General features: G+C 70.9%; 52 protein-coding genes and 2 pseudogenes (2 of these 54 cut by a window edge). 29 read left to right on the top strand and 25 right to left on the bottom strand.

The annotated features are described in order from the left end of the window. Window positions 1–1547, top strand: the 3' portion of a protein-coding gene (locus ABZ833_RS20770) for a regulator (protein WP_361048673.1). 502 nt of this gene lie to the left of the window's left edge; 1547 of the gene's 2049 nt are visible here — the last part of the coding sequence; its start codon lies off the left edge, out of view; it ends in the stop codon at window positions 1545–1547. A 35-nt stretch (window positions 1548–1582) separates the two neighbouring features. Here ABZ833_RS20770 and ABZ833_RS20765 read toward each other — a convergent pair whose 3' ends face one another. Genes ABZ833_RS20765 through ABZ833_RS20755 form a run of 3 tightly spaced genes read right to left on the bottom strand, consistent with a single transcriptional unit; the run spans window position 1583 to window position 3158 of the window. Further along, on the bottom strand, window positions 1583–1930 hold the full coding sequence (locus ABZ833_RS20765; protein ID WP_361048671.1) for an Asp23/Gls24 family envelope stress response protein: 348 nt from the start codon (window positions 1928–1930) through the stop codon (window positions 1583–1585). Further along, window positions 1927–2580 (bottom strand): Asp23/Gls24 family envelope stress response protein, encoded by a 654-nt coding sequence (locus ABZ833_RS20760; protein ID WP_361048669.1) that lies wholly within the window; start codon window positions 2578–2580, stop codon window positions 1927–1929. Before ABZ833_RS20760 ends, ABZ833_RS20765 begins: the two co-directional genes overlap by 4 nt. Continuing rightward, window positions 2571–3158: an RNA polymerase sigma factor gene (locus tag ABZ833_RS20755; RefSeq protein WP_249591689.1), complete on the bottom strand. Its 588-nt coding sequence runs from the start codon at window positions 3156–3158 to the stop codon at window positions 2571–2573. Before ABZ833_RS20755 ends, ABZ833_RS20760 begins: the two co-directional genes overlap by 10 nt. Before the next feature lie 229 nt (window positions 3159–3387). Between ABZ833_RS20755 and ABZ833_RS20750 the strand changes: the two genes are divergently transcribed. From ABZ833_RS20750 to ABZ833_RS20735, 4 genes are all read left to right on the top strand, one after another. Beyond that, window positions 3388–3906, top strand: coding sequence for an Asp23/Gls24 family envelope stress response protein (locus ABZ833_RS20750; protein WP_361048667.1), 519 nt, complete (start codon window positions 3388–3390; stop codon window positions 3904–3906). 66 nt (window positions 3907–3972) lie between these two features. Next, entirely contained in the window at window positions 3973–4158 is a 186-nt protein-coding gene (locus ABZ833_RS20745) for a hypothetical protein (protein WP_361048666.1), read from the top strand. Then, window positions 4155–5138 (top strand): DUF6286 domain-containing Asp23/Gls24 family envelope stress response protein, encoded by a 984-nt coding sequence (locus ABZ833_RS20740; protein WP_361048664.1) that lies wholly within the window; start codon window positions 4155–4157, stop codon window positions 5136–5138. Before ABZ833_RS20745 ends, ABZ833_RS20740 begins: the two co-directional genes overlap by 4 nt. Further along, window positions 5135–5719, top strand: a complete 585-nt coding sequence (locus ABZ833_RS20735; RefSeq protein ID WP_361048662.1) for a hypothetical protein — start codon at window positions 5135–5137, stop codon at window positions 5717–5719. Before ABZ833_RS20740 ends, ABZ833_RS20735 begins: the two co-directional genes overlap by 4 nt. Window positions 5720–5745: 26 nt before the next feature. On the opposite strand, the gene ABZ833_RS20730 is transcribed toward ABZ833_RS20735, so the two are convergent. The 6 genes from ABZ833_RS20730 to ABZ833_RS20705 form a co-directional block, all read right to left on the bottom strand. After that, window positions 5746–6312, bottom strand: a complete 567-nt coding sequence (locus ABZ833_RS20730) for a rhodanese-like domain-containing protein (protein ID WP_361048660.1) — start codon at window positions 6310–6312, stop codon at window positions 5746–5748. 129 nt (window positions 6313–6441) lie between these two features. Next, window positions 6442–7800, bottom strand: a complete 1359-nt coding sequence (locus ABZ833_RS20725; protein ID WP_361048658.1) for a deoxyribodipyrimidine photo-lyase — start codon at window positions 7798–7800, stop codon at window positions 6442–6444. A gap of 45 nt (window positions 7801–7845) precedes the next feature. Further along, entirely contained in the window at window positions 7846–8601 is a 756-nt protein-coding gene (locus ABZ833_RS20720; protein ID WP_361048656.1) for an anti-sigma factor, read from the bottom strand. After that, entirely contained in the window at window positions 8598–9182 is a 585-nt protein-coding gene (locus tag ABZ833_RS20715; RefSeq protein WP_361048654.1) for a sigma-70 family RNA polymerase sigma factor, read from the bottom strand. Before ABZ833_RS20715 ends, ABZ833_RS20720 begins: the two co-directional genes overlap by 4 nt. A gap of 73 nt (window positions 9183–9255) precedes the next feature. Continuing rightward, the gene (locus ABZ833_RS20710; protein WP_361048652.1) at window positions 9256–10773 is read right to left on the bottom strand and encodes an SDR family oxidoreductase; all 1518 of its coding nucleotides are present in this window, start codon (window positions 10771–10773) and stop codon (window positions 9256–9258) included. A 67-nt stretch (window positions 10774–10840) separates the two neighbouring features. After that, window positions 10841–11830, bottom strand: a complete 990-nt coding sequence (locus tag ABZ833_RS20705) for a LacI family DNA-binding transcriptional regulator (protein WP_361048771.1) — start codon at window positions 11828–11830, stop codon at window positions 10841–10843. Window positions 11831–12108: 278 nt separating this feature from the next. Here ABZ833_RS20705 and ABZ833_RS20700 point away from each other — a divergent pair, with 278 nt between their 5' ends. The 9 genes and pseudogenes from ABZ833_RS20700 to ABZ833_RS20660 form a co-directional block, all read left to right on the top strand. After that, window positions 12109–13035 carry a sugar ABC transporter permease gene (locus ABZ833_RS20700; RefSeq protein WP_361048650.1) on the top strand — a complete coding sequence of 309 codons (927 nt, stop codon included), beginning with the start codon at window positions 12109–12111 and terminating at the stop codon, window positions 13033–13035. A 4-nt stretch (window positions 13036–13039) separates the two neighbouring features. Next, the gene (locus tag ABZ833_RS20695) at window positions 13040–14008 is read left to right on the top strand and encodes a carbohydrate ABC transporter permease (protein ID WP_361048648.1); all 969 of its coding nucleotides are present in this window, start codon (window positions 13040–13042) and stop codon (window positions 14006–14008) included. A gap of 65 nt (window positions 14009–14073) precedes the next feature. Further along, window positions 14074–15414: a sugar ABC transporter substrate-binding protein gene (locus ABZ833_RS20690; RefSeq protein ID WP_361048646.1), complete on the top strand. Its 1341-nt coding sequence runs from the start codon at window positions 14074–14076 to the stop codon at window positions 15412–15414. 59 nt (window positions 15415–15473) lie between these two features. Next, the gene (locus ABZ833_RS20685; protein ID WP_361048644.1) at window positions 15474–17525 is read left to right on the top strand and encodes a beta-galactosidase; all 2052 of its coding nucleotides are present in this window, start codon (window positions 15474–15476) and stop codon (window positions 17523–17525) included. A 139-nt stretch (window positions 17526–17664) separates the two neighbouring features. Beyond that, on the top strand, window positions 17665–19695 hold the full coding sequence (locus tag ABZ833_RS20680; protein ID WP_361048642.1) for a glycoside hydrolase: 2031 nt from the start codon (window positions 17665–17667) through the stop codon (window positions 19693–19695). A gap of 121 nt (window positions 19696–19816) precedes the next feature. Continuing rightward, window positions 19817–19996: a hypothetical protein gene (locus ABZ833_RS20675; RefSeq protein WP_249591674.1), complete on the top strand. Its 180-nt coding sequence runs from the start codon at window positions 19817–19819 to the stop codon at window positions 19994–19996. A 107-nt stretch (window positions 19997–20103) separates the two neighbouring features. Then, the gene (locus ABZ833_RS20670; protein WP_361048640.1) at window positions 20104–20589 is read left to right on the top strand and encodes a flavin reductase family protein; all 486 of its coding nucleotides are present in this window, start codon (window positions 20104–20106) and stop codon (window positions 20587–20589) included. A 232-nt stretch (window positions 20590–20821) separates the two neighbouring features. Then, a complete protein-coding gene (locus tag ABZ833_RS20665; RefSeq protein ID WP_361048638.1) occupies window positions 20822–21049 on the top strand; it encodes a hypothetical protein in 228 nt (75 codons plus the stop codon). A gap of 134 nt (window positions 21050–21183) precedes the next feature. Then, window positions 21184–21315 (top strand): annotated as a pseudogene (locus ABZ833_RS20660) (ABC transporter permease); the annotation flags it as partial. Between the two features lie 134 nt (window positions 21316–21449). Here ABZ833_RS20660 and ABZ833_RS20655 read toward each other — a convergent pair. Both ABZ833_RS20655 and ABZ833_RS20650 read right to left on the bottom strand, forming a co-directional pair. Further along, window positions 21450–22184, bottom strand: a complete 735-nt coding sequence (locus tag ABZ833_RS20655; RefSeq protein ID WP_361048636.1) for a hypothetical protein — start codon at window positions 22182–22184, stop codon at window positions 21450–21452. 124 nt (window positions 22185–22308) lie between these two features. Further along, window positions 22309–22917, bottom strand: coding sequence for a TetR/AcrR family transcriptional regulator (locus ABZ833_RS20650; RefSeq protein ID WP_361048634.1), 609 nt, complete (start codon window positions 22915–22917; stop codon window positions 22309–22311). 119 nt (window positions 22918–23036) lie between these two features. Between ABZ833_RS20650 and ABZ833_RS20645 the strand changes: the two genes are divergently transcribed. Together ABZ833_RS20645 and ABZ833_RS20640 are read left to right on the top strand one after the other, a co-directional pair. Next, complete coding sequence (locus ABZ833_RS20645) at window positions 23037–24536, top strand: APC family permease (protein ID WP_361048632.1); 1500 nt, start codon at window positions 23037–23039, stop codon at window positions 24534–24536. Window positions 24537–24543: 7 nt separating this feature from the next. After that, window positions 24544–25428, top strand: coding sequence for a carbon-nitrogen hydrolase family protein (locus ABZ833_RS20640; RefSeq protein WP_361048630.1), 885 nt, complete (start codon window positions 24544–24546; stop codon window positions 25426–25428). 47 nt (window positions 25429–25475) lie between these two features. Here ABZ833_RS20640 and ABZ833_RS20635 read toward each other — a convergent pair whose 3' ends face one another. Beyond that, a complete protein-coding gene (locus ABZ833_RS20635) occupies window positions 25476–26099 on the bottom strand; it encodes an NAD(P)-binding domain-containing protein (protein WP_361048628.1) in 624 nt (207 codons plus the stop codon). Window positions 26100–26321: 222 nt separating this feature from the next. On the opposite strand from ABZ833_RS20635, the gene ABZ833_RS20630 reads away from it, so the two are divergent. Further along, window positions 26322–27233, top strand: a complete 912-nt coding sequence (locus ABZ833_RS20630) for a LysR substrate-binding domain-containing protein (RefSeq protein ID WP_361048626.1) — start codon at window positions 26322–26324, stop codon at window positions 27231–27233. 56 nt (window positions 27234–27289) lie between these two features. Here ABZ833_RS20630 and ABZ833_RS20625 read toward each other — a convergent pair whose 3' ends face one another. The 10 genes and pseudogenes from ABZ833_RS20625 to ABZ833_RS20580 all read right to left on the bottom strand — a co-directional run bounded on the left by ABZ833_RS20625 (window position 27290) and on the right by ABZ833_RS20580 (window position 38810). After that, window positions 27290–28255, bottom strand: coding sequence for a glycoside hydrolase family 6 protein (locus ABZ833_RS20625; RefSeq protein ID WP_361048624.1), 966 nt, complete (start codon window positions 28253–28255; stop codon window positions 27290–27292). A gap of 130 nt (window positions 28256–28385) precedes the next feature. Beyond that, window positions 28386–29423, bottom strand: a pseudogene (locus ABZ833_RS20620) (endo-1,4-beta-xylanase); the annotation flags it as partial. A gap of 131 nt (window positions 29424–29554) precedes the next feature. Next, window positions 29555–30463 carry a twin-arginine translocation signal domain-containing protein gene (locus ABZ833_RS20615; RefSeq protein WP_361048622.1) on the bottom strand — a complete coding sequence of 303 codons (909 nt, stop codon included), beginning with the start codon at window positions 30461–30463 and terminating at the stop codon, window positions 29555–29557. Between the two features lie 33 nt (window positions 30464–30496). Beyond that, window positions 30497–31591, bottom strand: coding sequence for a non-reducing end alpha-L-arabinofuranosidase family hydrolase (locus ABZ833_RS20610; RefSeq protein WP_361048620.1), 1095 nt, complete (start codon window positions 31589–31591; stop codon window positions 30497–30499). 262 nt (window positions 31592–31853) lie between these two features. Next, on the bottom strand, window positions 31854–32105 hold the full coding sequence (locus ABZ833_RS20605) for a hypothetical protein (protein ID WP_361048618.1): 252 nt from the start codon (window positions 32103–32105) through the stop codon (window positions 31854–31856). A gap of 53 nt (window positions 32106–32158) precedes the next feature. Next, complete coding sequence (locus ABZ833_RS20600) at window positions 32159–34390, bottom strand: glycoside hydrolase family 3 N-terminal domain-containing protein (protein WP_361048616.1); 2232 nt, start codon at window positions 34388–34390, stop codon at window positions 32159–32161. A 70-nt stretch (window positions 34391–34460) separates the two neighbouring features. Then, entirely contained in the window at window positions 34461–35297 is an 837-nt protein-coding gene (locus ABZ833_RS20595) for a carbohydrate ABC transporter permease (protein WP_361048615.1), read from the bottom strand. Continuing rightward, a complete protein-coding gene (locus ABZ833_RS20590) occupies window positions 35294–36283 on the bottom strand; it encodes a sugar ABC transporter permease (RefSeq protein ID WP_361048613.1) in 990 nt (329 codons plus the stop codon). Before ABZ833_RS20590 ends, ABZ833_RS20595 begins: the two co-directional genes overlap by 4 nt. A gap of 5 nt (window positions 36284–36288) precedes the next feature. Next, window positions 36289–37623, bottom strand: a complete 1335-nt coding sequence (locus tag ABZ833_RS20585) for an extracellular solute-binding protein (RefSeq protein WP_361048611.1) — start codon at window positions 37621–37623, stop codon at window positions 36289–36291. A gap of 125 nt (window positions 37624–37748) precedes the next feature. Further along, window positions 37749–38810, bottom strand: a complete 1062-nt coding sequence (locus tag ABZ833_RS20580; protein ID WP_361048609.1) for a LacI family DNA-binding transcriptional regulator — start codon at window positions 38808–38810, stop codon at window positions 37749–37751. 416 nt (window positions 38811–39226) lie between these two features. On the opposite strand from ABZ833_RS20580, the gene ABZ833_RS20575 reads away from it, so the two are divergent. The 4 genes from ABZ833_RS20575 (at window position 39227) to ABZ833_RS20560 (ending at window position 42816) form a co-directional block, all read left to right on the top strand. Beyond that, the gene (locus tag ABZ833_RS20575; protein ID WP_361048607.1) at window positions 39227–40459 is read left to right on the top strand and encodes a hypothetical protein; all 1233 of its coding nucleotides are present in this window, start codon (window positions 39227–39229) and stop codon (window positions 40457–40459) included. Window positions 40460–40721: 262 nt separating this feature from the next. Beyond that, entirely contained in the window at window positions 40722–41714 is a 993-nt protein-coding gene (dhaK, locus tag ABZ833_RS20570) for a dihydroxyacetone kinase subunit DhaK (protein WP_361048605.1), read from the top strand. A gap of 90 nt (window positions 41715–41804) precedes the next feature. Further along, entirely contained in the window at window positions 41805–42413 is a 609-nt protein-coding gene (gene dhaL / locus ABZ833_RS20565) for a dihydroxyacetone kinase subunit DhaL (protein ID WP_361048603.1), read from the top strand. Further along, the gene (locus ABZ833_RS20560; protein ID WP_361048601.1) at window positions 42406–42816 is read left to right on the top strand and encodes a PTS fructose transporter subunit IIA; all 411 of its coding nucleotides are present in this window, start codon (window positions 42406–42408) and stop codon (window positions 42814–42816) included. Before dhaL ends, ABZ833_RS20560 begins: the two co-directional genes overlap by 8 nt. 21 nt (window positions 42817–42837) lie before the next feature. Here ABZ833_RS20560 and ABZ833_RS20555 read toward each other — a convergent pair whose 3' ends face one another. Next, complete coding sequence (locus tag ABZ833_RS20555) at window positions 42838–43566, bottom strand: glycoside hydrolase family 75 protein (RefSeq protein ID WP_361048599.1); 729 nt, start codon at window positions 43564–43566, stop codon at window positions 42838–42840. Window positions 43567–43799: 233 nt separating this feature from the next. Between ABZ833_RS20555 and ABZ833_RS20550 the strand changes: the two genes are divergently transcribed. Then, window positions 43800–44786 carry a fibronectin type III domain-containing protein gene (locus tag ABZ833_RS20550; RefSeq protein WP_361048597.1) on the top strand — a complete coding sequence of 329 codons (987 nt, stop codon included), beginning with the start codon at window positions 43800–43802 and terminating at the stop codon, window positions 44784–44786. 214 nt (window positions 44787–45000) lie between these two features. Beyond that, complete coding sequence (locus ABZ833_RS20545) at window positions 45001–45510, top strand: hypothetical protein (protein ID WP_249591652.1); 510 nt, start codon at window positions 45001–45003, stop codon at window positions 45508–45510. A gap of 122 nt (window positions 45511–45632) precedes the next feature. Here the strand turns inward: ABZ833_RS20545 and ABZ833_RS20540 are convergent, their stop codons facing one another. Next, the gene (locus ABZ833_RS20540; RefSeq protein WP_361048595.1) at window positions 45633–46172 is read right to left on the bottom strand and encodes a PadR family transcriptional regulator; all 540 of its coding nucleotides are present in this window, start codon (window positions 46170–46172) and stop codon (window positions 45633–45635) included. Window positions 46173–46215: 43 nt separating this feature from the next. Next, on the bottom strand, window positions 46216–48237 hold the full coding sequence (locus tag ABZ833_RS20535) for an NADPH-dependent 2,4-dienoyl-CoA reductase (protein ID WP_361048593.1): 2022 nt from the start codon (window positions 48235–48237) through the stop codon (window positions 46216–46218). A gap of 247 nt (window positions 48238–48484) precedes the next feature. Between ABZ833_RS20535 and ABZ833_RS20530 the strand changes: the two genes are divergently transcribed. The 6 genes in view from ABZ833_RS20530 to ABZ833_RS20505 are tightly spaced (at most 60 nt apart) and all read left to right on the top strand, a layout consistent with a single transcriptional unit that may run on beyond the window. Next, window positions 48485–49777, top strand: a complete 1293-nt coding sequence (locus ABZ833_RS20530) for an ABC transporter substrate-binding protein (protein WP_361048591.1) — start codon at window positions 48485–48487, stop codon at window positions 49775–49777. A gap of 34 nt (window positions 49778–49811) precedes the next feature. Then, the gene (locus tag ABZ833_RS20525) at window positions 49812–50744 is read left to right on the top strand and encodes a sugar ABC transporter permease (protein ID WP_361048589.1); all 933 of its coding nucleotides are present in this window, start codon (window positions 49812–49814) and stop codon (window positions 50742–50744) included. A gap of 32 nt (window positions 50745–50776) precedes the next feature. Further along, on the top strand, window positions 50777–51604 hold the full coding sequence (locus ABZ833_RS20520; RefSeq protein ID WP_361048587.1) for a carbohydrate ABC transporter permease: 828 nt from the start codon (window positions 50777–50779) through the stop codon (window positions 51602–51604). 56 nt (window positions 51605–51660) lie between these two features. Then, the gene (locus tag ABZ833_RS20515) at window positions 51661–52662 is read left to right on the top strand and encodes a LacI family DNA-binding transcriptional regulator (RefSeq protein ID WP_361048769.1); all 1002 of its coding nucleotides are present in this window, start codon (window positions 51661–51663) and stop codon (window positions 52660–52662) included. 60 nt (window positions 52663–52722) lie between these two features. Then, a complete protein-coding gene (locus ABZ833_RS20510) occupies window positions 52723–54657 on the top strand; it encodes a cellulase family glycosylhydrolase (protein WP_361048585.1) in 1935 nt (644 codons plus the stop codon). After that, window positions 54654–55840, top strand: partial view of a glycoside hydrolase family 3 N-terminal domain-containing protein gene (locus tag ABZ833_RS20505; protein WP_361048583.1) — the 5' portion only. It continues 1120 nt past the right edge of the window; only the first 1187 of its 2307 coding nucleotides appear in the window; the start codon lies at window positions 54654–54656; its stop codon lies beyond the right edge, outside the window. The genes ABZ833_RS20510 and ABZ833_RS20505 overlap by 4 nt, the downstream gene beginning before the upstream one ends.

Genomic DNA, 55840 nt, shown 5'->3' with positions numbered 1-55840 from the left:
CCCTCCTCCTCGAGCGCGCCGCGGCGATCACGCCCGAGGCACGCGCGGACCGGCCGGAGCAGCGGAAGCACGCAGCGGAGATCTGCAAGCTCCTCGACGGGCTTCCGCTCGCGCTCGAACTGGCATCGGCCCAACTGGCCCACCACACCCCCCGCGAACTCGCTTCCCGACTGCGCTCGCACCAGGGCGAGTTGCAGGCGACTGCCCCCATCTGGCCGCGGCGCCACCGGACCCTGCGTACGGCCATCGGGTGGAGTCACGAGCTGTGCGAGCCGCTGGAACGGCTGCTGTGGGCGAGGCTCTCGGTCTTCCGCGGTTCCTTCGACGACGACGCGGTGCGCGGCGTCTGCTCGGGAGGCCCGCTCACCGCCGACACCCTGCCTGACGCGCTCGCGGGCCTGATCGCCAAATCCGTGGTCGGCCACGACACGAGCGGCCGCTACCGTCTGCTCGACACCGTCCGCGAGTACGGGGCGATGTGGCTGGCCGAGCTCCAGGAGGAGAGCGCGGTGGCCGCCCGGCACGCGGACCACTTCCTCCGCCTCGCCCGCCTGGCCGACGAGGGCTGGAAGGGCACGGAACAGGTCACGTGGTACCGGCGCGTCGCCACGTCGCACACCGACCTGTGCGCCGCCCTGGACCATCTCACCGGGTCCGAACCCGAGCGCGCCCTCGAACTCGTCGGCCTGGTCGCGTTCTTCTGGAGCTGCTGCGGCCATCTGCGCGAGGCCCGCAGCTACTTGGACCAGGCGCTCCTGCTGTGCGACACGGACAGCCCCGCGCGGGCGAGGGCCCGCTGGGCGCTCGGCGTCGTCGTTCTCCTCCAGGGCCGGCACGACGAGGCGGCCGAGCTGAGCCAGGAGTGCGCGCGCACCGCGGCGCGTGACAGGGACGTGGAGGGCCAGCTCGCCGCGGCCTACCTCCTCGGCATCACCCATCTCCTGTCCGGCGAACCCCGCGCCGCCCTCGACGTGGCCGACCAGGCGCTCGGCCGGACCTCGGGTCCGCCCTTCGCGTCGCCTTCGGTGCTCCGCTGCCACCTCGTACGGGTCTTCGCCCTCACCGGGCTCGGCCGCCTCGACGAAGCCGCGGCGCGAGCCGCCTCGCTCCGGGAGGACTGCGCCGCGCGGGACGAATGCTGGACCCGCGCCTACACCGACTACCAGCTCGCACTGATTGCGCTGGCCCAGGACGCTCCCGCCCGAGCCGCCGAGCACGCCCGCGCGATGCTGGACGGCAAGCGCCGCCTGGGCGACAGCTTCGGCATCGCCCTGGGCATGGACGTACTGGCCGCAGCCGCGGCCGCCCTCGGTCAGGGGGAGACCTCGGCCCTGCTGTCGGGAACGGGACAGACCTACTGGCGTTCGGTGGGGCACGGACAGCGCGGTACACCCGAGCTGCGCGACGTCCGCGAGGCGTCCTGGGACCGGGCCCGCGCGGCCGTCGGCAACCAGACCTTCGAGCACGCGTTCCGCCGCGGCGCGGAGGCCGACCCGCGCGCCGTGCTGGCGCTGGCCGTGGAGGGGCGCTTGTTCAGCGAGGCATAGGAGGGGAAACGGGCGCCGGACGGTGGCGGTGTGCCTCAGACGCGTCCTGTGACCGTGACGGCGATCCCGGGCGCGGCCGGCTCCCCCGTCACGCGCTGGACGGCCTGCGCCGCGGCCGAGCGCACCTCTCGTGTCACGTCCAGGGCCCGCCGTCCGCGGTGCAGGACGACGTACACCTCCACGCTCCAGTCCTGGGTGTCCTTCTGCCGCCGCACCTGGACTCCGGCCGAGCCCGCCGGAGTGCTGGGGAGCCCCCGCCTCAGCACGGCCGATGAGCGCAGGAGATCCACGAGGCCCGGCCGCAGGAAGGCCACCCCCGGGGTGCCGATGACCGCCTCTATGACGGCGTCCGCCAGCGCGCGGGAAACGTCTCGATCGCTCACGGCCGCTGCCCTTCCTCTGTGTCGTCGTCGATGACATCGGTGATCGTCACGTCGACGACCGCGATCCGCATGCCCAGTTCGCCGTCCACGGCTTCCCGCACCTGGCTGCGCACCCGGTCCGCGATCTCCGGCAGGTTCCACAGGAGCGGGACCTGGACCTCGACGCGGATCCTGACCGGGCCCCGCGTCAGGTGCCCCGCGGGCGCCGGGGACGCCCCGTCGTCCAGCGGACCGATGCGGCAGCTGCCCGCGAGCACGCCCGGCAGCGACTCGGCCGCGGCCCGCACCGTCCGGGCCGCGGCGGCCTCCACGATCCAGGCGTCCTCGTCCTCGTCGCCGAGCGGCAGCGTCCGGCCCGGCCGCAGTTCCAGGCGCACCACGTCCATGACACGGCCGGTGAGCGCGGAGGTGTCCGGCTCCCGCGGCGTCGTGTCGCGCGCCTCCGTGACGATTCCCTCCAGGTGCCGCAAGGCGTCCAGAGCCTGCGCGCAGTGCGGGCAGCCGGCGGCGTGGGGGTCGGGCGCCCCCGCCTCCCACTGTTCCCATACGTGTGACAACTCGCGCCCGCAGGGCAGCAGTTCGTCCTCAGGCAGCACGCCGAAGCCCGCCTCCCGCTCCTCGTCCGGTACGGATTCCCCGTTCATCGCCATGCGGCCATCGCCTCCGTCAGGTAGCGCCGCGCCCTGAAGACCCGGCCGCGGACCGCCTCCGGACTGATCCCGACCGTCTCGGCGATGGACTCGTAGGGCGCGCCGTCCAGCTCACGCAGCACCCAGCACACCCGCTGCTCCGGCGAGAGCCCCTCCATCGCCCGCGCCAGGTCCGCCACGGCCGCGTGTCCCTCGGCCACCCGCGCGGGCGAGACCTCGTGCTCCGGGGCGGGCGGCTCGGGCAGGCTGTCCAGGGCCACGACCGGCCGCCGCGAGCGCAACACGTTCAGGCAGCGGTTGGTGACGATGCGGTAGATCCACGTACCGAACTGCGCGTCCCTGCGGAACTCCGGGAGCCCCCGCCAGGCACTGACGAAGGAGTCCTGTACGGCGTCCTCCGCCTCCGGACGGCTCCCGAGCAGGCGCGTGGCCAGGCGCAGCGCCATGGGTGCGTGGCGGTGCACGAGTGCCTCGAAGGCCTCTTCGTCGCCCTCCGACGCCCGCACCGCGAGGAGGCCGTCCTCACGTCTCGACGACGCGTCCGCTTCCTCGGGTGTTCCACCCCGGTCGCCCGGCACACGCGGCTCCTCTCACTTCGGTCGTGCTCGTACGACACACGAAGGGCCCTCCGCGTTACGCGGCCCAGGAACGCTACATGCCGGGCGGGAAAAATCCCGCGAGGCGCGTAACAGACCCGCGGCATCCGGGTCGGAGCAGGAGAAGAGCCGGATACGGGCACCTCGCCCGGGCCGGCACCGACAGCACGAGCCACCGAGAAATCCCTGACGACGACCAGGAGATGCCACCATGACGACGCAGGACCTCACTTCGCATGCAGCCGTGTCAGGCAGCACCGGGAAGGACCTCACCGGCGGGGCTCAGAAGAGCCTCGGAGCCACCACCGTCACGGGCAAAACGGGCGCGGCCGAGCCGGCGGCGACGCGGGGCAAGACCTCCATCGCCGATGTCGTGGTCGTGAAGATCGCCGGAATGGCGGCGCGCGAGATCCCCGGCGTGTTCGACATGGGCGGCGGCCTGTCCCGCACCATCGGCGCCGTGCGCGACCGTGTTCCCGGCGGGCGCCCGAACGTCGGCCGCGGGGTGAAGGTCGAGGTCGGCGAGCGGCAGACCGCGATCGACCTCGACATCGTCGTCGAGTACGGCGTGCCCATCACGGACGTCGCCCATGACGTGCGCGAGAACGTCATCTCGGCGGTGGAGCGCATCACCGGCCTCGAGGTGGTCGAGGTGAACGTCGCCGTCAACGACGTCCACCTGCCCGAGGACGACACCGCGGACTCCGGCGGCGAGACGCGCGTCGAGTAGCGCACCGCCCGCACGGACCACCTTCCGGTGGTGTCAGATGTCCCCTTCTGTGGTGTGAGGTGAGCGGTGAGCACAGCTCTGGTCGGCCTGCTGGCGGGCATGGCCCTGGGATTCGCCGGGTGGTTCGGCGGCTTCGGCGCGTTCCTCCTGGTCGCCGCGCTCGGCGCGGTCGGCTTCGTCCTGGGGCGCCTCGTGGACGAGGGCACGGACCTGCGTGCCTTCCTCGGCGGGCGTGACCGGGAGCGGCGATGACCACGCCCGCGGCGGAGCGCGGTTCGACGACCGTCGCCGATCGCGCGGTGCGCCGCATCGCGGAGCGCGCGGCGACGGAGGCCCTGGCACCCGGCGCGGTCGAGGCCGCCCGGGGGTCGGCGTCCGTGCGGGGCCGCAGGGCCCGGGTCGGCGTCACCGTGACCCTGCCCTATCCCGCCGTGCTCGACGAGGCGGGCGAGCGCGTGCGGTCGCACGTCGCCGAGCGCACATCCCGGCTCACGGGGCTCACCGTGCCGTCCGCGCGGATCCACGTCCGGGGTCTGTCCCCCCGCGCGCGGTCCGCCGGGCAGCTCGCGCCACCGGTCGCGGGCACGGGGGCCGCGGAGGCGTCCGGGGGTCGCGCGCGGCGCCCGTGGTCCCAACGGCGCCTGCCGATCGCGGTGTTCGCCCTCGCCGCGGCCGCGGTCTGCGGTGTGCTGCTGTACGACGTGGTGTCGGTGCACGCGGCCGGGCACGCGCCCGCGCACTGGCGGGTGGAGGTGATGGAGTGGCTCTCCACGCATGGCCCGGACGGCGCCACGACCTCCGGTGTCCTCGCTGCGGTCGCCGTCTTCGCGCTCGGCGTGTGGCTGCTGGTCCTCGCCGTCACGCCGGGCCGTCGCAGCGGTCTCCCGATGCGGCCACCGCTGCCCGGCGTGCACGCGGTCCTGGAACGCCGGGCGGTCGCCGGTTTCCTGCGGGACGCGGTGACCGACGTGCCCGGCGTCGGCCGGGTCCTGGTCCGGGTCGGCCGCCGCAGGGCACGGGTGCGCGCCGGTCTCGAGTTCGGTGAACAGGACGGCGCACGGCGGGCGGTGACCGAGGCCGCCGAGGCCGCGGCCGCCGGGCTCGGCCTCGCGAGGCCGCTACGGCTTCGCGTGCGGCTGAGGACGGAACCGGCCTGGCGGGCCCCGGCGGCCGAGCCTGGGCCCGGATCCGCGAGCGTGCCCACCGCAGCGGAGAGGAGCACCCTCCGATGAGCCGGCTGCGCGGCGGCGTGAACCGCTCGACTCTGCTCTGCCTGGCGGCAGTTCTCCTGGCCGGCGGAGCCGCGCTGGCTTCCGTGACCGCTCCCGTCCGCGACCGGCTGCCGTCGGCCGTGCCCCGTATCGGCGCCGACCGGGTGTGGCTGGACCAGGAGCTGCTCGGCCGCTGGCGTGATCACGGCTGGTGGCCGCCCGTCGTGATCGCCGCGCTGGCCGTCGGCGCCGCCCTGTTCCTCTGCTGGTCCTTCGCCCAGCTCCGCACCGGCCGGCTGCGCGAACTCCCCCTCGGGCAACCCGGCGTCACCCTCTCCGCCACGGCTCTGGCCGCCGCGATGACCGAACGTGCCCGAGCCGTCGACGGCGTCGCCCGCGCCCACGTACGCCTGCTCGGACGCCCCCGGCGGCTGCGGGCCCGCATCACACTGGTCCTCGGCCCCGACGCCTGCCCGGAAGCGGTGCTTGGCGAACTCGCCCGGGGCACCGTCGCCGAGGCACGGGCGGCCGCGGCGCCGCGCACCCTGGAGGCGGACGTACGCCTCACGGTCCGGCGGCACCGGGCGCGCCGCATCCACTGAGCGCGGGCCCGCCCCACGGTCAGCGGTTATTGCTGCAGGGCTTCGAGCGTGGTGCGCAGGTCGGTGGCGCGAGGGCGGTTGTGGGGAAGCCTGGCCAGGGCGGCCGCCATGCCGCAGGTGTTGGTCACGGCGGAGAAGACGAGGCCCGCGCCGATACCGGCGGCCAGCAGGCGCGCGGGCCGGTAGCGGGTTCCTGCGGCGATGCCGAGGACGACGAGGGACCCGGCGGCGAGGCGGACCTGGCGTTCCATCGCCCAGGCCTTCGGCGCCCCTTCGGAGGGCTGCAGCGGGTGGCCCTGCTCGGCCCAGGCGGTGGTGCCGCCGGCGAGGGTGGCGGCGGGGATGTCGGCGGCGGCCAGCTCGGCGCACGCGGTGGCGGAGCGGTTTCCGGAGGCGCAGACCATCAGGAGCTCACCGCGGGCGGCGGCGGCCTTGAGCTCGGGCAGCGCCGTGTGCAGGTGGTCCACGGGGATGTTGTGGGCTCCGGGGATGTGGCCGGAGGCGTACTCGCCCGGGGTGCGGACGTCGATGACGGTGTACCGGTCCAGGCGGGCTGCGGCCTGGGCGGGGGCCAGATCGGCGGGGAAAGTCATGTGGGGCTGTCCTTTCGTTGGTCCAAGGCTCTCACCCCGGCGGGCCGAAATACCCCCAGGGGTATCGGTGGCCGCGCGGCGCCGCCCTCCGGAAGCCTCCGCCGCCCGGCCCTCCGGTGCCTTTGCCGGTCAGGCGCCGCGTGCCTGCTCGAAGCGGGCGCGGCCCTCGGCCAGTTCGACGATCGGGTCGGGGTAGTCGACGCCCGCGCGGTCCAGGCCCTCGAGCTTCCACGGCTCGTGGACGTAGCGGTCCGGGACGTCGGCCAGTTCGGGCAGCCAGCGGCGTACGTAGCCGCCGCCCGGGTCGAAGCGCTTGCCCTGGATCACGGGGTTGAGGACCCGGTTGGGCCGGGTGTCCGTCCCGGTGCCCGCCGCCCACTGCCAGTTCATCTGGTTGTTGGCGACGTCGCCGTCCACCAGGAGGCTCAGGAAGTGCCGCGCCCCCACGCGCCAGTCGACGTAGAGGGTCTTGGTGAGGAAGCTCGCCACCACCATCCGTCCCCGGTTGTGCATCCAGCCCTCGTGGCGCAGCTGGCGCATCGCCGCGTCCACGAAGGGGTAGCCGGTGCGCCCTTCGAGCCAGGCGGTGGTCTCCTTCTTGTTCGTGCGCCACCGGTCACCACGCGAGCGGTAGTCCCGGGCCGCCGCGTCGGGACGGGCCGCGAGGACCTGGTGGTGGAAGTCCCGCCAGGCCAGCTGCCGGATGAACGCCTGCGCCCCCGACGAGCCCTCACGGGATGCCTCGCGGATGACCTCGGCCGCCGACAGGGTGCCGAAGTGGAGGTGGGGCGAGAGGCGCGAGGTGGCATCGCCCGCGATGTCGTCGTGGCCGTCCTCGTACCCCGCGATGCCGCCGGACAGCCAGGACCGCAGCCGCCGGCGTCCCGCGTCCTCACCCCCGGCGTCGAGTCCCGGCGAGACGCCGCTGATCTCGCTGCGCGGCTGCACCTGCTCCGACGTCACGTCGGCGACCCGCACCGTGCGCGGAGCGGCCAGGACATCCCGTACGCCCTCTGCCGCCCAGCGCCGGAAGTACGGGGTGAACACGGCGTAGTGGTCGTTGCCCGCCGGGAGCAGCTCCCCCGGTGCGACGGCCGTGACCACCGCGTCGTGCACGACCAGACGGCAGTCGGTGTCGCCCAGCGCGGCCCGCAGCCGCTCCTCGCGCCGCGTCGCGTACCGGCTCACCCCTGCCGCGACGTGCACCCGCGTCGCGCCGGTCTCCTGTGCCACCCGGTGGACCTGGTCGACGACGTCACCGGTACGGACCACGAGGCGGCCGCCTCGCTTGCGCAGCCCCGCGTCCAGGTCCTCCAGGCAGTCGGCGAGAAAGGCCAGCCGGTTCGGGACGGCGAATCCCGTGGACCGCAGCCCCTCGTCGTACACGAACAGGGGGACGATCCGGTCCGCCTCGCGCTGCGCGGCGCGCAGCGCCGGGTTGTCGTGCAGCCGGAGATCGGAGGTGAAGAGGACGATCGAGACAGTCACTTTCTGCGGCTCCTCATGTTCATGATGTTCATGCTCTGCGGCTCCTCAGGCCGTGGGGAAGTTCATCAGGGCCACCGGGTCGGACGTCGGCTCATCGGAGCCGCCCGCCGGTTCCACGGTGATGCCGATGCCGGACGCCTGGTCCACCGGGCCGTCGAGCAGCACCGCTTCGGTGCTGCGGCCCGGATTCATCAGACCGGCCGAGCGCATCGTCCCGTCGTCGTTGAACCACAGTTGATAGACCTTGCCCGAGGGCGGCTCGGGCATCTTGGCCGCCACGAACGCGGCCTGGTTGAGGCTCTTGGCCACCACGACCGTGCCGGTCGCACCGTCGGTGAGCCGGCCGGTGGACGCCTTGGCGTCCGGCGCCGCGAGCACCTTGGCCAGCTGCGCGGCCTGTTGCTGCGCCTGTTCGGCACGCTCGCCCGCCTCGTCGGCCCGCTGGTTCTGCCATACGGCGATCCCGCCGAACCCGGCGGCCAGGGCCAGACACGCGGCGAGGGCGAAGCGGGACAGCTGCCGCCCGCGGCTCGTGCCACCGGTGGTCTTCGCCGGTGTGGGCGTGTGCGGCGGCAGCTGGCGGACGGTGGCGATCTGCCGCAGCACGTCGGCCTTCATCTGCGCCGGAGGGGCGGCCGACACGGCGCGGGCCAACCGCCCAGCCGTCGCGGCCAGTTCGCTCACCTCCTGGGCACAGGCCTGGCACTCCTGGAGGTGCCGCTCGAACTCCGTGCGCTCCTCGTCGGTGAGGGCGTGCAGGACGTAAGCACCCGTCAGCGTGTGCAGATCGGCGGCGCTCATGCGCTCACCCCCAGGCAGTCGCGCAGCCGGATCAGACCGTCGCGCAGGCGGGTCTTGACCGTCCCCAGGGGCACCGAGAGGAGCTCGCCGACCTCCCGGTAGGTCAGCCCCCGGTAGTAGGCGAGGGTCACGGACTGCCGCTGCAGCTCGGTCAGGTTGCGCAGGCAGCGGCGCACCTGTTCGCGCTCCAGGCGGTTCTCCACCTGCTCGCTCACCTCGTCGAAGGCGGGTGTGCGTTCGAGTAGCGCCGCTTTGTGGTCGCGCTCCGCCGACGCCTGTACGGACCGCACACGGTCCACCGCTCTGCGGTGCGCCATCGTCAGCACCCAGTTCATGACACTCCCCCGCTCCGGCCGGTAGCGCGCGGCCGTACGCCACACCTCCACCAGCACCTCTTGGGCGACCTCCTCGGACTGGGCCGGGTCGCGCAGCACCGTGCGCACGAGCCCCAGGACGGGAGAGCAGACCGCGTCGTACAGCGAGGCGAACGCCTGTTGGTCGCCGCGGGCCACCCGGCTCAGCAGTTCGGGCAGATCGGGTCCTGCGGAGGGAGCTCCGCTGATGTGCACTACTTCGTTCACCCGGTGATCCTCCTGGACGCTGGTCGCCTTCAGAGGTGATTCGGAGCCGGTGCGCCGCAGGATTGCCCCCGGGTCACGATTTCTTCGTGATCCCCGCGGTGCGCTGTTCGGCCGTACGTGTGATGTTGCGGGCCATGCCGCCGAAGACGAGGGCGTGGAACGGCGAGACGCTCCACCAGTACGCATGCCCCAGAAGTCCGTGGGGATGGAAAAGAGCCCGCTGGCGGTAGCGCGTGCGGCCCTTCTCGTCCTGTTCCGCGTACATCTCGAGCCAGGCGAGACCTGGCAGCCGCATCTCGGCCCGCAGCCGCAGCAGCCGTCCCGGTTCGATCTCCTCGACCCGCCAGAAGTCCAGCGGGTCCCCCACCCGCAGCCGCTGGGCGTCACGGCGGCCGCGCCGCAGGCCGACCCCGCCGACGAGCCGGTCGAGCCAGCCGCGCACCGCCCAGGCCAGCGGGAAGGAGTACCAGCCGTTGTCGCCTCCCACGCCCTCCACCACGCGCCACAGTGCCTGCGGCGAGGCGTCGACGGTCTGTTCCCGCCGGTCGGTGTAGAGGCTGCCGCCCGACCAGTCGGGGTCGGTGGGCAGCGGGTCGCTGGGGGCGCCGGGCACCGATGCGGACGACCACCGGGTGGTGACCTGGGCGTCCTTCACGCGCTTGAGGGCCAGGGCGAGCGCCGTGTCGAAGGTGATCGGGATGCCGGGCTCGTCGGGGACGTACCGGGCGATGTCGTGCTCGTGGCAGACGACCTCGTGGCGCAGGGATTCGGCGAGGGGACGGGCGATCGACGCCGGTACGGGGGTGATCAGGCCGACCCAGTGGCTGGAGAGGCGCGGGGTCAGCATGGGGACCGGCACGATGAGGCGGTGGGGCAGCTTCGCCACGGTCGCGTACCGGCTCATCATGTCGCGGTAGGTGACGACGTCGGGGCCGCCGATGTCGAAGGCGCGGTTGACGTCGTCGGGCATGGTGGCGCTGCCCACGAGGTAGCGCAGGACGTCGCGCACGGCGATGGGCTGGATCCGGGTGCGCACCCAGCTCGGCGTGACCATGACCGGCAGGCGCTCGGTGAGGTAGCGCAGCATCTCGAAGGACGCGGAGCCGGAGCCGATGATCACGGCGGCCCGGAGCATGGTGGTCGGCACACCGGATTCCAGGAGGATCCGGCCCACTTCGGCCCGTGACCGCAGATGCGGCGACAGGTCCTTCTCCGGGATGCCCTCGGGGGTGAGCCCGCCCAGGTACACGATGCGCCGCACGCCCGCGGCGCGGGCCTGCTCGGCGAAGATCCGGGCCGTTGTGCGGTCCGTCTTCTCGAAGCCGGATCCGGTGCCGAGCGCGTGGATGAGGTAGTACGCGACGTCGATGTCCCGCATGGCGTCGCCGACCGACTCGGCGTCGGACGCGTCGCCCCGCACCACCTCGGCCCGCCCGGCCCAGGGGTAGTCGCGCAGCTTCTCGGGCGAGCGGGCCAGGCACCGCACCCGGTGCCCCGCGTCGAGCAGCTCGGGCACGAGCCGCCCTCCGATGTAACCGGTCGCCCCGGTCACCAGGCAGCGCAGCCCCTGCGCACCTCCGCCGCTGTCCATCGGCACCTCCGGCCTCGGGTGACGTCCTCGGGTCCACCCTCTCCCGGGGACCGCCTCTCGCGCGCGGTCAGCGCGAAGGTGGCCGGGCGGTGCTCTGCCGCAGGACGAGCCGGGTGGGCACCAGCGTGGTGCCGCGCTCCGGCGTGCTCTGCTGCATCTGGCGCAGGACCCCCTCGACGCAGCGGCGCCCCACCTCGGCGAAGTCCTGGTGGACGGTGGTCAGGGGTGGCTGGAAGGAGCCGGACTCGGGGATGTCGTCGAAGCCGATGACGCTGACGTCGTCGGGCACCTTGCGGCCTCGCTCGTGCAGGGCGCGCAGGAGGCCGAGGGCCATCTGGTCGTTGGCGGCGAACACCGCCGTGCAGTCCGGCCGGTCGGCGATGCCGAGACCTGCCCGGTAGCCGGACTCCGCCGACCAGTCGCCGCGCACGAGCGGCGGCGGGACGCGTCCGGCCTCGTCGAGCGTCGCCCGCCAGGCGTCGGCGCGGCGTTGGGCGGCATAGGAGTCCTCGGGTCCCGCGAGGTGCCATACGGTCCGATGGCCGAGGTCGAGCAGGTGCTTGACGGCGTCGCGGGTGCCGCCCGCCTGGTCGGTGTCGACCACGGTGTAGCGGTCCCCCGCGTCCGAGTCGGCCACGACGACCTGGACATGGGGCGGCAGGGAGAGGGCCGCCGCGTCGAGCAGGTGCACTTCCATGATGACGATGACGGCGTCGACGGCGAGCTCCCCGAGGCGGGAGAAGGCGCCCCGCACCTCGTCCTGGGTGGGGACGGCGACGGGGAGCAGGGTGACGGCGTACCCCTCCTGCGCGGCGGAGGTGGCGATCGCGTCGATGGTGCGCACGTTGCCCGTGGTGGAGAGGGTGAAGGTGATCAGGCCGATCGTGCGGAACTCGCCGCGCTTGAGGGCGCGGGCCGCGCTGTTGGGCCGGTAGCCGAGCTCCTTCATGGCGGCGAGCACCTGCTGCCGGGTCTCCTCGGTGACGCCCGAATACCCGTTGGAGACACGGGAGACGGTCTGCGAGGAGACGCCGGCGAGACGGGCCACGTCGGCCATGGACGCGCTCTGCCCGCGGCGCGCGGTCCGTTCGCCCGGGATGCCGCTCGCCGAGGTGCTTTCGGTTGCTTCCACTGTCTCCCTCGCCGTTGCTCTCAGTCTTCTCGGATGACCCTTGACCGTCGCCATCGGGGCAGTGTAGACATTCCGCCACTGAATGTTTACGTAAACATAACATCCTGCGGCACTCGGCTCATCCCCTTGTCACGCCGCGATGTTTACGCAAACATCGCGGCACGTGACGACGCCGGCTCCGAGAAGGACGAGCGAGGAACGACATGACGACGCTTCACCTGCAGGGGGCCGCGGAGCGACCTCCCGCCCCACCCCCGTCACCACGGAACCGCCGTTCCTGGACGGGCTGGGGCTTCATCGGTCCCTTCGTGGCGGTCTTCGCCCTGGTCTTCCTGGCTCCCCTCGCCTACTCGGTCTATCTCAGCCTCTTCCGTGACCAACTCATCGGCGGCACCACGTTCGTGGGCCTCGACAACTACCAACAGGCGCTGGGCGACGACCAGTTCTGGGCTTCCCTGGGGCGGGTATCGCTCTTCCTCGCGGTGCAGGTCCCGATCATGCTGGGCATCGCCCTGCTCGTGGCCCTCGCCCTGGACAGCGGCCGCCTGTACGGCAAGGACTTCTTCCGGATCTCGGTCTTCCTGCCCTACGCCGTGCCCGCCGTGGTCGCCTCGCTGATGTGGGGCTTCATGTACGGCACCCGCTTCGGGCTCGTGGGCGACATCAACGACGCCCTCGGCGTCTCGCTGCCCGACCCGCTCTCGCCCTCGCTGGTCCTCGCGTCGATCGGCAACATCGTCACCTGGGAGTTCGTGGGCTACAACATGCTGATCTTCTACTCCGCGCTCCGCGTCGTCCCGCACTCCCTGTACGAGGCCGCGGAGATCGACGGCGCCGGTCAGCTCCGCGTCATCACGGCCATCAAACTCCCCGCGATCCGCGGCGCGCTGGTCATCGCGACGATCTTCTCGATCATTGGCAGCTTCCAGCTGTTCAACGAGCCGAGCATCCTGCAGAACCTCGCGCCCAACGCCATCACCACCGACTACACCCCGAACCTCCTCACGTACTCGCTGTCCTTCTCCGGTCAGCAGCAGAACTACTCCGCGACGGTCGCCATCGTCATGGGCCTGATCACCATGGTCATCGCCTATGTCGTCCAGCTGCGCGGCATGCGCAAGGGAGCGTGACCCGATGACCGGACCGAGCAGCCCCGTCACCACCGCCTCCCCGACGATCCCGGCGCCCGCCCGCGCGCCGGGCGCGCCTCCCCGCCTGCGCACACCCCGCGCCCGAACGTCCCGGCCGCACACCGCGGGCCGGCCCCGGCGCAGCGTCCTGCTGACCGTGCTCACCGGCCTCGTCCTGCTCTACAGCCTGATACCGCTGCTGTGGCTGGTCGTCAGCGCCACCAAGACCCAGGAGGGGCTCGCCGGCTCGTTCGGCCTGTGGTTCGGCGGGGACTTCGCCCTGTGGGACAACATCAGCGCGACCTTCACGTACAACGACGGTGTCTTCACCCGCTGGTTCCTGAACACCCTTCTGTACGTGGTCGTCGGGGCCGGGGGCGCCACCTTCCTCGCGGTCCTCGGCGGCTACGCCCTCGCGAAGTTCGACTTCCTCGGCAAGCGCGCGGTCTTCGCCGTCGTCATCGGCGCCGTCGCCGTGCCCGGTACGGCTCTGGCGGTGCCCACCTTCCTGATGTTCAGCAAGATGGGCCTGACCGACACCCCCTGGGCGGTCCTGATCCCCTCGCTCATCTCGCCCTTCGGGCTCTATCTGATGTGGGTCTTCGCCACCGAGGCCATCCCCACCGAGCTGATGGAGGCCGCCCGCATCGACGGGGCGAGCGAGCTGCGCACCTTCTTCCAGGTCGCCCTGCCGCTGCTCGCGCCCGGCACCGTGACCGTCCTGCTGTTCACCATGGTCGCGACCTGGAACAACTACTTCCTGCCGCTGATCATGCTCAAGGACCCCGACTGGTACCCGCTGACCCTGGGCCTCAAGAGCTGGAACGCCCAGGCCGCGACAGCGGGCGGCGATCCCGTCTTCCACCTGGTGATCACCGGCTCGCTGATCACAGTCCTGCCGCTGATCGCCGCGTTCCTGCTGCTCCAGAGGTACTGGCAGTCCGGACTCGCCGCCGGAAGCGTCAAGGAGTAGTTCCCGCACGCCAGTTGACCCCTGTTCCACCCCTTGTCGGACCACGGAGAAGTGGAAGCATCGCCATGCCCCAGAACACCCGCCGCCTGCTGCGCGGCATAGGTCTCGTCTGCGCCCTCGCCCTGGGCGCGACCGCCTGCGGCGGCTCCGACGACGACGGATCCGGCCAGAAGCAGGTCTCGGCCTCGGACATCAAGGCGGCCCTGAAGAAGGGCGGCAAGGTCAAGGTGTGGGCGTGGGAGCCCACCCTCAAGAAGGTGGTCACCGACTTCGAGAAGGAACACCCGGCCGTCGACGTCGAGTTGGTGAACGCAGGCACCAACAAGGACCAGTACACGGCCCTGCAGAACGCGATCTCGGCGAAGAAGGGCGTTCCCGACGTCGCTCAGGTCGAGTACTACGCGCTGAGCCAGTACGCCCTGACCAAGTCCATCACCGACCTGACGCCCTTCGGCGCGGACAGGCTCAAGGACTCCTACTCGCCGGGCCCGTGGAACGCGGTGAAGTCCGGCGACGGCGTCTATGCCCTGCCGATGGACTCCGGCCCCATGGCCCTCTTCTACAACAAGAAGGTCTTCGACAAGCACAAGATCAAGGTGCCGACGACCTGGGACGAGTACCTCCAGGCCGCCCGCAAGCTGCACAAGGCCGACCCGAAGGCGTACATCACCAGCGACACGGGCGAGGCGGGCCTGACCACCAGCCTGCTGTGGCAGGCGGGTTCGCGCCCCTACAAGGTCGACGGCACCAAGGTGGGCATCGACTTCTCCGACAAGGGCGCCCGCACCTACACCGAGACCTGGCAGAAGCTCATCGACGAGAAGCTGGTCGCACAGATCAACCCCTGGACCGACGAGTGGTACAAGGCGTTCGGCGACGGCACCATCGCGACGCTGGCCACCGGTGCCTGGATGCCGGCCAACTTCACCTCCGGTGTGAAGGAGGCCGCCGGCGACTGGCGCGCGGCGCCGCTGCCGCAGTGGACCGCGGGTGCCAAGGCGAGCGCCGAGAACGGCGGCAGCTCACTGGCCCTGCCGGAGCTCGGCAGGAACAAGGAACTCGCGTACGCCTTCGTCGAGTACGCCAACTCCGGCAAGGGCGTGCAGACCCGCATCTCGGAGGGCGCCTTCCCGGCGACCACCAAGGACCTGAAGTCCAAGGCGTTCCAGGACACCGAGTTCCCCTACTTCGGCGGCCAGAAGGCCAACAAGGTCTTCGCCGAGTCCGCGGCGAACGTCGCCGACGACTGGAAGTACCTGCCCTACCAGGTGTACGCCAACTCGGTCTTCAACGACACCGCGGGCAAGGCCTACGTCTCGGGCACTCCGCTGTCCGAGGGCCTGAAGTCCTGGCAGGACGCCTCCGTCAAGTACGGCACCGAGCAGGGCTTCAGCGTCCAGAAGTGACGCGGCCGACCGCACCGCACGGCTCGAACAATCCCGAGCACCACACCGGAAGGACCACCATGCCCCCCACCCTCCCGTCCCGGCTCCTGCGCGGACCGGACGGTGACGTCACCCCCCGTCTCGCGTACGGCGCCGACTACAACCCCGAGCAGTGGCCGCGCGCCGTCTGGGAGGAGGACGTCCGGCTGATGCGCGAGGCCGGCGTCAACATCGTCTCCGTGGGGATCTTCTCCTGGGCCCGCATCCAACCGGCCCAGGACACATGGGACTTCGCGTGGCTCGACGAGGTCATGGACCTGCTGCACGCGGGCGGCATCGGGGTCGATCTGGCCACCGCGACCGCGTCCCCGCCGCCCTGGCTCACCGCGGCGCACCCGGAGATCCTTCCGGTGACCGCCGCCGGTGAGACGGTGTGGCCGGGGGCGCGGCAGCACTGGCGGCCCACCTCACCCGTCTTCCGCGAGCACGCGCTGCGCCTGGTGCGCGAGATGGCCCTGCGCTACGCCGACCACCCGGCCCTGGTGGCCTGGCACGTCTCGAACGAGCTGGGCTGCCACAACATCTACGACTACTCCGACGACGCGGCCCGCGCCTTCCGTGACTGGCTGCGCGCCCGGTACACCACGCTCGACGGCCTCAACCACGCCTGGGGAACGGCCTTCTGGGCGCAGCGCTACAGCGACTGGGAGCAGATCCTGCCCCCGCGGCTCGCGGCGTCGCACCCCAATCCCACCCAGCAGCTGGACTTCAAGCGGTTCTCGTCGGACGCACTGAAGGACCATCTCCGGGCGGAGCGGGACATCCTGCGCGAGCTCACACCGGAGGTGCCCGTCACCACGAACTTCATGGTGATGGGCGGCACCAAGGGCATGGACTACGCCGACTGGGCGGGCGAGATCGACTTCGTCTCGAACGACCACTACGTCGTGCCGGGGCCGCAGGCACGGGACGAACTGTCCTTCTCCGCCAGCCTCACCAGCTCCATCGCGGGCCACCGCCCGTGGTTCCTCATGGAGCACTCCACCAGTGCCGTGAACTGGCAGCCCGTCAACCTGGCCAAGCGCGAGGGCGACCTGGCCCGCGACTCCCTGCTGCACGTCGCGCACGGCGCCGACGCCGTGTGCTTCTTCCAGTGGCGCCAGTCGGCGGCAGGCGCCGAGAAGTACCACTCGGCGATGGTGCCGCACGCCGGAGCCGACAGTGAGCTGTTCCGTGCGGTGACCGGTCTGGGGCAGACGCTCAAGGCGCTGGCGCCCGTCGCGGGTTCCGGGCGCGAACCGGCGCGTGTCGCCGTCCTCTTCGACTGGGACTCGTGGTGGGCCAGCGAGCAGGACTCGCATCCCACCTCGCGGCTCGACTACCACCAGGAGGCCCTGGACTGGTACTCCGCGCTCCTGGCCCTCGGCATCCGCGCCGACGTGGTGACCAAGCGGACCGAACTCGCGCCGTACGACGTCCTGATCGCGCCCGTGCTGCACGTGGTCCCCGAGGCGCTGGCCAAGGACCTCACCCGCTATGCCGAGGGCGGCGGCCATCTGGTCACGACCTACTTCTCCGGCATCGTCGACGAGAACGACCACATCTGGCTCGGCGGCTATCCAGGAGCGCTGCGTGATCTGCTCGGCATCCGCGTCGAGGAGTTCGGGCCGCTGCTCGACGACGACGCGGTGGAGCTGGACAACGCCACCACGGGCACGGTGTGGACCGACCGGGTCACGGTCACGGGACCGGAGGTGGAGATCCTCGCCCGGTACCGCACCGGCGCGTACGCCGAGCGTCCCGCCGTCACCCGCCGGGCGGCTGGGCGGGGTTCGGCGGCGTACGTCTCCACCCGGCTCGGAGCGGACGGCCTCGCCGCCCTGCTGCCGCGGCTCCTCGCCGGCGCGGGCGTCGAGAGCGAACTGCCCGCACCCGCACGGGGACGCGTCGAGCTGGCCGTACGCCGCGATGCCGAAAGCCGCTATCTGTTCCTGGTCAACCGGACGGACGACACCGTGCCCCTGCCCGGACTGACCGGAGACGTCCTGATCGGCGAAGCCCGGGATGCCGCCGACGGCACTCTCTCCCTGCCGCCCAGAGAAGTCGCGGTCCTGCGCCGCCCCCATCCCTGACACCACCACCCCCTCCTGTACAGCGCCACCCGTCCCAGAGCCGTGCCGTCCTGCCCGCATGGGGGGGCGACACGGCTCCGCAGCGCACCCGAGTTGGGAGCACACGTTGGCACCTCGCACCCGCACGAGAACTCGCACGATGACCCCTACGAGGACCCGCACGAGGCGGCTCATCGGCATCGTCGGCATCACCGCCCTGGCCACCGGGGCGGCCCTGGTCACCGCCCCGCCGCAGTCGGCCGCCGCGGCATCCGACGCCGTCACCGTCCGGCCCGATCCCTCCTACCAGCACGAGAGGTTCGAGGGCTGGGGCACGAGCCTGGTCTGGTTCGCCAACGCCACCGGCGACTATCCCAAGGAGATACGCGAGAAGCTGGCCGGGCTCCTCTTCGGCGACGACGGCCTGGCCCTGAACATCGCCCGCTACAACATAGGCGGCGGCAACGCCCCCGACGTCAAGGACTATCTGCGCCCCGGGGGCGCGGTCGACGGCTGGTGGAAGGCCCCGGCGGGCACCACCCGCGAGGACACCGACTGGTGGAGCGCCACGGACCCGGCCGACTGGAACCCGAAGGCCGACGCCACCCAGCGCTGGTGGGTCGACCGGATCAAGGACGACGTCGACCACTGGGAGACGTTCAGCAACTCGCCGCCGTGGTTCATGACCGAGAGCGGTTATGTCTCGGGCGGCTTCGACGCGAGCGACGACCAGCTCAAGACCGAGTCCGTCGACGACTTCGCCTCCTACCTGGTGGGCGCGACCGAGCGTCTCGAGAAGTCCCACGGCATCAAGGTCGACACCCTCGACCCGTTCAACGAACCGAACACGGACTACTGGGGCACCCGTCTGGGAGCGGACGGTGAGCCGGTCGGCGGCCGGCAGGAGGGAGCTCATATCGGCCCCGAGCTCCAGCAGAAGGTGATCCGTGCCCTCGACCCGGCCCTCAAGAAGTCCGGGTCCGGAGCGAAGATCTCCGCGATGGACGAGACCAATCCCACCACCTTCACGCGGAACTGGAACTCCTACCCGCAGGAGGTCAGGGACGCCGTCAGCCAGATGAACGTCCACACCTACGGCACCGAAGGACGCACCAGCGTGCGCGATCTGGCCAAGGCGGCGGACAAGCCGCTGTGGATGAGCGAGGTCGAGGGCGACTGGGGCGACGGCCAGGACTTCGACGACATGCGGCCGGGCCTCGGCATGGCCCAACGGATGGTCGACGACCTGCGTGAACTGGAGCCGAAGGCCTGGGTGTTCTGGCAGCCGGTGGAGGATTACGACAACATGAAGCCCGGCGGCGAGTCCGCCAAGGGCGGCAACTGGGGCAGCATCCAACTGCCGTTCAGCTGCACCTCCAAGGACACCCTGGAGACCTGCCCCATCCGTACGAACACGAAGTTCGACACGGCCCGCAACTTCACCCACTTCATCAAGCCCGGCGACCGGCTCGTCAACGTCGACGACACCTCGAGCGCCGCCGCCGTGTCCCAGAAGGGCGACGCGGCGACGGTCGTCCACGTCAACAGCACGACCGCCGAGCGCACGGTCACGGTCGACCTGTCCAAGTTCGGCCGTGTGCGCGGCGCGGCCACCATCACCCCCGTCGTGACCAGCGCCGAGGGCAAGCTCGAACGGCACGACGCCATCGACGTCAGCGGCAAGAAGGCCACCTTCACGGTGCCCGCCCAGTCGGTGACCTCGTTCCTCGTCAAGGGGGTCTCCGGTGTCGCGAAGGACGCCGCCCCGCTGCAGAAGGACCACACGTACGGGCTGACCGGCGTCCAGAGCGGCAAGGAACTCACCGTCGCCGACAACGGCACCGGCCTCGTCATCAAGACCGCCGCGGACACGGGCGCCCAGCGGTGGCGGCTGCGGCAGATCAGCGGTGACACCGGAAATCAGCGGCGGTACGTGTTCGCCGACTCGGCGCAGGGAAAGCGGCTGGCCGTCCGTGACGGCGCGCCGGTGGTCGAGCCCGACACCGGTCCCCGCGACAAGGCCGTCCAGTGGATCATGTCCACGACGGGTGACGGCACATGGACCCTCGTCAACGCGGCCACGGGCCGACTGCTCGAGGTCGGCGGCCAGGCCACGCACGACGGAGCCGCCGTCACGACGTGGACACCGAACTCCGGGGCCAACCAGCGCTGGAGGGTGACCGAGCGGTAATCCCGCCCTCGGCGGCACTCCTCACCAGGGATCATCACGCAGCGCAATCGCTTGACATGCACTGGGTTACCGCCCATGCCACGATGAGAAAACCAAATCCGCCCTCACGAGGAGTGAACTCATGGGCAAGCAAAAGCGGTCCGTCGATCCGTCCCGTCAGGCCCCCGGCCGCCAGGAGCCGGCACAGCGGGGCCGGCGCGAGCAGGATCCCGCACAGCCGGGCCAGAACCGCCGGCAGGAGCGCAACCCGGGCGATGCGCGCGCGCAGCAGCGTCAGGACGTGGACGACGACCTGGTCTGACGCTCGGACCGCGTAGATCCCGAGGGGCGCACCCAGCACATGGGTGCGCCCCTCGGCATGATGGGAGACGCGGCACCGGATGTCCCGACCCAGGAGAGGTGGTCCCTTTGGTGGATGTGGACGGGTTCACCGACCGGCTCGACTACCCGATGTACGTGGTGACGGCGGCCGCCGACGGCGTGCCCGCGGGCTGCCTGGTGGGATTCGCCTCGCAGTGTTCGCTTGATCCGCCTCGCTTCGTGGTGTGGCTGTCGCGGGCGAACCACACGTATCGCGTGGCCCAGGGCTCCGCGCTCCTCGGCGTACATCTTCTCGGGCGCGAACAGCACCAACTGGCGCGGCTGTTCGGGGGCGAGTGCGGCGACCGGGTCGACAAGTTCGCCGACATCCCGTGGGAACCGCGCACGGGCGGGACTCCCGTACTCACGGACTCCTGCGCCTGGTGGGTCGGCAAGGTCGAGCGGCGCGCGGACTGGGGAGATCACGTGGGCTTTCATCTCACCCCGGTGGAGGCGGGCGCCGACCCGCCGCCGCACCAGGAACTGCTCCGCCTGAGCGACGTCGCCGACCTCACCCCCGGCCACCCGGCCTGATCCTGGAAGGCCGGTCCAGCTCCACCCCGGAAGGGGCGGTCCGACTCCACCCCGGAGGGGCGGCCCGGCAGGACTATCCTTGAGCTTGACGAGAACCAACGGCAGCCTGTGCCCTCAGCTGCTGGAGGTAGCCATGAAAGGCGAACACCCCGGCCGCCGCGGGCACCCGCACACGGCATCCGGCCCCCCGGACCCTGGACCGCGCACCCACGGTCAGGACGGCGCGTCCCCGTTGCACACACAACGCGCCCATCGCCTGCGCCACCTGCTCACCTACGTCTACACGCCGCTCTTCCTGGTCCTGGCCGTGCTCTTCGGGGTGTGGGCAAGCGGCGGGCCTCCCAGCCCCTGGGCGCTGGCGGGCCTGGCGATCCTCTTCGCGGTCCTTGCCCTCCTCGCCCTGGCCGTTCACTCGGCCCTGCACCACCGCCACCGTGACCACGGCGGCCCGCGGCACTGAGCCCCTGCGGCCCTCCCTCTCCACCGCGCTCCCCCTCCGGCCCGCACCTCCGCTACTCCGTCTTGCTTAGTACCGGTAGTCAGCGTTACCGTGTACCGGTACTCAGTGGCGCTGACTAGCGCAGGGACTGTCGCCAAACCCTGCGCGGCCTCCTCCTCGGCACCGAGATCGGCAACAACGGCTGGATCGCGATCGCCTGGTGCGTCGCCCTGATCGCACTCGGCTACCGCTGGTCGACGGCGCAGTTCAACCGCGACCCCCAGTAGGCGCGCGGGCTGTCTCCCCTCCGGCAGCCCGCCCCGCCCCCGGGCGGCGCGCCCCGACACCACGTCAGCCCGGTGACCACTTCTGGACGCTCCACGTCTGGCGGGTCAGCCGCCGTCCGGCCCAGCCGTCCGGTCTAGCCGTCCCGCAGCCGGACCGCCGCGCGCCCGGACTCCGGGTCAGCCTCCAGCACCACGTACCGGCCGAGGACGGCGAGGGCGACCAGGCAGCCGCCCATCTCCAAACCCTCCTCCACGATCGTTCCCAGCATCAGCACGGTGCTGTGACCGTGCGCGTGCGCCCAGCCGTTGAACGCCTCGGTCAGCAGCGCCCCGCCCAGATACACCCCCAGTGCGGCAAGGAGCCCGCGCCGCAGGTCGCGCGGGAGCTTGCGCGCCCACAGCACGGCGATGGCGGTGCCGCCCGCCGCGAGCACCGCGCCGGGCAGCACCCAGGCGTGCGTGGGCAGCGAACCCCCGGCCCACTCCTTCCACGACCGGCCGACCTCGCCGAGGCGCTCGTGCAACGAGACCGTCTCGTCGATGCTCAGCAGTGCGGTCGCGCCGAAAAGCCCCAGCCAGGACAGTCGCCCGGGGCGCGCGTCGCGCCCGCTGAGCAGCGCGGCGGTCAGCGCCACGCCCGCCACGGCAAGGAGCAGCGTGCTGTTCCACCAGGTGGCCAGGTTGGCCTCGACGTCGACGTTCACCAACCTGCGGACGGCCGGTATGGGGTCGTAATGGTTGTAGGCACGCGTGGCGAGGTCGGCGAAAAGTAAGGCCGCGGTGCCACCCGCGGCAAGCCACAGGACGCGGCGAGCCGGCGGTCTCGCGAGCTCACCCGCGAACCGGTCGCGCGTTTCAATATCGGTCATGCGTACGGAGGTTAGCGGTTTGATCAGAGGACGAAGGCCCCGGGGCGCCCCGTATGGTGCTCCTTCCGGCAGACCTCCTGCGACTACGCATACGCGATGAACTCAACCACCGCGTTCCGCGGCCTCAGGCGCGGTCGGCCACGTCATGGCCCGTGACCGCGCGGGCGTAGGCGCGCAGCGCGGTGATCACCTCGGCGCGGGTGCGGCGGCCTGCGAGGACTTCCATCTGGTAGCCGTCCTCCATGGCGACGAAACTGGCGGCGAGCAGGCGCGGCGGGTCCTGCAACGTGAAGTGCCCCTGAGCCTGCCCCAGGACCAGGATTCCTGAGTAGACGGCAATCTGACGTTCCGTCAGTGCGCTGTCGAGGGCCGCGGCCTTGGCGTCACGCAGGCAGCGCGGCCAGTACTCGAAGAGCAGCCGCGTCAGCGCGTCGTCGGGTCCGCCGGCGACCCCCTTGTCGATGCAGGCCGCGAGTTGGTCGCGCGCGTCGGCGAAGTGGTGCGCGGCCTCTTCGCGTTCCTGGCTGTAGCGCTCGATGGCCTGCTGGTAGGTCACGTGAACCAGAGCGTCCAGGTCGCCGTAGTAGAGCACCGCGGCGGGCGTGACCCCCGCCTCCTCCGCGACATCACGCAGCCGCAGGCCCTCAAGACCGCGCGCCACCAGAGCGCGCTCCACGGCCTTGCCCAGCTCGGCCCGGCGGGCCTCCTTGCTACTGCCCTTCCTGGCGGCCACGCCCGTCTCCTCTTCAGCCCTGTTGCAGAAAAATTTAACGATAGCTCGATTGGTATTGACGATCCAGCGGCCCAAGTCTTAAATCTGCGTTTAACAAACCTGCGGCCCACGGAGGCACCATGCCCGACCCAACCGAAGCCGAGGCCGGAACGAGGCCTGCGTCCGCCACGGGCAAGGGGCTGCGCGGAGGCTCGGTGGGCCTGCTCGCGTCCGTCACTCTCGGGCTGTCCTGCGTCGCCCCGGCCTACAGCATCGCCATCACCCTCGGCTTCGTGACCCTGACCGTCGGGAACCTCGCGCCGGCCGCACTCCTGCTCGGCTTCGTCCCGATCCTGCTCACCGCGTTCGCCTTCCGCGAGTTGAACCGCGAGATGCCGGACTGCGGCACCACCTTCGTCTGGACCACGCGGGCGTTCGGCCCGCTGACCGGCTGGCTCACCGGCGGCTGGGTGGTGCAGGTCGCCACGTTCATCGCGATGACGGCCCTCTCCCAGGTCGGCGCCACGTACCTGCTGCAACTGCTCGGCCTGCACTCCCTCGCCGGCAGCAGCACGGCCGTGACGATCACCGCGGTGGCTCTGCTCGCGGCGGTCACCTCGATCGCCTACCGGGGCCTGCATCTCGCGGCGTCCGTCCAGTACGTGCTGCTCGGCCTGCAGTTGACCGCCCTGCTCGGATTCGGGGCCGCCGCCTTCGCCCGCCACGGCGCCGTCACCCCGTCCCTGAGCTGGCTCAACCCCTTCGCCTTCGACGGCTTCGGCCCCTTCGCCGAGGCGGTGATGCTGTGCCTGTTCATCTACTGGGGCTGGGACGCGCTGATCACCGCGAACGAGGAGACGCGCGACGGGGAGCGCGTCGCCGGCCAGGCCGCCGTCATCTCCACCCTCGTACTCCTCGCGACCTACCTGTTCACCGCCTTCGCGGCGATCAGCTTCGCCGGCATCGGCACCGGCGGCACCGGGCTCGGCAATCCCGACAACGCCGCCGACATCCTGTCCACCCTCGCCCCACCGGTCCTCGGCGCGGCGCCGGCCAAGGTGATGCAGCTGGCCGTCTGCGTGTCCGCGGTCTCCGCCCTGCTCACCAGCCTCGTCGGCTCCTCCCGCGGCATCCTGTCCATGGCCGCCCACGGCGCTCTGCCGTCCGCCTTCGCCCGCGTCCATCCCCGGCACCGCACCCCCGGCTTCGGAACCGTCTTCATCGGCGCGACGGCCGCCGGTCTGCTCGTCCTGCTCACGCTCGTCTCCGCCGACTTCCTCGGCGACGCCATCTTGTGCATCGGGCTGCTGATCGCCTGCTATTACGGCACCACCGCGCTCGCCTGTGTCTGGTACTTCCGGGGACGGCTGCGGAACTCGCTCCGCGACCTGCTGCTGCGCGGAGTCCTGCCCCTGCTCGGCGGGCTGATGATGCTGGCCGCCTTCGCCCGCAGCGCCCACGACATGTACGACCCGGCCTACGGCAGCACCTCGTTCCACGGCATCGGCGGAGTCTTCCTCCTCGGCGCCGGCTCCATCGCCTGCGGAGCCCTGGCCCTGGCCGTCGCCCGCACCCGCTTTCACCGCTTCTTCCGCGACGGCCGCACCACGGTGGCCGAACTCACCATCACCGAGGACTGACACACTCATGCGCACACTCGCCATCGCCGCCCTGCAGACCACCCCCGTACCCCACGACCTCGAGGCAAGCTGGCAGCGCTTCGCCGACCAGGTCCGCACCACCCGCGGCCTGTTCCCCCACGTGCAACTCGTCATCGCGCCCGAGCTGCTGCTCGCCGCGGAAGGCGCCCTGCTCCAACCGGCCGCCGACGACTGGATGGAGCAAGCCGCCGTCGCGATCCCGGGCCCGCTCACCGACCGGATCTGCGCCCTGGCCGTGGAGACCGGCCTGTGGCTCGTCCCGGGCAGCGTGTACGAGCGCGCCGATGACGGGCACGTCTACAACACCGCCCTGGCCGTCTCACCGGAGGGTGAGATCGCCGCCCGCTACCGCAAGGTCTTCCCGTGGCAGCCGTACGAGAAGACCACCCCCGGTCACGAGTTCACCGTCTTCGACATCCCCGGCGTGGGCCGGGTGGGCCTGGCCATCTGCTACGACGGGTCGTTCCCCGAAACGGTGCGCCAACTCGCCTGGCTGGGCGCGGAGATCGTCATCCAGCCCACCCTCACCCCCACCCGCGACCGGGAGATGGAACTGGTCTGTGCACGCGCCAACGCCTGGACCAACCAGGTCTACGTCGTCAACGTCAACGCAGGCGACCCGGCCGGGGTCGGACAGAGCGCCGTCGTCGACCCAGAGGGCATCGTGCGCCAACAGGCAGGACCCGGCGCGGAGATCCTCGTCGACGTCCTCGACCTCGACACCGTCGCCCGGGTACGCAGCTACGGCTCCGCGGGCCTCAACCGCCCTTGGAGCCAGCTCGCCCGCTACGGCGAGTCGGTGAAGCTCCCGATGTACGGCGGCGGAGGATTCCACACACCGGACTGGCTCAAGGGCGAGACCCGGACTTGAGATCCGACATCAGCGAGTCGGTGATCCATCAACCCGTGTCAGGGGGCTCAGCCGGTGAACTCGTCGACGCCAAGGGCGAAGTCCCAGTGGCCGACCCCGTTGCCGGCGAGGCTCACCGTGACCAAGCCCATTCCTTCCAGCCAGTGCGCCATTTTCAGGCCGCCGACGTCCAGCGGGCGCAGCCCGAGGCTCTCGACGAATGCCGCCACGTCCACCTTGGCCTGCGTATTGTCGCCAGCGATGAAGACGTTGGGCCGCCCCTTCTCCAGGACATGGCCGAAGATGGTGTTGAACGCCTTCACCACGCTGGCGCCCGCCGGGGCCACCTTGGCGACTTCCCGCGCGATCGAGGTCTCCTCGCTGTGGGCCAGTCCGTCGAACGTGGCGTTGAAGGGGTTGCTGATGTCGACGATGACCTTGCCCGCGAGAGCGTCTCCGTACCAGGTGACGACCGGAACGACACCGTCGTACAACAGGGCCGTGATGACTATGTCCCCGGCCGGGACGGCGCCCCACTTGCCCGTCGTCGCGCCGCCGCCCAGAGCCTTGGCCAGGTCATCGGCCTTGGACTGATCACGTCCCATGACCTCGACGGTGTTGCCGCCCGCCACTGCGAGCGTGCCGATGGTCCGGGCCATGTTCCCCGTGCCTATGAGAGTGATGCTGCTCATGAGGTGTGCTCTCTCTTCCTGTTGTCAGACAGTTTTGCGCAGGCCAGACCTGAGCCCTGCTATCAAGTTTCGATGTGGAATTCATGTGCTGAATTCGCTTCGCCCCCCCTAGGCGCCTATTCAGCTGGGTACCTATTCAGGTTGTCATTGGCCTGAGTGGGCGTCCAAGACCTCTTTTAGCCGCGGTGATACCTTGAAGGCATCACCGAACTGGGGGGCGCCATGGATCTGGACCTGCGCAAACTGCGTTACTTCGTCGCCGTGGCCGACCAGTTGCACTTCGGCCGCGCCGCCGACGAGCTGCATATCGCGCAGCCGGTGCTCAGTCGGCAGATCCGCGCGCTCGAAAAGGATCTCGGCGCCACGCTGTTCACCAGGGATCGCCACGGCGTAGCGCTGACCGACGCGGGCCGGCAACTGCTGGACGACGCCGGCCCGCTGCTCGCCTCCGCGCACGCGGCCCGTCGCCGGGTGTCCGTCGCCGCCCGCGGCAGCCGGCGGCTGACGGTCGGTTTCCGGGCCGGCATCCCGGTCATCCCCGCGGCGCGGGCGTTCGAGGCCCGGCACCCGGACGTGGTCGTGGACGTGCAGCGGATCGAAGGGGACGACCAGGCCCCGATGCTGCTCGACGGCCGCATCGACGTCGCCTATGTGCGGCTGCCCATCGACGAGGCCGGCCTGCGCGTCACCCCGCTGTACACCGAGCCGCGGGTGGCGGTGCTGCCCACCGGCCACCGGTTGGCCGGCAAGGAGGAGGTCACCGAGGCCGACCTGGCCGGCGAACCGCTGGTCTGGCATGCCGACCCGAGCACGCAGCCCACCAGGCGCCCGCACCCCAACGCCGGGTACCTGGTACGCGGGGTGGACGAGACGCTCGAGCATGTCGCGGCGGGCCGGGGCATCTCCTTCCTGGCCCGTTCGGCCGCCGTGTTCTCCTCACATCCGGAAGTCGTCTATGTGCCCATCCCGGACCTGGCGCCCGATCAGGTGTGCCTCGCGGCGGCCGCATCGCGCACCTCGCCGGTGGTCGATGACTTCTTCACCGCGGCTCAGGCGACGGCCGAGATCACGGCAGAATGTGGGAACCATGAAATGTGGCAGGTTGGAATCGATGCTGTTTCACAGCGCGGTTGAGAAGTCCGACTGAAAACAGCTCGGTATCACCGAAACCGCGCCGAGTTGTTTCCGGATCAGTAGCCGTAGATCATCTTGTAGGCGAGCTCGGGGAGGAACTGTCCGGCCGAGGAGCCGGTTCCGGCACCGCAGTCGCCGTCGGACTCCCCCGGTACCTTGATCCACAGGAGCATCTCGGCGCCTCCGCCCAGCTGCGTGGGCGTGCCGATTCGGCGGCCTGAGGGATTGCACCACTGGCCGTCGGAACCATTGCCGTTGCGGCTGGTGTCCACGACAAACGGCTTGATGTAGCCGTACCGGGCGTTGAGTTCGCTCTTGACGGCATTGCCGTACGCGGTGTTCTCGGCCGTGGTCAGGTAGTTGGAGACGTTGAGCGAGAAGCCGTGGGCCTGTCGGAGGCCGGCTTCGTGGAGACGACGGGCCATGGTCGCCGCGCTCGTCCAGGCCGGGTTGCCTGCGTCGAGATAGACCCAGGTGTGGGGAGCCTGGCGGTTGAACTCGGCGAGCGCGCCGGTGAGCATGCCCTCGCGTTCGTCGATCTGGGCCTGGGTCATGCAGTCGTAGTCCCCGAGGGAGTCCGGTTCGAGGACGACCAGTGCCGGGCGGTCGGCGATCCCGCCCGCGAACTGGGCGATCCAGTCGGCGTAGGCGGACGGCGAGGAGGCTCCACCCGCGGAGTGTCCGCCGCAGTAGTCGCGGTTGTAGATGTTGTAGGCGACGAGGAGGGGCAGCTCGTCCCGGGCGTCCGCGGCGCCCACGTACGCGCCGGTGGCGGTGCCGATGGTGCCGCTCCAGGAGCCGAACCAGCGGGCCGTCGGGGTGCCCGCGATGGAGGCGTTGATCGCGGGCGCCCGGCCGTCACCGGGGTTGTCGGCGACCCACCGCTTCGCGCTGGAGTCAGGGTCCACGTAGAACCCGTCGGTCATGGTCGTCGGGTCGGCCGCGTGGGCGGACGGTGCGGCGGCGAGCGCCAGCGGCAGCCAGGAGAGCGCTGCCACCAGGGTGAGCAGTCTGCGGCGCATGACGGTACCTCAGATCTCTGACAGGGATGCGTCGGATGGTCGGCGATGAGTGTGGGGAGCGCTCCCACAGGAAGCGCTCCCCACGGCAGAGTCGGTCAGCAGGTCGAGCTGGTCTGGGTCAGGGAGTGCCGCGGGTGGCGGCGGGCGCGCCGCCCAGCGTCGTCAGGACCGCGTTGTACGCCGCCTTCTTGTTGCCGCCGCGGTCGAAGAGCAGCGGATTCTCCGAAGCGCGCCAGGAGTCGCTGTCGCGGATGCCCCAGACGGTGATGCCGGTGCAGCGTGCGACGTTCATGCAGGCCCTGACCGTGTTCGCGTACGCGGTCGGCGAGGCCTGCGCGATGTCCAGCTCGGTGATCTGTACGTCCACGCCGAGGGCGGCGAAGTTCGCCAGCGTCGTCTGGAAGCTGGCGGGCGGGCCGCCGGCGCCGAAGTGGGCCTGGAGGCCGATGCAGTCGATGGGTACGCCCCGCGCCTTGAAGTCGCGCACCATGCGGTAGGCGCCCTGAGTCTTCGCGGCGTTCCAGTCCTCGATGTTGTAGTCGTTGTAACAGAGCTTGGCCGACGGGTCGGTGGACCGGGCGGTCCGGAACGCCTGCTCGATGAAGCCGTCGCCGAGCACGTCCCGGAAGACCGAGCTGCGAAGCTGGCCGCTGGTGCCGTCGGCGAACGCCTCGTTCACCACGTCCCAGGAGTGGATCTTGCCCTTGTAGCGGTTCATCACGGTGCTGATGTGGTTGTTCATCACGCCGCGCAAGGTGTTCGCGTCCCTGATGGAACTGACCCAGCCGGGCAGTTGGGAGTGCCAGACCAGGGTGTGGCCGCGCAGCTTCTGGCCGCGTGCCGTGGCGCCGTTGACGATCTGGTCGGCAGGGCCGAAGTTGAACGAGCCGCGGGACGGCTCGGTCGCGTCCCACTTCATCTCGTTCTCGGGCGTGACCGAGTTGAACTCTCGGCCCAGGATGCCGGTGTACGTGCCGTCCCCGAGCTTTCCGGCGGCCACGGCGGTTCCGAAGTAGCGCCCGGACTGGGCCGCCTGGGCGCCCAGGGTGGATGCCTGGATCGTGGGGTCGGGCGCGCCTGTCGCGGTCCCGGGTGTCACCAGGACGGTCGCGGCCAGCAGGCCCAGGACTGCGGCTCGGCGACAGCCGAGCCGTTTCAACGGGTTCATGTTTTCTCCTCGTGGGGTGGATGGGGATTGCGTGGTGCGATCGGTGGACCTCTTCAGGGCGTGGTCAGCGCGAAACGCCTGACACGGACCGCGCCGCCGAGCGCCCTGCCGGTACACATGGGCCTGGGCCGTCAGGCCAGGGCGGCTTCCCAGCGGGTGCCGTCGCCGGTGGCGTCGGCGGGGAGGCGGTCGCGGGCGGCGGTGTCGTCGTACAGACGCCAGCGGAACCAGTCCACGAGGGTGTTCTGGGTCCGGCCGAAGGTGGGGAACCCCGGATTCAGGTACGCGGCGTGGTCCGCGCCGACGTGGGTGAGGAACGCCTTGGGCGCGGGCAGTTCGTCGTACGCCCGCCGGGCCAGGGCGTAGTCGCAGGTCGGGTCCTTGTCGCCGTGGATGAACAGCACGCCCGCACCGACCGAGGCCGCGGGGGCACCCATGTCCACGCAGGCGACCGGGACCGCGGCGGCGATACGGTCGTCGGGCCAGGCGGTCACCAGGCCGTGGGTGGTCATGCCACCCATCGAGTGCCCAGAGACGCCGACGCCGGCCGCGGCGTCGATGTGCCCGGCGAAGGGGCCGCCCGTGGCGTCGCCCAGCGCCAGGGTCCGGGTGATGACCTCGGAGACGTCCTTCGACCATTCGCCTCCATAGACGGAGCCGAGGTTGGTGTTGTCGGAGAACGAGGGGGCGGGGCAGATGAAGCCGGCGGAGGCTATCGCGTGGGTCTGCGAGGCGTAGGAATCGGAGTTGCCGCCCATGCCGTGGCTCCACTCGGCCACGGGGAACACGCCGTCAGCGAGAGGGGCGTCGGGGACGGGGGCGCCGCCGGGGGTGCCGGGAGTGGGGTAGAAGACCTTGGTGAACAGCGAGCGGGCGCCACGGCTCCAGTTGAACCGGCGCACCCCGATGGCGAACTCGCCACTGGACATGGCTAGTTCGGCGCCGGAGGCAGGGTGCAGTGCGGTGCCGAGCAGGGAGGTTCCCAGCCCCGCTGTCGCGGCCGCGGTCAGGCCGAGGAAGGTACGTCGGCTGAACGACATGTGTGACTCCTTGCGTGGGGGGACAGGGAGGCCTCAGCAGGTGGAGTCGGTCTGGGTGGCCAGGCCGAGCCGGTAGGGCAACTGCGAGTACTCGCCGCTGGAGTTGGGGTCCCGGCCCTGATAGAGGAGCCGGAGCCGGCAGGGGTCGATGGTCATCGTCTGGTCGTTGGTGGCGCGGAGCAGCTCGCCGTGGCTGATGTCCTTCGTCCAGGCGCCGCCGGGGAAGGTGACGTTGGTGGAGCGGGCGAAGGGGTTGGCTTCGGTGGCGGCGAGCGGCTGCCACGTGCCGGTCAGACCCTTGGAGGTGAAGGAGCGGTAGTACCGGTTGCCGTCGCCGCCGATGGCCTCCCACATCAGCAGGTAGGTGTCGGTGCCCTTGACGCGGTAGACCGCGCCTCCCTCGAAGAGCGCGAAGCGGGAGTCCTGGAGCACGATCCGGGTGTTGCCGAAGCCGTTCGGAAAGTTGGCGACGGTGGTCTCGGACCGGTACACGTGGCCGTTGTCGTCGGCGGAGAACATGTAGCACTTCGCGTCGTCGCAGATCACGTAGAAGTCGAGCCAGTTGCCGTTGCCGATGTTCTCCCGGACGACGTCGGGCATGCTGCTCATGAGGTTCTTCGGCGCGGACCAGCTGGTCGGATCGTTGATGTTCTTGGTGGTGGAGTACGACGGCAGACCGGTCTGGTACACGAGGTACCACTCGTCCTTGGGGGCGAAGTAGAAGGCGTGCGGGGCGGCCCGGTAGCCGGGGCCGATCTTGGAAGCGGTCTCCAGGTGGGTCTGCTTCGCGGCGGCGGCCTGGGACCAGTCGGAGAAGCTGGTCTGCGCCAGGCTCCAGTCGCCGGACGTTCTCGCGGCGGTGGTCATGAAGACGTGCCACTTGCCGTCCTTGCCCTGGACCACCGAGGGGTCCTTGACGGCGACGGAGTTGCTGCCGTCCTGCTGTGGCGAGATCACCGGTCCCGTGGAAGACCATCGGAAACTGCCCGGCAGGTCCTGCCGGGGGGTGCCCGCCGGTGTCGCTCCCTCGGCGGGCACGGTCAAGAACGCTGCCAGCAGGGCGATGAGCAGGGCCACACAGGCGTGGCGGCGATGGGGACGGGGGCGGAGACGATGCGTCAAGGGCATGGGTAACTCCATAGCGGCTCGACTGGTGCGCATGGGGTGATGCGGGGAGGTGGCCGACTGTCCGGTCCAGGCCGGACCAGCCCGAGGCTTGGTCGGCATACCGAACGGCAGACGGATCGTCGGACGTAGGAATAATGGGGCGCTTGACGGAGCTCGGTCAATGCCGTGTGCGCAACATTTTCGGCCTTTCCCCGAAAGTCTTGCGCGATTCTTTCAACACCTGCGCTGAGCTGGGAACTTGGCGCCCTTGGTGGCGCTGTGCTCAGCCAGGCGGAGGGGCCGCGCTCTGGCGGACCGCGAGTCGCGTGGCGATCTCCAGGCCAAGCTGCGGCACCCTGGCGGAGGATCGGCCCACCGAGCGCCTCGCGTCCCATTTCATGCCGTTGCCGGTGGTGGTCCGGCCGAACTCGCTGCCCAGCAGATCGGCGTACGCGGTGTCGTCAAGGGTGGCGGCCCGGTGGGGGTGCGGCGTGCACAGGTGGGCATGGAGGTCTCTCCTCGGCTGTTGTGGCATCCCACCTACGGGGCAGGGACGTGCGGTCAACCCTGTGCCGGGCCAGGCGCGGGCTACTTGACGCGCGTCTCGCACCACATCCGGCGCTCGTGCCCGACCTCGCGCACCGGTCCGGTCAGGGTGAGCGGCACGGTGTGGTGGGTCCGGGCGCTGGAGGCGGCGACGCGCAGTTCGAGGGCGCCGGGTTCGACGACGCGACGGCCGTCGGCGCCGGTGTACGCGGCGAGGTCGGCGGGGAACGTGGCGTGCACCTCGGCCGCGGCACCGGGCTCCAGCGGGACCCGGGCGTAACCGACGAGCCGGACCTCGGGGCGGGCGACGGTGCCGACCGGGTCGTGCAGATAGAGCTGGACGACTTCGGTTCCGGGACGGTCACCGGTGTTGCGGACGGTCAGGCGCAGCGTGGTCTCGCCGTCGGTCGTGAACTCCGGTGCTTCGCAGACCGGTTGGCCCCAGTTGAACGTGGTGTACGACAGGCCGTGCCCGAACGGATACAAGGGTGTCGGGTCCACGGTGCTCGGGAAGCCGTGCCGGCCGAGCGGCGGAGCGAGGTACGGCGCGGGCTGGCCGCCGGGGCTGCGCGGCACCCCGGTGGGCAGGCGCCCGGAGGGGTCGACACGGCCGGAGAGGACGCCCGCGACGGAGCCACCACCCTCCTGCCCGGGGAAGAACGTCTGGACGACGGCGGCGGCCCGGTCCGCCCAGCGGCCGAGTGCGTAGGGCCTTCCGCTGAGTACGACGATGACGACCGGCACGCCGGAGGCCATCGCCTCGTCAAGCACCTCGCCCTGCCCGTACGGCAGTTGCAGGTCCTCGGCGTCGCAGCCCTCGCCGGACGAGCCGCGCCCGAACAGACCCGACCGGTCCCCGACCACGGCGAGGCAGACGTCGGCCGTCGTCGGATCGTCGACGAACACGGCGTGCGGGAACTCGACGCGCAACGCCTCGTCGAGCGTCGGCACCTCGACACCCGTGGCCAGTTCGGGATGGTGCACGCCCACGTGCCGGGGGAACGTGTAGCAGCCGAGCATGGCGGACTGTTCGTCGGCGAGCGCCCCGACGACGGCGATGCGCGGCCCGTCACTCAGTGGCAGCACCCCGGAGTCGTTGGCGAGCAGGACGACCGACTCCTCGGCGACCTTCCGCGCCAGCTCCCGCATGTGCGGGGGGTTCAGGTCGACGGTCCCTCCGCCCGCGACGGGCTCCCAGTCGGGGTCGAGCAGCCCCAGTTCGCACTTCTGCGTGAGGACACGCAGCACGGCCCGGTCGAGCAGGTCCTCGGGGAGCGGGTCGGCGGGGTTGAAGCAGCGGGCCGCCGGCAGCTCCACGTCGACACCGGCCGCGAGGGCGAGCCGTGCGGCGTCGCCCTCCCCGTCGGCGACGCGGTGCGCCTCCCCCAGGAGCGAGACGCCGTAGTAGTCCGAGACCACGGTTCCGGTGAACTGCCATTGCCTGCGCAGGAGTCGCGTGAGCAGCTCCGTGTGGGCGTGGGCGGGCAGGCCGTCGATGTCGTTGTAGGCGGCCATCACGGAGCGGGCGCCGCCGTCGCGCAGCGCCATCTCGAACGGCGGCAGGATCACGTCCGCCAGCTCCCGGGAGCCGAGCGAGGCGGGCGCGTGGTTGCGGGCGGCGCGCGAGGCCGAGTACCCGGCGAAGTGCTTGAGTGTGGCGACGATCCCAGCCGACTCCAGGCCTCGCACAAAGGCCGTGCCGATGGTGCCGACGAGGTATGGATCCTCGCCGATCGCCTCCTCGGTACGGCCCCAGCGCGGATCCCGCACGACGTCCAGGACCGGGGCGAGCCCCTGGTGGACGCCGACGACACGCATCGACGTACCGATGGCCTGCGCCATCTCGGTGATCAGCGCCGGGTCGTAGGTGGCACCCCAGGCCAACGGGGTCGGAAAGACAGTGGCCTGCCAGGCGGTGAACCCGGTCAGGCACTCCTCGTGGGCGATCGCGGGCAGGGCGAAACGGTTGCCGGCGCGGATGGTGCGCTGCAGTTCGGCGAGGCGGGCGACGCCCTCGGCGGGTTCGACGGGCACGGTACCGAAGGGGCGGGTGAGGTGGCCGAGGCCAAGGGGCAACAGGGCGTCGAAGGCTGCGCTGCGGGCCGCATAGGTGTGCTGGCCGGGGGCGACGTCGGAGGCCCCGCTGCCGTCGGGCTCGGCGCCGATCCATACGCCGGACAGCTGAGCGGTCTTCTCCTCTGTGGTCATCCGGGCAAGCAGGTCCGCCGTCCGGGCGTGGGCGGGCAGGGTGGTGTCCTGCCATGGCTCGACCATGGAACTCCTCAAGTACGGTGCGAACAGGGGGTGTTGGTGCCTGAAGGCTGAGCTGTTGATGCCTGAGGGATCAGCCCTTGGTGGCGCCCATGGTGATGCCGCCGATCAACTGCCGTTCGGCGACGGCATAGAAGGCGAGGGCGGGCACCATGGCGAGGATGAGATAGGCGAAGACGCGGGCGATGTCGGTGGCGTACTGCCCCTGGAACTGCTGGACCCCGATGGGGATCGTCCACCAGGTCTGATCACTGAAGACCAGCAGCGGGAGCAGGAAGTTGTTCCAGCTGCTGACGATGGCGAGGATGGACACGGTACCGAGCGCGGGCCGCGCCATGGGCAGCAGGATCCGCCAGAAGAAGCCGAACGCCGAGCAGCCGTCTAGGGTGGCGGCCTCCTCGAGCTCGCCGGGGATCTCCCGGAAGAAGCCGCGCAGGATGACGATGGTGATGGGCAGTCCGAACGCGGCCTGCGGCAGGATCACGCCCCAGGGGTTGTCGAGCAGCCCAAAGGTGCGCAGCAGCACGAACAGCGGCAGGATCGCCACGGCGAACGGGAACATCAGCCCCACGGCGAAGAGGGTGAAGAGTACCTCCCGGCCCCGGAAGGCGAAGCGGGCGAGTGCGAAGGCGGCCAGGGCCGCGGCGCCCACCGTCAGTACGGTCGTGCCGACGGCGATCAGTGTGGAGGCGCCCAGCATGCGCCAGAACGAGCCGGAGGCGAGTACGTCGGTGTAGTTGGACGTCACCCACGGCGACGGCAGTCCGAACGCGTTGTCGGAGAGCTGGTCGGTGGACTTGAACCCGGACACGAGCGCGTACAGCAGTGGCGTGACCATGGCGATGCCGACCAGCCACACCATCACGTACAACGGAACGGAGCGCAGCTTTCCGCGCACGCCCGCGCTCATCGGGAGGCTCGCATGGTGGTGAGGGCTCCTTGGGTGTCGCGGCGCAGCACGGAGCGCTGGTAGATGAGGGCGAAGACGAGGCTGATGAGGAACATGCCGATGCTGATCGCGCTGGCGTAGCCGATCTGGTAGCGCTTGAAGCCGAACTGGAACATGGTCACGGCCATGGTCTCGGAGTGGTGGTCCGGCCCGCCCTGCGTGACCACCCACACCAGGTCGAAGAGTTGGATGGCGCCGATCACGGAGAGGAAGACACTGATGCGGACCGTCGGCCCGAGCAGCGGCAGGGTGATGTGACGGAAGCGCTGCCAGGGGCCCGCGCCGTCGATGCGGGCCGCGTCGTGCAGTTCGGCGGGGATGCCCTGCAGTCCGGCCAGGTACAGCATCATGTGGAAGCCGAAGTACTTCCACGTCATGACGAGGAACAGGGTCGGCAGCACATGGTCCTGGTCGGCGAACCACAGTCCGCCGAGGCCGTCGAGGCCGACCGAGCCGAGCACCTTGTCGGCGAGCCCGTCGTCCGGCGCGAACATCATGGAGAACAGGACGCCGGTGATGACCTCGGACAGGACGTAAGGGGCGAAGAACAGCATCCGGTACAGGGCCCGACCGCGCAGTTTCTGGTTGAGCAGCACGGCCATGCCCAGCGCGAACGGCAGTTGCACGCACACCGAGAACAGCACGAGCAGCAGGCCGCGCCACAGGTCGCCGATGAAGACCGGGTCGCGCAGGAGCCGACTGTAGTTGTCGAAGCCGACGTAGTCCGAAGGGGACCCGAATCCACCCCAGTTGAAGAGACTGACGTAGAGGGCGTACAGGATCGGGGCGAGCACGAGCGCGCCGAAGAGGAGCAGGGCGGGCAGGGTGAAGCAGAAGGGGGTCAGCCAGTCGACGATCCGCCGGGCCAGCGGCCGTCTTGCCCTGGTGTCGGGCTGCCGCGGTGGGACGGTGGCGGGCGCGGGGTCCTTCACGTACGTGGAGGCCATGTCGGTCACTGGCTCTTCGCGACCTGGGTGACCGAACGGGTCACCTGCTCGGGCGACTTGGAGCCGGCGATCAGGGCGGCCACCGAGTCGTTGATCTCCTGGCCGACGGCGGGCGGGTACGCCTGGTCGAGGTAGAGCTGGAAGGCGGTGGCCTTGTCGACGGCTTCGGCGACGTCCTTGAGATTGCGGTCGGTCAGGGAGCTCTTGGCGTCCTTCACGACGGGCATGATCGCGGCCTCCGCCACGAGGATGCGGTCGGACTCGGCCGTCATGAAGAACTTCAGGAAGTCGACGGCTGCCTTCGGCGCCCCCTTGCGCACCGCGTAGCCGCCTCCTCCGCCGAAGATGTCAGTGCGGGCGCCCTTGCCGCCGGCGACCGCGGGGAACGGGAAGAAGTCGAGATCCTTGCCGATTCCCTTGCCCGCGTCGGCCTGCACGACGGGCCCCCACTGGCCCATCAGCTCCATCGCCGCCTTGCCGTTGCCCATGGCGGCCGCCTCCCCGGTGGGCGTGGAGTACGCGGCACCGAGGTGACCCTTCTGGAACGGCCGGAGCGATACGAGCTCCTTGAGGTGCTCGCCCGCCTTGACGAAGTCGTCGCCCGTGAAGTCCTGGGCGTCAGCGGCCTTCTGCATGCCGTCGACCCCGGCGATCCGCATGGACAGGTAGGCCCAGTAGTACATGCCGGGCCACTTCTCCTTGCCCGCGAGGGCGATGGGGGTGATCCCGGCGCTCTTCAGCTTCTTGACCGCGTCGAGGTAATCGGCCCAGGTCGCGGGCGGCGCCTTGATTCCGGCCTTGGCGAACAGCGCCTTGTTGTACCAGAAGCCCACCGCCCCGATCTCGAAGGGCACGGCGTACGTCTTCCCCTCGATCTGGTACGGCTTCAACGAAGCCGGCATGAGAGTGTCCGCCCAGGGCTTGATCGAGGGGGTCAGGTCCTCGACAAGACCGGCGTCGATCTGCTGCTCGAGTACACCGCCGCCCCAGGTGTGGTAGATGTCCGGCAGTTTTCCGGAACTGGTCAGCGCCGTCATCTTCGACTTGTAGGCGTCGTTCTCCAACGAGACGAGCTTGATGCGCACATCGGGATTCTCGGCCTCGAACGCCTTGGCCCGTTCGGGCCAGACGGACTGCGACGGCTCCGTGGTCTGGATGTGCCACCACTCCACGACGGTTCGGCCCTGGCTGTCGGTGGTGGTGGACCCTGAGTCCGAGCAGGCGGAGAGACCGGCCGCGCTCAGCCCCACCGCCGACGCGGTCGCCAGGACTCGGCGGCGGGAGAGAGCTGAGGACGCGGCGCCGGACGCGGACGTGACGGCTCGGTCGAAGGCTGGCATGGCGCACCTTCCGGAAGGTTTCCGAGAACTATCGGGAGACGGCCATGGAAATTACGGGCATGCGTAGGGGGTGTCAACGCCCCTGACAAAAAAGGGCGTTGACACCCCCGAAGTGTCCCGTTCCGCTATGCGCGGCGCGGCGCGGCGGTGCTCGCGCGGACCACCAGTTCGGTCGCCAGTTCCACCCGCGGCGAGGCCAGATCGACGCTCCGCGCGAGGTCGAGCAGCATCCGCGCCGCCAACTTGCCCATCTCGGACAGGGGTTGACGGACCGTCGTGAGCGGAGGCGAGGACCAGCGCACCTCCGGCAGGTCGTCGAAGCCAACGACGCTCATGTCCTCCGGCACCCGCAGGCCCCGACGGCGCAGCGCCTCGATCGCGCCGAGCGCCATCTGGTCGCTCGCGGCGAAGATCGCGGTCGGCGGTTCGTCGAGGTCCAACAGCCTCCCCGCGCCGGTGAATCCGGACTCGTGGTAGAAGTCACCAGGCATCACGAGCGCGTCGTCGACGTCGACCCCGGATACATCCAGCGCGGCCCGATAGCCGTCGAGCCGGGCCCGTGAGCACAGCAGCCGCGGAGGGCCCTGGATGAACCCGATCCGCCGGTGCCCGAGCTGGAGCAGATGCTCGGTGGCCGCCATCCCGCCCGCCCAGTTCGTGGCGCCCACGGTCGGCGCCTCGGTGGCGGGGGATCCGGCCGGGTCGATCACCACCAACGGCACTCCCAGGCGCTGCAGTTCGTCCTGGAGCCCGGGTTCGAGCACCGACGTCACGAGGATCACCCCGTCGGAGGCGCGGGCCCGCAGGTTGGTCATCCATTGCCGCGCGTCGCCCGCCCGGTCGTGGATCGCGGAGACCACCGTGCCCACGCTCGCCTCGTGCGCGACCTCCTCCACGCCCCGGATGATCTCGACGGCCCACGGACTGTCCAGGTCGTTGAAGACCAGGTCGAGCAGGGCCGCCCGGGCCCCGGGCGCGGTCGACCGGCGCCGGTAGCCGTGCCGGTGCAGCAGGTCCTCGATGCGGGCGCGGGTCGCGTGCGAGACGTCCGAGCGCCCGTTGACGACCCGCGAGACGGTCGGCACGGACACCCCGGCCTCCCGCGCGATCTCGGTGATCGTCACCTTCGCCACCCCATCCGGGCTCCCCGTGCCTGCCTTGCGCTGCGTGCGTTCCCCGGCCACCATCCCCACCTCCGTAGCTGTACGCCCGGAAAGCCTCCGGACGACTTCCGGAAACCGTAGGACATGCCGTCGGCCGCCCGCCGGTCACCCTGCCCTTCCGTCCGGCCCCTCGAACGTTCCGTGCGATGCGTGACGCCGTGCCACTGCCCGATTCGGCGGGCGCAGATCTCCCTGATGGGCTCACGCCACTTCCCCGCTGGGCTGCGGTGTCCACGACCGTCAGGGGGAAGCCTGCCCTTCCGGCGCGTTCCCGGCGCGGCGGTGACCATGGATGGATGAACACTGCAGAGCTGTTGGCGGACGCGTTCGATCGTGTCGTCGACGAGCGGTGGACGCCGCCCGTCACCCTCGGCGTCCGGCTGATCAGTGCTCGCGACGGCACAGGGGGCGGGCCTGGGCCGGTCCGTACAATCCCGGGAATGTCGATACCACGCGTCACCAGCCGGGTTGCTCTTGTCGCTGCTTGTGCGCTGCTCGCCGGGTGCGGAACGCAGGGGTCGCCCTCGGCCGACCCGGAGCCGAGTGGCTCCCGTTCCGGTGGAGGAGCCGCCCAGCGGGCCTGGGCGTACGAGTACGTCTCCGACGTCGATTCCGTCGGCAGCCAGGTGCTCGACATCGCGGCTGTGTCCGGGCGCGAGGCCTGGGCCATGGCGGCGCTCGGTGATCCCGGCGGCTCAGGTCCGCGGATGCAGATGCTGCGGTTCGACGGCTCACGGTGGCAGCGGTATGACCTGGAGTCTGATCTGCGTGACGCACTGGGCGGCGGCACGCTCAGTCCTGTGAGTCTGCACGCCGGTGCAGGCAGTGCCTGGCTGTTCGGGCGCGTTCACCACGGGCCGGGCACGTCCCCCACAGCGGTCGCCGCCCGGTACGACGGCGACCGCTGGGTGGCCGTCGCGCCGCCCAAGGCAGACGAGGTGGCGGGGGTCGCGGTGCTGGGGGCCTCGGACGTCTGGGTGCTCGGGCAGCCCAAGCAGCAGACTGCCTGGCACTGGGACGGGCATGGCTGGACCGCCACCCAGCTGCCTCTGGAAGCCCACGCCATCACGACGGAGACGGCCGGCGGGGATCTCAGGGTGGCCGGGAACGTCCCCAACCCGGAGGCGGACAAGGCTGATGAGACGGATCCGGACCATCCGAAGCCACGTCCTCTTCGGCTCGCGGCGGCGCGATGGGACGGGCGGCAGTGGCGTGCGGAGTCGATGCCGGACGTCGAGAGGGCGGATGCGGGGTTCCGCGGCTGCCGGACGCAGGTGCGCACGCTCGCCGCGCGGGGCGCCGAGGATGTGTGGGCGATGGGGATCGAGTACGGCCCCTACACCGGGCCCCGGTACACCCCTGTGGGCGATCGTCCCTGCGCTCTGCACTGGGACGGCAAGCGGTGGGGCACGTCGCGTTCCCTGCCTGCGGGGGTCCTCGACGCCAAGAGGGTGCGCGGCGCGGACGGCAAGGTGAGCCGCATCGCACGGCCGCCCTACGTCGCCGGGACCACCGGGAAGGTCACCGAGGTCGACAGGAAGCAGTCGTTCCGGCTGGCCGAGATCGTCCCGGTCCCGGGGACCGACGAGGCATGGGGCGTCGGCTCGGCCGGACTTGGAGCATTCGGCGAGGCGAACTTCAGCCGCGCCGTGATCGTGCGCTGTCGGCCCTAGCACGAGCGGCGGTGTACAAGGTCATCACACGGGGCAGCTGCCCCTGCGCGACGATTTGCCGCTCCTCGGTCATCCGCAGACCGCGGGCGACACTTCACAGCCGAACAGTCCGAGCACAGCCCGCGCCACCTGGTGCTTTTCCCTCGATAATGACCTCAAGTCCGGAGTGCGGAACCGCCAAGATCGAGAATTAGACATACCTGGCCTGACCTGCAAAGACACAGCCCAGAGGCTCAACCGCTCATCTCACCAGGAGGTACCCATGAAGATGCTGATCAACGTGGCGGAGACAGTCGTCGCGGACGCGTTGCGGGGCATGGCGGCCGCGCATCCCGACTTGACGATCGACGTGGAGAACCGCGTGATCGTGCGCAGGGACGCTCCCGTCGCCGGGAAGGTCGCCCTCGTCTCCGGCGGGGGCTCCGGGCATGAGCCGCTGCACGGCGGGTTCGTGGGGCCGGGGATGTTGTCGGCCGCCTGCCCCGGTGAGGTGTTCACCTCGCCCGTGCCCGATCAGATGGTGCGCGCCGCTGCCGCCGTGGACAGCGGGGCGGGGGTGCTGTTCATCGTGAAGAACTACACGGGGGACGTCCTCAACTTCGACATGGCCGCCGAGCTCGCCGAGGACGAGGGCATCCAGGTCGCCAAGGTGCTCGTCAATGACGACGTGGCCGTCACCGACAGCCTGTACACGGCCGGGCGGCGCGGCACCGGTGCGACGCTGTACGTCGAGAAGATCGCTGGGGCGGCGGCCGAGGAGGGCATGCCGTTGGAGCGGGTCGAGGCGATCGCGCGGCAGGTGAACGAGAACTCGCGGAGTTTCGGGGTCGCGCTGAGCGCCTGTTCCACGCCCGCCAAGGGCAGCCCGACCTTCGATCTGCCCACCGGCGAGCTGGAGTTGGGCGTCGGGATCCATGGTGAGCCCGGACGTGAGCGGCGCGCGATGATGACGTCCAGTGAGATCGCGGACTTCGCCGTGGACGCCGTACTGGAGGATCTCCGTCCGCGTAACCCCGTGCTCGTGCTCGTCAACGGCATGGGGGCCACTCCCCTGCTCGAGCTGTACGGCTTCAATGCCGAGGTCCAGCGTGTCCTCGCCGAGCGCGGCGTCGTCGTGGCGCACACGCTGGTCGGCGACTACGTGACCTCGCTGGATATGGCCGGGGCCTCCGTGACCCTGTGTCAGGTCGACGAGGAGCTGCTGCGGCTCTGGAACGCCCCGGTCCGTACCGCCGGGCTTCGGTGGGGTGTCTGATCCGCGGTCGTCACCCCGCCCACCCCGTCGCCCCTCACCCCGAACGACTCAGTCTCTCTGCCCAACTGTTCTACCGCGCAAGGAGTTTCCGTGCTCGATGCCGCATTCTTCCGTCAGTGGCTGACCTCCGCCGCCGCACTCGTCGACCGGGAGGCGGAGCGGCTCACCGAGCTGGACTCGCCGATCGGTGACGCCGACCACGGCAGCAATCTGCAGCGCGGGTTCGCCGCCGTGGCGGCCACCCTGGAGAAGGACGCGCCCACCACGCCGGGGACCGTACTCACCCTGGCGGGGCGGCAGCTGATCTCGACCGTGGGGGGTGCGTCGGGGCCGCTGTACGGGACGTTGCTCCGGCGTACCGGCAAGGCCCTCGGTGATGCCGCCGAGGTCAGCGAGCAGGAATTCGCCGACGCGCTGCGCACCGGCGTCGACGCCGTCGGCGCGCTGGGCGGCGCCGTGCCCGGCGACAAGACCATGCTGGACGCCCTCGTCCCCGCGGTCGACGCGCTCTCGGAGTCGTTCGGCGCGGCGCGCGACGCGGCCAACGAAGGCGCCCTCGCCACGACGCCCCTGCAGGCGCGCAAGGGGCGGGCCAGTTATCTGGGCGAGCGCAGCATCGGGCACCAGGATCCCGGGGCGACCTCGTCGGCGCTCCTGTTCGACGCCCTCGTGCAGACCGCGGAGGCCGGCCGTGAGTGACGACAAGCTGGTCGGCATCGTCCTCGTCTCGCACAGCGGTGCCGTCGCCGAATCCGTCGCCGCGCTGGCCACGGGGCTCGCGGGCGGCGGGTCGACCGCGCCCGTGGCCGCCGCGGGCGGCACCGAGGACGGCGGCCTCGGCACGAGCTCGGAACTCATCGCCCAGGCCGCCGCGAAGGTGGACCGCGGCGCGGGCATCGCGATCCTCACCGACCTGGGCAGCGCGGTCCTCACCGTGAAGGCGCTGATCGCCGAGGGCGACGAGCTCCCCGATGGCGCCCGCCTGGTGGACGCCCCGTTCGTCGAGGGCGCGGTCGCGGCGGTGGTGGCCGCGTCGGCGGGCGCCGATGTCGACGCGGTGGAGGCCGCGGCCGCGGAGGCGTACTCCTACCGGAAGGCGTGAGAAACCCGCCGGGCGATCCGGTCAGTTCTGCCGGAGGAACTGCCGGGCCAGCGCGTCACCTCGGGTGACCGCGGCCCGGTGGCTCTGGATGGGCGACGCCTTGGGCCCCTTGAAGACGAGGTAGGTGACGCCCGCGTCGGTGCCGCCGGACCTGGGGTCGGCGCGGATGCCGAGCGACTTCGCCGCCGCGTAGGACGCCTCGCCGATGAGGCCGGTGGGGCCGGTGTCACCGACGACGGCGTACAGGACCTTCCCCTGGTGGATCACGGCGGCCACCGAGCCTCCCGTGATGCCGTGCGCCGCGTGGTTCCAGCGGCGGCTCGCGCCCGGCACGACGATGTACGGGAGGCGCTCCGCGCTCAGCTGGCGGCCGTTGGATTCCTGGAACGCGGTGGCGTGGAAGAACAGCGGATCCGTGCGCCGGTTGCAGGCCTTGCTCGGCCGGCCGTCGCAGTCGATGTCCATGTCGGCCTTCCAGAACACCGCGCCCCGCTTGCCGCAGACGGGGATGTTCGCGCGGGTGCCGTCGTCCGTACGGTACTTGCCGCGCGAGATCTGTTTGCAGGATCCGACCTTGGCGAGAAGCGCCGAAGCGCTCACACTCCCTTCCCGGGCGGCCGAACCCCCTTTGTTCTCCGCTGACTCGCGCGGCGGTGCGCTCTCCTGCGGAAACGCCGCGGCGGGCAGGGACACAGGGGCCAGCAGGGCAGCTCCGGCCGCCACGGCGAGCGCCGTCGTTCTGGTTCGCACGAGAAAGGGCCTTTCCTGGGAGGAACTGACGGTTGGTCGGATGAGCCGAGGCAGTCGGCCCGAGCTCGTGACCAGACATCCCAATCTGTCCCGGGTCGTACACCTCGGTCACCGCTCAGGGCCCGGACGGCGGACGCGCACACCCTCTCGAAGTGCGGCCCGCCTCTTGATGTGCACTCGACACCACTGTCAAATAGGTCCGGACCAATGCCGCCCGAGTGGAAGGCACGACCGTGCGACGGACCCCCCACCTGTCCACCCCTCTCTCCGCCCTCCTCCTTGCCACCACCTGCACCCTCACCTCCTGCGCCTGGGGCGGCGGCCAGGACACGAAGGACGTGCAGCCCCCGGCCGCCCCCCGAGGCGTCACCGTCCAGGCGGGCAGCGCCACCACCGCCCACGTCATGTGGAACCAGGCCACGGACGACACGGAAGTCACCGGTTACGACGTGTACCGGGGCGCCACCAGGGTCGAGCGTGTGCCGAGCGCCAAGCACATGGTGGACGTCGTCGGCCTGAAGCCGTCCACGGCCTACACCTTCACCGTCCGCGCCCGTGACGCCGAGGGGAACGTCAGCCCTGCCAGCAGGAAGCTGACGGTGACCACGCCCGCCGCGGCCGCCGCGGACCGCGAACCGCCGTCCCGGCCCGGCTCGCCCCGGGGCGCGACCGAGGGGAGCCGGGCGGTGACGCTGTCCTGGGGTGCCTCGAAGGACGACAAGGGCGTCGCCTCGTACGAGATCTATCAGGGCACGTCGAAGATCCACAGCGTGGCCGGGAGCGAGCGCGAGACCCTCGTCACCGGGTTGCGGCCTGGCACGGCCTACCGCTTCACCGTCAAGGCGCTCGACGCGGCCGACAACGCGTCACCCGCGAGCCGCGCCGTCCGCCTGACCACCGCGGCGGGCCGGGACGACGGGCGGGGCACGGCGCCGACGGACTTCCGCGCGAAGACCCGCCACGCCGACGGGGCGTACTACATCGACCTGGCCTGGACACCGCCGCACACCGGCGGCGCGGTGGCGGAGTACCAGATCCACCTCGACGGCAAGACGGCCACCTCGCTGGTGTTCGGCGGTGCGGCGCCCCGGAAGAAGGCCACGCACACCTTCTACGTGGGCAAGAAGCCGGGGGACACGCACCGCGTGAAGCTCCGGGCCAAGCTCCCCGACGGGACATGGGGCGGCTACTCCGCCGAACGGACGGTCACCATCGGCTGAAGCCCAGAGGGCGACAGACGCCCAGAAGGCCACGGACGCCCATGACGCCGGGTCAGCTGTCGGCCGTACGAAGGATTCCGTCACCTGCCCGGTGGCTGTCCGCATGCGGCATCGGCGAAGGGCACGTTGGCTCGTCGTCAGGTAGCACGGGCGCTCCCCGACCCCCGGCGGCGCATGGGATGTACCGCCTCCCGTGCCACCGGAGGGCAGACTCATGCGTACCACTCAGATATTCGTCCGCGCCGGCCTGACCATCGCCGCCGCTGCTGCACTTCCGCTGGCACTGACCGCTCCGTCGGCGTTCGCCGCCGGAGGAATCACGGTCACCGCCACGGGATCGACGGTCACGGTCACCACCGCGGCCTGCGTCAACGGAGGCGACGCCTCGCTGATGAGCAACGGCCAGTCCAGTTTCGCCCAAGGAAGGCAAGTGGAACTGACGGGCGGCAGCGCCTCCTGGCAGAACGTCAGCACCGGCGTCCATACGGTGGCTGTGGTCTGCGAGGACGGTTCGGCGGCCGGCTCCCAGACGGTCACCGTCGGGGCATCGCCGACCACCTCGTCCACGACGGCGCCCGCGCGCGGCGTCCGGGGCGGTCTCGGCGGTGGCAGCGAGGACTACGGCACGCTCACCCTCGCCGCGGGCGGGGCCCTCGTGGCCCTGGCCGGCGTCGGTGGTGGCACCTGGTACCTGCGCCGCCGCGGCGCGCAGCACCGGCTCTGATCCAGATCCAGGGATCCAGGGCCACGAGGAAAGCGGCTGCCGCCGGTCCCGACTCACGTCGGGCCGGCGGCAGCCGTCTTTGACATTCGCACCAGGCGCCAGGCACCAGGCACGAACGAACGTCAGGCGTCCGGCGCCCCGAGCTCCTCCAGCGTCCGCTCCAGCCACTGCGTCCAGAACGTCTCCAGATCGATCCCGGCCCGCAGCACCACATGCCTCAGCCGGTCCTCCACCGCGTCCTTGCCCGGCGGGAAGTCCCGCTTCTCGATCTCCTCGTACTCGGCCAACTGCCGCCGGTGCAGGGCGAGATGGCGGTGCAGGTCCGCCTCGATGCCCTCCGTGCCGACGACCGCCGCCGCCCGCAGGCGCAGCAGCAGCGTGTCCCGCAGCGGCTTGGGGTCCTGGCTCGCGGCCGTCCAGCGGGCCAGCTCGGCACGGCCCGCGGGCAGGACCTCGTACTCCTTCTTCTGCCCGCGGGTCGCCTGCTGCTGCTCAAGGGCGCGGATGGCCCCGTCCCGCTCCAGTTTCCCCAGCTCGCGGTAGATCTGCTGGTGCGTGGCCGACCAGAAGTAGCCGATCGACTTGTCGAACCTGCGGGTGAGCTCCAGCCCGGACGAGGGCTTCTCCATCAGGGCGGTGAGGATCGCGTGCGGGAGTGACATGGCGGCCATCCTAGGTACGGCGTCCCGGGGCGGACGCCCGGTGTCACAGCGCCGCGGCCAGCTCCGTGCCCTGCTTGATGGCGCGCTTGGCGTCCAGCTCGGCCGCCACGTCCGCGCCCCCGATGAGGTGCGCGCTGTGCCCGGCGGCCAGCAGCTCCTCGTACAGGTCGCGGCGCGGGTCCTGGCCGGAGCAGAGGACGACCGTGTCGACGGGGATGACCGTGGACTGTCCGTCGACCGTGACGTGCAGACCCGCGTCGTCGATCAGGTCGTAGCTCGCGCCCGCGACCATGGTGACGCCGCGGTGGCGCAGCTCGGTGCGGTGGATCCAGCCCGTGGTCTTGCCGAGGCCCTGGCCGACCTTGGACGTCTTGCGCTGCAGGAGGTGCACCTGGCGCGGCGGGGTGGGGCGGTCGGGCTCGGTCAGGCCGCCGCGGTCCTTGTAGTCCATGTCGACGCCCCACTGACGGAAGTACGTCGCCGGGTCCAGGCTGGCCTTGTCGCCGCCGTCGGTGAGGTACTCCGCGACGTCGAAGCCGATGCCGCCCGCGCCGATGATCGCGACCCGCTCCCCCACGGGCGCGCTGTCGCGCAGCACGTCGAGGTAGCCGACCACGCTGGGGTGGTCGATGCCGGGGATCTCGGGGGTGCGGGGCGTGACTCCGGTGGCGACGACCACCTCGTCGTACGCAGCCTTCGCCAGCCCTTCCGCCGTGGCGCGGGTGTTCAACTGGACGTCCACGCCGTGCCGTTCGAGCTGCGTGCGGTAGTAGCGCAGGGTCTCGTCGAACTCTTCCTTGCCGGGGACCTTGCGGGCGACGTTGAGCTGACCGCCGATCTCGGACGCCGCGTCGATGAGCGTGACGGCGTGGCCGCGCTCGGCCGCGGAGACCGCGAAGGCAAGACCGGCCGGGCCCGCGCCCACGACGGCGACGCGCTTCTTGGTGCGGGTCGGCGCGAGGACCAGCTCGGTCTCGTGGCAGGCGCGCGGGTTCACCAGGCAGGAGGTGATCTGCAGGTTGAAGGTGTGGTCCAGGCAGGCCTGGTTGCAGCCGATGCAGGTGTTGATGGCGTCGGAGTCCTCGGCCTGCGCCTTGGCGACGAAGTCCGGGTCGGCCAGGAGCGGGCGGGCCAGGGACACCATGTCGGCGGCGCCGTCGGCGAGCAACTGCTCGGCGATCTCAGGGGTGTTGATGCGGTTGGTGGTGACGAGCGGCACGGAAACCTCGCCCATGACCTTCTTCGTGACGAAGGTGTACGCGCCGCGCGGCACCGACGTCGCGATGGTGGGGATGCGCGCCTCGTGCCAGCCGATGCCGGTGTTGATGATCGTGGCGCCCGCGGCCTCGATCTCCTTGGCGAGGTGGACGACCTCTTCGAGGGTCGAGCCGCCGGGGACGAGGTCGAGCATGGAGAGGCGGTAGATGATGATGAAGTCCGCGCCGACGCGCTCGCGTATGCGCCGGACGATCTCGACGGGGAAGCGGATGCGGTTCTCGTAGGCGCCGCCCCAGCGGTCCTCGCGCTGGTTGGTGGGGGCCGCGATGAACTCGTTGATCAAGTAGCCCTCGGAGCCCATGACTTCGACGCCGTCGTAGCCCGCGAGCTTGGCGAGCTCGGCGGCGCGCACGAAGTCCTCGATGGTCTGCTCGACCTCGTCGTCCGTGAGGGCGCGGGGCACGAAGGGGCTGATCGGCGCCTTGATCGCGCTCGGCGCGACGAGGCCCTCGTGGTAGGCGTACCGCCCGAAGTGCAGGATCTGCATGGCGATCTTGCCGCCCGCGGCGTGCACGGCCGCCGTGACGCCCGCGTGCTCCTGGGCCTCCGCCTCGGTGGTCAGCTTGGCGCCGCCGTCCCAGGGGCGGCCGAGCTCGTTCGGGGCGATGCCGCCGGTGACGATGAGGCCGACACCGCCGCGCGCACGGGTCGCGTAGAACTCCGCCATCCGCTCGAAGCCGTTCGGCGCCTCTTCCAGGCCCACGTGCATGGATCCCATCAGGACCCGGTTGGGCAGGGTGGTGAAGCCCAGGTCGAGCGGGTTCAGCAGGTTCGGGTAGCGGCTCATGCGGGCCCTCCGTACGCGGTGTGTCGTCACGACAGTTCTAGAGGACGCCGACCCCTTGTGCAACTAGTTGCATAAAGACGTGGCGGGCGCCACTTCGGCGCAGCGCACCCCCAGGTGACCGTTTTGACCGGAATGCCGGAAGATTCACCGTGCGCAACAGGGGATTGACCATTCAACGAAGCACTCCTACGCTCCTCGCACCCCCGCAGGTATATCGATTAACCGCCCTGGTTGGAGACATCCCGCTGTGCGCTCAACGATGAGTCGGCGCGGCTTCCTCGCCGCAGGTTCAGGCCTGGCCGCCGCCACCACCCTGCCCGCCCTCGCCGGCTGTTCCACGCTGGCGTCGGCGGATTCCGATCCCGACACGCTCGTGGTGCACAGCCAGCTCGGCACCACCGCTCCGGGCTCGCCCACGTACCTGTCCGCCCTCGACGCCTTCCGGGACGAGAATCCCGGCCTGAAGGTGAAGAACCTCGTCAACGGCGACGACCTCGCGCAGGTCTACGAGACCTCCCGGCTTGCCCGCAAGGAGCCGGACGTCGTCATGGTGAACCTCTACGACAAGACGCTGGCCTGGACCGATGTCGGGGCGACCGTCGACGTCAAGGCGTACATGGACGACTGGGGCCTGCGAAAGCGGGTCCTGCCCGTCGCCCTCGACGCCTGGACCGACGGCAAGGGCCGCCTTCGGGCCTTCCCGTACTTCGCCACCAACTGGCCCGTCGCGTACAACACCGCGCTGCTCCACAAAGCCGGTGTCGACGAGATACCCACCACCGGCGACCAGCTGATATCCGCCGCCCGCAAGCTCCGCGCCAAGGGCATCGCACCGGTGACCGTCGGCGGCAACGACTGGACGGGCCAGAAGCTCCTCGCCCAGATCATCCAGACGTTCCTCTCCCCCGACGAGGCGCGGAAGGTGTTCACGAGCGGCGACTTCAGCGGCAGCAGGGGCGCACGCGAGGGCATCGAGTACTTCGCCGCCCTGCGTGACGCGGGCGTCTTCGCCGACAAGGCACAGGGCCTGACGTCCGACACGATGACGACGCAGTTCAACACCGAGGCCGCCGCCATCGAGTCCGCGATGTCATCCGCGCTCGCCAAGGTCCCTCAGAAGGTCGCCCGGCACACCGAGGTCGGCGGCTGGCCGCTCGCGCCGGACGCCGCGCACGCCAAGCCGACGATCCTGCGGACGTACACCCTCATCGGCTTCTGGATCAGCCCGAACGGCACGAAGAAGCTGGACGCCGTCGAGAAGTTCCTGCGCTTCATGTACCGCGAGGACACCGTCTCGCGCTTCATCAAGGAGTCCGGCCGCGACATGGCCCTGCGCTCCGACACCCTCAGCACGGACTTCCCGCTCGTCGCCGAGGCGCAGAAGCTCGGCACCGACGTCAGCCAGGCCCTGCTGCCCGACCTGTACGTCCCGCCGGCCGCGACGCAGCCGCTGATCACCGCGACGAGCACGGCGTTCACGCGCGGCACGAGCCCCGCCAAGGTGCGCTCCGTCCTCGAAGCCGCGTACCGCACCGCATGAGCCGCCCGTCCGAGCCTTCTGGGAGTCACCAGCGATGACGACAATGACGTCGACGCCGGGCGGGACGAAGGTCCGCCCCGCACCGTCCGAGCCACCCGTCCGCAAGCGCCGCCGCGAGGGCGGCACGATCCTCGCCGTCCCTGCCCTGGTCTGGTACCTGGTCTTCATGGTCGGCCCGATGGTCGCGATCTTCGTGATCGCGGCCCTGCACTGGCCGGGCATGCTCCAGCCCGTCTCGTTCGCCGGGCTCGACAACGTCCGTACGGTCTTCGACGACCCGGTGTTCTGGGACGCCGTGCGCAACACGGCGGTCCAGCTCGCCGTCGCGCTGCCGATCATGATCGTGTGCGCGTACATGCTGGGCTACTACGTGGCGCAGAAGCCGCCGGGCCACCGGGTCCTGCGCTACCTGCTCTTCATCCCCGGCCTGATCTCCACCCCGGCCAAGGCGATGGTGTTCTACGCGGCGCTCTCCCCCGACGGCCTGGTCAACGGCGCGCTGAAGTCGGTGGGCCTCGGCTCGCTGACCGACGCCTGGCTCGCCTCCCCCTCCACGGCCCTCGCGTGTCTGATCGTGCTCGACATCTGGGGCGGCATCGGCTTCACCGCCGTCCTGTTCGCCGCCCGGCTCGGCAGTGTGCCCGAGGAGATCGGCGAGGCGGCGCAGCTGGACGGCGCCGGGCACTGGCGGACGATGTGGGGCGTGCACTTCCCGGTCATCCGCGAGTACGTGGGCGTGGTGACGATGCTCCAGTTCCTCTGGACGTTCTTCGGCTCCGCACAGCACGTCCTGCTGCTCACGCAGGGCGGGCCCGGCAGTTCGTCGACGACGCTCTCCTTCCTCGTCTACCAGAAGGCGTTCATCGCGGCCGACCTCGGCTACAGCCAGACGGTGGGCGTGATCCTCTTCCTGGTCGGTCTCGTCGGTCTGCTCACCATCCGCCGCGCGTTCCGCCAGAACTACTGACGCCGCACGACCCCCGATTGGAGCCGGTCACCTTGAAGCACGGAAAGTCCTGGCTGCCCGCGCACATCCTGGCGTGGGCGTACGCGGCGCTGCTCGTCGTCCCCCTCTATTACCTGCTCGCCTCCGCCTTCAAGACGAACGAGCAGATCTTCGCCAGCCCCTTCTCCCTCCCCACCTCGCTGTCGTTCGGCAATTTCGGCACGGCCTTCGAGAGCGCCGATCTGGGGCTCGCGGTCTTCAACTCGGCGCTGGTGACGGCCTTCTCGCTCGCGCTGACGCTGGCACTCGCGATCCCGGCGGCGTTCGCCATCGCCCGCGCCACGGGCCCGCTCGGCGCGTTCGTCGAGAAGGTCTTCTCGCTGGGCTTCCTCATCCCGACGTTCGCCGCGCTCTTCCCGACGTTCCTGCTGGCCGCGGCGACCGGCCTGTTCCACACCCGCCTGTTCATGGTGCTGTTCCTGCCCGCGACCGCGATGCCGCTGTCCGTCGTCATCCTGGTGCAGTTCATGCGGACCATCCCCAAGGAGATGGAGGAGGCGGCCCGGATGGACGGCGCCTCCACGTTCGCGGTCCTGCGCCACGTCTATACGCCGATGTGTCTGCCCGGCATCGCGACGGTGCTGCTCCTGAACTTCCTGACGTTCTGGAACGAATACCTCTACTCGCTCGTGATCATCGGCCCCGACCCGTCCCAGCGCACCGTCCAGGTCGCCCTGCCCACCCTGAAGTCCCTCACGGGGACGGATTACGGGGTGCTGACCGCCGGTACGGTTCTGACTCTCGTACCGGTATGGGCCGTCTACACGGTGCTGCAGAAGCGGATGCAGCAGGCCCTCGTCAGTGGGGCGGTGAAGATGTGAGCGGGTCGGAGACATCTCGCAGGGACAACAGCAGGGACAGCGGCGCGCGTCCGACGATCAAGGCGGTCGCCGCGGCGGCCGGGGTCTCCACGGCCGCCGTCTCGCAGGCCTTCAACGCCAAGGGCCGCATCTCCGAGGCCACCCGGCGCCGCATCCTGGACGCCGCCGCCGAGCTCGGCTGGTCGCCGAGCGCCACTGCGACGGCCCTGCGCAGCGCGCGGACGCGCACGCTCGCCCTCGTGGTGCGCCGCCCCACGGACGTGCTCGGCGCCGACCCGCACTTCAGCGAGCTGATCACCGGCCTTGAGGGCGAACTGGCCCCACGTGGCTACGGCTTGCTGCTCCACCTGGTCACGGACGTGGCCGAGGAGAGTGCGCTCTACGAACGCCTTGCCGCCGAGGGCCGCGTCGACGGAGCCGTCCTGACCGACGCCCGCGCCGACGATCCGCGCCCGCCGCTCCTGCGGGGCCTCGGCCTGCCCGCCGTGCTGCTCGGCGCGCCCCGGCCGGACGCGCTCGTGCCCACCGTGGGCCTGGGCAACCAGGGCGCCGGCATACACGAAGCCGTCGACCACCTCATGGAGCTCGGTCACCGGCGCATCGCCTATGTGTCGGGGCCCGGCGAGCTGCTGCACACGGGGCTGCGCCGCGCGGTCTTCGAAGAGACCTTGCTGCTCAAGGGAGCCCGGCCCGCTGCCGTCCTGAGCACCGACTTCTCCGAGGCGGCGGCCGTCGCCGCGACCGAGGAGCTGCTCGGCATGGCGGAGCGTCCCACCGCCGTCATGTACGCCAATGACTCCATGGCGGTGTGCGGCATCGGCGCGGCCCAGCGCGCCGGCCTTCGCGTCCCGGACGACCTGTCCGTCGTCGGCTACGACAATCTCCCCATCGGCCGCTGGCTCCATCCGCGTCTGACGACCGTCGACCAGCAGGTGCAGCGGGTCGGTGCCGCCGCCGCGCGTGCGCTCCTTGCGCAGTGCGGCGAGGACGTGCCGCCCGCGGCGCTCGACGACCGGCCACGGCTCGTCGTCCGCGAGTCGACCGGGCCCGCCGACTGACCTCCGCCCTCCGCTCCTGATCACCTCTTCACCCCCGTACGGAAAGACCTGAGTACCACCATGCGACGCCACAGCGCCCACCTCACCCATGACTCCGCCGTCCTGCCCTGGATAGGCGCCAACTTCTGGTCCCGCACCGGCGGTCCGCTGATGTGGCGGAACTACGACCCGAAGACCGTCCGCGAGGAACTGGCCGTGCTGCGCGAGCACGGCCTGACGATGACCCGCTCCTTCTTCTACTGGCCGGACTTCCACCCCGAACCGCACCGCATCGACGAGGAGTTGTGCGAGCGCTTCCGTGACTTCCTCGACGCGCACACCGAGTTGGGGATGGGCACCGTGCCGACCTTCATCGTCGGGCACATGTCCGGCGAGAACTGGGACCCGGCGTGGCGCGGGGACCGCGACCTCTACGAGGACGTGTGGCTGGTCGGCCGCCAGGCGTGGTTCGTCTCGCAGATGACGCGCCGCTTCAAGGACCACGCGGCGGTCACCGGCTGGCTCATCACCAACGAGATGCCGGGCTACGGCCGCATCTACCAGGTGGACCCGCCCTCCAGCGATGTCGTCACCGCCTGGGCGCAGTTCATGTGCGACGCGGTGCGCGCGGCGGGCGGCACGCAGCCGGTGTCGCTCGGCGACGGCGCGTGGGGCATCGAGGTGACCGGCCGCGACAACGGCTTCTCGCTGCGGGACACGGCCGAGTACGTCGATTTCGTGGGCCCGCACGTGTACCGCTCCGACACCGACCGCGTACGTCAGCACTACCGCGCCGCGTTCGAGTGCGAGCTGGCGGCGGTCACCGGACAGCCGGTGATCCTGGAGGAGTTCGGGCTCTCGACGGACACCGTGTCCGCACAGAACGCGGGCATCTACTACCGCCAGACGCTCCACAACTCCCTCCTCGGCGGCGCGACCGGCTGGATGGCCTGGAACAACACCGACTACGACGATCTGTGGGACCAGTCGCCGTACGACCACCACCCCTTCGAGATGCACTTCGGCATCACCGACAGCAAGGGAGCCCCGAAGGCGCCGCTCGTCGAACTCGCCGCGTTCTCCAAGGTGTTGGAGCAGGTGGACTTCGCGCGCTGCCGCCGTTCGGACGCGGACGCGGCGCTCGTGGTGCCCGCGTTCCTGGAGCGCGGCTACCCCTACAGCCGCCCCGCCGACCGGCCCCTGATCTTCACGTCCCTCCACCAGGGTTACGTCGCCGCGCGCGGGGCCGATCTCCCGGTGAGCCTCACGCGGGAGGCGGACGGGATGCCCGGCGACGCGGCGCTCTATCTCCTGCCGTCCACCCGGCAGTTGACCACCCGGACGCGGCGCGAGCTGGAGCGGCGGGCCCGCGAGGGCGCCACCGTGTACCTGTCGTTCTGCTCCGGCGAGCACCCCGGCACGCGCGGCCCGTGGTTCGACGATCTGGACGGGCTCTTCGGCGTCGAGCTCCAGCTCACCTACGGGGTGGCCGAACCCATCGAGGACGACGTCCTGGAGATGACCTTCACGGAGGAGTTCGGCGGCATCCCGGCGGGCGAGACACTCCGCTTCCCCGTCGCGGGCAACGAGGACAGCCGCGCCTATCTGCCGGTCGTCCCGACAGGGGCGCGGGTCGTGGCGAAGGACGCGCACGGCCGCCCCGCGCTCCTGGTCCACGAGACGGGGCGCGGCCGTACGGTCCTTGCCACCTACCCGCTGGAGCACATGGCCGCGCGCACGGCCCGCGTCAACCCGGAGCAGACGCACCGGCTGTACGCGGCGCTGGCCCAACTGGCCGGTGTGGAGCGGACGGTGACGGTGGACAGTCCCTACGTCTCGGCGGACGTCCTCGTCCACGAGGACGGGCGGCGGTTCGTGTGGCTGGTCAGCCAGTCGGACGAGGAGCTGACGGTGCGTCCGACGGTGGACGGTTCGCTGCACGACCTGGTGACGGGTGAGGCGGTGGAGGAGGCGCGGCTCGCCCCGTTCGGCGTGCACGTCCTTCAGCAGCGATGAGCGAGCCGCTGTACCGGGACGCGGACGCTCCGGTCGCCGACCGGGTGCGCGACCTGCTCTCCCGGATGACGCTCACCGAGAAGGTGGGCCAGGTCAACCAGCGGATGTACGGCTGGCACGCGTACGAGCGGACGCCCGGCCCCCGGGGAGGCCACCGCCTGACGGACGCCTTCCGCGCCGAGGTCGCCGCGTTCGACGGGATGGGCGCGCTGTACGGACTGCAGCGTGCCGACCCGTGGTCGGGGGTGACGTTCGCGGACGGCATCACGGCCGCGGACGCGGCCCGGGTCGCCGACTCGGTGCAGCGGCATGTCATGTCGAGCACCCGGCTCGGCATTCCGGTCCTGATGGTCGAGGAGGTCCCGCACGGCCACCAGGCCCTGGACGGCACGGTGCTTCCGGTGAATCTCGCGGTGGGCGCGACCTGGGACCCGGACCTGTACGAGGCCGCCGCGGCGGGTGCGGCGGCTGAACTGCGCGCCCGGGGCGGCCATGTCGCCCTCGTCTCGGCGCTCGACCTCGTCCGGGATCCGCGCTGGGGACGCGCGGAGGAGTGCTTCGGCGAGGACCCGTACCTGGCGGCGCGCTTCACGCAGGCGCTGGTGCGGGGCATGCAGGGTGACGGTCCCGCCTTCGCCCCCGACCGCGCGGCGGTCGTGCTCAAGCACTTCGCCGGGCAGGGCGCGACGGTGGGCGGCCGCAACAGCGCGGCCACGGAGCTCGGCCCGCGCGAACTCCACGAGATCCACCTGGTGGCGGCGCGGGCCGGGGTCCGCGCCGGGGCCGCGGGTGTCATGGCCGCGTACAACGAGTACGACGGCCTGCCGTGCGCGGCCAGCCGAGAGCTGCTCACCGGCCTGCTGCGCGAGCGCTGGGGGTTCACCGGTCTGGTCATGGCCGACGGGTGCGCCCTCGACCGGCTCGTACGCCTCGCCGGTGACCCGGTGGCGGCGGGCGCGCTCGCCCTGGGCGCGGGCACGGACCTGAGCCTGTGGGACGGCTGCTTCCCGCGGCTCGCGGAGGCGGTGGAGCGTGGCCTGATCTCCGAGGACGCCCTGGACGCGGCGGTCGCCCGCGTCCTGGCGCTGAAGTTCCGCCTGGGCCTCTTCGAGCGGCCCTACGTCGACGAGACCGCCCACCACAGGCCCCAGCAGGCCGAGTTGAGTGAACGCCTGGCCCGCGA

Source organism: Streptomyces sp. NPDC047525 (assembly GCF_040643025.1).
Classification (GTDB): domain Bacteria; phylum Actinomycetota; class Actinomycetes; order Streptomycetales; family Streptomycetaceae; genus Streptomyces; species Streptomyces durmitorensis.
Note: the sequence above shows the minus strand (reverse complement) of the source record. Positions and strands in the feature narration are given on the sequence as shown.

Bases quoted from the DNA above. Each gene is read 5' to 3' on its own strand.
- ABZ833_RS20760 (WP_361048669.1), bottom strand. From the start codon at position 2,580: ATGGCGATGAACGGGGAATCCGTACCGGACGAGGAGCGGGAGGCGGGC.
- ABZ833_RS20750 (WP_361048667.1), top strand. From the start codon at position 3,388: ATGACGACGCAGGACCTCACTTCGCATGCAGCCGTGTCAGGCAGCACC.
- ABZ833_RS20740 (WP_361048664.1), top strand. From the start codon at position 4,155: ATGACCACGCCCGCGGCGGAGCGCGGTTCGACGACCGTCGCCGATCGC.
- ABZ833_RS20735 (WP_361048662.1), top strand. From the start codon at position 5,135: ATGAGCCGGCTGCGCGGCGGCGTGAACCGCTCGACTCTGCTCTGCCTG.
- ABZ833_RS20730 (WP_361048660.1), bottom strand. From the start codon at position 6,312: ATGACTTTCCCCGCCGATCTGGCCCCCGCCCAGGCCGCAGCCCGCCTG.
- ABZ833_RS20720 (WP_361048656.1), bottom strand. From the start codon at position 8,601: ATGAGCGCCGCCGATCTGCACACGCTGACGGGTGCTTACGTCCTGCAC.
- ABZ833_RS20710 (WP_361048652.1), bottom strand. From the start codon at position 10,773: ATGGACAGCGGCGGAGGTGCGCAGGGGCTGCGCTGCCTGGTGACCGGG.
- ABZ833_RS20705 (WP_361048771.1), bottom strand. From the start codon at position 11,830: ATGGCCGACGTGGCCCGTCTCGCCGGCGTCTCCTCGCAGACCGTCTCC.
- ABZ833_RS20700 (WP_361048650.1), top strand. From the start codon at position 12,109: ATGACGACGCTTCACCTGCAGGGGGCCGCGGAGCGACCTCCCGCCCCA.
- ABZ833_RS20695 (WP_361048648.1), top strand. From the start codon at position 13,040: ATGACCGGACCGAGCAGCCCCGTCACCACCGCCTCCCCGACGATCCCG.
- ABZ833_RS20690 (WP_361048646.1), top strand. From the start codon at position 14,074: ATGCCCCAGAACACCCGCCGCCTGCTGCGCGGCATAGGTCTCGTCTGC.
- ABZ833_RS20685 (WP_361048644.1), top strand. From the start codon at position 15,474: ATGCCCCCCACCCTCCCGTCCCGGCTCCTGCGCGGACCGGACGGTGAC.
- ABZ833_RS20680 (WP_361048642.1), top strand. From the start codon at position 17,665: ATGACCCCTACGAGGACCCGCACGAGGCGGCTCATCGGCATCGTCGGC.
- ABZ833_RS20675 (WP_249591674.1), top strand. From the start codon at position 19,817: ATGGGCAAGCAAAAGCGGTCCGTCGATCCGTCCCGTCAGGCCCCCGGC.
- ABZ833_RS20655 (WP_361048636.1), bottom strand. From the start codon at position 22,184: ATGACCGATATTGAAACGCGCGACCGGTTCGCGGGTGAGCTCGCGAGA.
- ABZ833_RS20645 (WP_361048632.1), top strand. From the start codon at position 23,037: ATGCCCGACCCAACCGAAGCCGAGGCCGGAACGAGGCCTGCGTCCGCC.
- ABZ833_RS20640 (WP_361048630.1), top strand. From the start codon at position 24,544: ATGCGCACACTCGCCATCGCCGCCCTGCAGACCACCCCCGTACCCCAC.
- ABZ833_RS20635 (WP_361048628.1), bottom strand. From the start codon at position 26,099: ATGAGCAGCATCACTCTCATAGGCACGGGGAACATGGCCCGGACCATC.
- ABZ833_RS20630 (WP_361048626.1), top strand. From the start codon at position 26,322: ATGGATCTGGACCTGCGCAAACTGCGTTACTTCGTCGCCGTGGCCGAC.
- ABZ833_RS20625 (WP_361048624.1), bottom strand. From the start codon at position 28,255: ATGCGCCGCAGACTGCTCACCCTGGTGGCAGCGCTCTCCTGGCTGCCG.
- ABZ833_RS20615 (WP_361048622.1), bottom strand. From the start codon at position 30,463: ATGTCGTTCAGCCGACGTACCTTCCTCGGCCTGACCGCGGCCGCGACA.
- ABZ833_RS20610 (WP_361048620.1), bottom strand. From the start codon at position 31,591: ATGCCCTTGACGCATCGTCTCCGCCCCCGTCCCCATCGCCGCCACGCC.
- ABZ833_RS20605 (WP_361048618.1), bottom strand. From the start codon at position 32,105: ATGCCACAACAGCCGAGGAGAGACCTCCATGCCCACCTGTGCACGCCG.
- ABZ833_RS20600 (WP_361048616.1), bottom strand. From the start codon at position 34,390: ATGGTCGAGCCATGGCAGGACACCACCCTGCCCGCCCACGCCCGGACG.
- ABZ833_RS20595 (WP_361048615.1), bottom strand. From the start codon at position 35,297: ATGAGCGCGGGCGTGCGCGGAAAGCTGCGCTCCGTTCCGTTGTACGTG.
- ABZ833_RS20590 (WP_361048613.1), bottom strand. From the start codon at position 36,283: ATGGCCTCCACGTACGTGAAGGACCCCGCGCCCGCCACCGTCCCACCG.
- ABZ833_RS20585 (WP_361048611.1), bottom strand. From the start codon at position 37,623: ATGCCAGCCTTCGACCGAGCCGTCACGTCCGCGTCCGGCGCCGCGTCC.
- ABZ833_RS20580 (WP_361048609.1), bottom strand. From the start codon at position 38,810: ATGGTGGCCGGGGAACGCACGCAGCGCAAGGCAGGCACGGGGAGCCCG.
- ABZ833_RS20575 (WP_361048607.1), top strand. From the start codon at position 39,227: ATGTCGATACCACGCGTCACCAGCCGGGTTGCTCTTGTCGCTGCTTGT.
- dhaK (WP_361048605.1), top strand. From the start codon at position 40,722: ATGAAGATGCTGATCAACGTGGCGGAGACAGTCGTCGCGGACGCGTTG.
- ABZ833_RS20545 (WP_249591652.1), top strand. From the start codon at position 45,001: ATGCGTACCACTCAGATATTCGTCCGCGCCGGCCTGACCATCGCCGCC.
- ABZ833_RS20540 (WP_361048595.1), bottom strand. From the start codon at position 46,172: ATGTCACTCCCGCACGCGATCCTCACCGCCCTGATGGAGAAGCCCTCG.
- ABZ833_RS20535 (WP_361048593.1), bottom strand. From the start codon at position 48,237: ATGAGCCGCTACCCGAACCTGCTGAACCCGCTCGACCTGGGCTTCACC.
- ABZ833_RS20525 (WP_361048589.1), top strand. From the start codon at position 49,812: ATGACGACAATGACGTCGACGCCGGGCGGGACGAAGGTCCGCCCCGCA.
- ABZ833_RS20510 (WP_361048585.1), top strand. From the start codon at position 52,723: ATGCGACGCCACAGCGCCCACCTCACCCATGACTCCGCCGTCCTGCCC.